Annotated in this window: 40 protein-coding genes and 2 pseudogenes; 16 read left to right on the top strand and 26 right to left on the bottom strand. The window is 71.8% G+C overall.

The features are described from left to right. Positions 1-116: 116 nt before the first annotated feature. From KYY02_RS29350 to uvrC, 13 genes and pseudogenes are all read right to left on the bottom strand, one after another. Positions 117-494 (bottom strand): annotated as a pseudogene (locus tag KYY02_RS29350) (ABC transporter permease family protein); the annotation flags it as partial. Positions 495-764: 270 nt separating this feature from the next. Further along, positions 765-1694, bottom strand: a complete 930-nt coding sequence (locus KYY02_RS29355) for a DUF3824 domain-containing protein (RefSeq protein WP_371243217.1) — start codon at positions 1692-1694, stop codon at positions 765-767. A gap of 91 nt (positions 1695-1785) precedes the next feature. Continuing rightward, positions 1786-3438: a glucose-6-phosphate isomerase gene (gene pgi / locus KYY02_RS29360; RefSeq protein WP_371243219.1), complete on the bottom strand. Its 1653-nt coding sequence runs from the start codon at positions 3436-3438 to the stop codon at positions 1786-1788. A gap of 107 nt (positions 3439-3545) precedes the next feature. Next, complete coding sequence (locus KYY02_RS29365; protein WP_371243221.1) at positions 3546-3881, bottom strand: RNA polymerase-binding protein RbpA; 336 nt, start codon at positions 3879-3881, stop codon at positions 3546-3548. Positions 3882-4102: 221 nt separating this feature from the next. Next, complete coding sequence (gene secG, locus KYY02_RS29370; protein ID WP_030858697.1) at positions 4103-4333, bottom strand: preprotein translocase subunit SecG; 231 nt, start codon at positions 4331-4333, stop codon at positions 4103-4105. Between the two features lie 158 nt (positions 4334-4491). Then, a complete protein-coding gene (tpiA, locus tag KYY02_RS29375; RefSeq protein WP_371243223.1) occupies positions 4492-5268 on the bottom strand; it encodes a triose-phosphate isomerase in 777 nt (258 codons plus the stop codon). A 5-nt stretch (positions 5269-5273) separates the two neighbouring features. Continuing rightward, on the bottom strand, positions 5274-6485 hold the full coding sequence (locus KYY02_RS29380; protein WP_371243225.1) for a phosphoglycerate kinase: 1212 nt from the start codon (positions 6483-6485) through the stop codon (positions 5274-5276). A 147-nt stretch (positions 6486-6632) separates the two neighbouring features. Next, positions 6633-7640: a type I glyceraldehyde-3-phosphate dehydrogenase gene (gene gap, locus KYY02_RS29385; protein ID WP_371243227.1), complete on the bottom strand. Its 1008-nt coding sequence runs from the start codon at positions 7638-7640 to the stop codon at positions 6633-6635. Positions 7641-7866: 226 nt separating this feature from the next. Then, on the bottom strand, positions 7867-10839 hold the full coding sequence (locus tag KYY02_RS29390) for a M14 family metallopeptidase (protein WP_371243229.1): 2973 nt from the start codon (positions 10837-10839) through the stop codon (positions 7867-7869). 145 nt (positions 10840-10984) lie between these two features. After that, positions 10985-11974 (bottom strand): DNA-binding protein WhiA, encoded by a 990-nt coding sequence (whiA, locus tag KYY02_RS29395; RefSeq protein WP_371243231.1) that lies wholly within the window; start codon positions 11972-11974, stop codon positions 10985-10987. Beyond that, positions 11965-13032: a gluconeogenesis factor YvcK family protein gene (locus KYY02_RS29400; protein WP_371243233.1), complete on the bottom strand. Its 1068-nt coding sequence runs from the start codon at positions 13030-13032 to the stop codon at positions 11965-11967. Before KYY02_RS29400 ends, whiA begins: the two co-directional genes overlap by 10 nt. Then, positions 13029-14036: an RNase adapter RapZ gene (rapZ, locus tag KYY02_RS29405; RefSeq protein ID WP_371243235.1), complete on the bottom strand. Its 1008-nt coding sequence runs from the start codon at positions 14034-14036 to the stop codon at positions 13029-13031. Before rapZ ends, KYY02_RS29400 begins: the two co-directional genes overlap by 4 nt. Then, positions 14033-16147 (bottom strand): excinuclease ABC subunit UvrC, encoded by a 2115-nt coding sequence (gene uvrC / locus KYY02_RS29410; RefSeq protein WP_371243237.1) that lies wholly within the window; start codon positions 16145-16147, stop codon positions 14033-14035. Before uvrC ends, rapZ begins: the two co-directional genes overlap by 4 nt. 182 nt (positions 16148-16329) lie before the next feature. Here uvrC and KYY02_RS29415 point away from each other — a divergent pair, with 182 nt between their 5' ends. The 3 genes from KYY02_RS29415 (at position 16330) to KYY02_RS29425 (ending at position 18419) form a co-directional block, all read left to right on the top strand. Continuing rightward, positions 16330-16497: a hypothetical protein gene (locus KYY02_RS29415; protein WP_371243239.1), complete on the top strand. Its 168-nt coding sequence runs from the start codon at positions 16330-16332 to the stop codon at positions 16495-16497. Positions 16498-17030: 533 nt separating this feature from the next. Continuing rightward, the gene (locus KYY02_RS29420; protein ID WP_371243241.1) at positions 17031-17165 is read left to right on the top strand and encodes a hypothetical protein; all 135 of its coding nucleotides are present in this window, start codon (positions 17031-17033) and stop codon (positions 17163-17165) included. A gap of 306 nt (positions 17166-17471) precedes the next feature. Next, positions 17472-18419, top strand: a complete 948-nt coding sequence (locus KYY02_RS29425) for a hypothetical protein (protein ID WP_371243243.1) — start codon at positions 17472-17474, stop codon at positions 18417-18419. Positions 18420-18445: 26 nt separating this feature from the next. Here the strand turns inward: KYY02_RS29425 and KYY02_RS29430 are convergent, their stop codons facing one another. Then, positions 18446-18865, bottom strand: a complete 420-nt coding sequence (locus KYY02_RS29430; protein ID WP_371243245.1) for a Rieske (2Fe-2S) protein — start codon at positions 18863-18865, stop codon at positions 18446-18448. Positions 18866-19202: 337 nt separating this feature from the next. Between KYY02_RS29430 and KYY02_RS29435 the strand changes: the two genes are divergently transcribed. After that, positions 19203-20282: a LacI family DNA-binding transcriptional regulator gene (locus KYY02_RS29435; protein WP_371243247.1), complete on the top strand. Its 1080-nt coding sequence runs from the start codon at positions 19203-19205 to the stop codon at positions 20280-20282. Further along, complete coding sequence (locus KYY02_RS29440) at positions 20279-21196, top strand: carbohydrate kinase family protein (RefSeq protein ID WP_371243249.1); 918 nt, start codon at positions 20279-20281, stop codon at positions 21194-21196. The genes KYY02_RS29435 and KYY02_RS29440 overlap by 4 nt, the downstream gene beginning before the upstream one ends. Positions 21197-21255: 59 nt before the next feature. On the opposite strand, the gene uvrA is transcribed toward KYY02_RS29440, so the two are convergent. After that, positions 21256-24267 (bottom strand): excinuclease ABC subunit UvrA, encoded by a 3012-nt coding sequence (uvrA, locus tag KYY02_RS29445; RefSeq protein ID WP_371243251.1) that lies wholly within the window; start codon positions 24265-24267, stop codon positions 21256-21258. A gap of 223 nt (positions 24268-24490) precedes the next feature. Between uvrA and KYY02_RS29450 the strand changes: the two genes are divergently transcribed. Continuing rightward, entirely contained in the window at positions 24491-25180 is a 690-nt protein-coding gene (locus KYY02_RS29450; RefSeq protein WP_371243253.1) for a maleylpyruvate isomerase family mycothiol-dependent enzyme, read from the top strand. 40 nt (positions 25181-25220) lie between these two features. Continuing rightward, entirely contained in the window at positions 25221-25877 is a 657-nt protein-coding gene (locus KYY02_RS29455) for an MBL fold metallo-hydrolase (protein ID WP_371243255.1), read from the top strand. Between the two features lie 55 nt (positions 25878-25932). Here the strand turns inward: KYY02_RS29455 and aroQ are convergent, their stop codons facing one another. From aroQ to KYY02_RS29485, 6 genes are all read right to left on the bottom strand, one after another. Then, positions 25933-26406: a type II 3-dehydroquinate dehydratase gene (gene aroQ, locus KYY02_RS29460; RefSeq protein ID WP_371243257.1), complete on the bottom strand. Its 474-nt coding sequence runs from the start codon at positions 26404-26406 to the stop codon at positions 25933-25935. A gap of 368 nt (positions 26407-26774) precedes the next feature. Beyond that, complete coding sequence (locus KYY02_RS29465) at positions 26775-27776, bottom strand: TerC/Alx family metal homeostasis membrane protein (protein WP_371243259.1); 1002 nt, start codon at positions 27774-27776, stop codon at positions 26775-26777. 287 nt (positions 27777-28063) lie between these two features. Next, on the bottom strand, positions 28064-30025 hold the full coding sequence (locus tag KYY02_RS29470) for a TerD family protein (RefSeq protein WP_371243261.1): 1962 nt from the start codon (positions 30023-30025) through the stop codon (positions 28064-28066). A gap of 71 nt (positions 30026-30096) precedes the next feature. Further along, positions 30097-30675, bottom strand: a complete 579-nt coding sequence (locus KYY02_RS29475) for a TerD family protein (RefSeq protein WP_371243263.1) — start codon at positions 30673-30675, stop codon at positions 30097-30099. Positions 30676-30809: 134 nt separating this feature from the next. Further along, positions 30810-32960: an excinuclease ABC subunit UvrB gene (gene uvrB / locus KYY02_RS29480; protein WP_371243265.1), complete on the bottom strand. Its 2151-nt coding sequence runs from the start codon at positions 32958-32960 to the stop codon at positions 30810-30812. Between the two features lie 40 nt (positions 32961-33000). Continuing rightward, positions 33001-33864 carry an MHYT domain-containing protein gene (locus KYY02_RS29485; RefSeq protein WP_371243267.1) on the bottom strand — a complete coding sequence of 288 codons (864 nt, stop codon included), beginning with the start codon at positions 33862-33864 and terminating at the stop codon, positions 33001-33003. A gap of 279 nt (positions 33865-34143) precedes the next feature. Between KYY02_RS29485 and KYY02_RS29490 the strand changes: the two genes are divergently transcribed. Then, complete coding sequence (locus KYY02_RS29490; protein WP_371243269.1) at positions 34144-35016, top strand: glycerophosphodiester phosphodiesterase; 873 nt, start codon at positions 34144-34146, stop codon at positions 35014-35016. A gap of 54 nt (positions 35017-35070) precedes the next feature. Continuing rightward, the gene (locus KYY02_RS29495; RefSeq protein ID WP_371243271.1) at positions 35071-35625 is read left to right on the top strand and encodes a methylated-DNA--[protein]-cysteine S-methyltransferase; all 555 of its coding nucleotides are present in this window, start codon (positions 35071-35073) and stop codon (positions 35623-35625) included. A 159-nt stretch (positions 35626-35784) separates the two neighbouring features. Here KYY02_RS29495 and KYY02_RS29500 read toward each other — a convergent pair whose 3' ends face one another. Next, positions 35785-36213: a VOC family protein gene (locus KYY02_RS29500; protein WP_371243273.1), complete on the bottom strand. Its 429-nt coding sequence runs from the start codon at positions 36211-36213 to the stop codon at positions 35785-35787. A gap of 102 nt (positions 36214-36315) precedes the next feature. Here KYY02_RS29500 and KYY02_RS29505 point away from each other — a divergent pair. From KYY02_RS29505 to KYY02_RS29515, 3 genes and pseudogenes are all read left to right on the top strand, one after another. Then, positions 36316-37197: pseudogene (locus KYY02_RS29505) on the top strand (pseudouridine-5'-phosphate glycosidase); the annotation flags it as partial. Between the two features lie 53 nt (positions 37198-37250). Beyond that, positions 37251-37352, top strand: coding sequence for a hypothetical protein (locus tag KYY02_RS29510; RefSeq protein ID WP_371243291.1), 102 nt, complete (start codon positions 37251-37253; stop codon positions 37350-37352). 162 nt (positions 37353-37514) lie between these two features. Beyond that, positions 37515-38633: a magnesium and cobalt transport protein CorA gene (locus KYY02_RS29515; RefSeq protein WP_371243275.1), complete on the top strand. Its 1119-nt coding sequence runs from the start codon at positions 37515-37517 to the stop codon at positions 38631-38633. A gap of 63 nt (positions 38634-38696) precedes the next feature. Here KYY02_RS29515 and KYY02_RS29520 read toward each other — a convergent pair whose 3' ends face one another. Next, on the bottom strand, positions 38697-39329 hold the full coding sequence (locus tag KYY02_RS29520) for a nucleoside/nucleotide kinase family protein (RefSeq protein ID WP_371243277.1): 633 nt from the start codon (positions 39327-39329) through the stop codon (positions 38697-38699). A 228-nt stretch (positions 39330-39557) separates the two neighbouring features. Between KYY02_RS29520 and KYY02_RS29525 the strand changes: the two genes are divergently transcribed. Beyond that, positions 39558-40037: an anthrone oxygenase family protein gene (locus KYY02_RS29525; RefSeq protein ID WP_371243279.1), complete on the top strand. Its 480-nt coding sequence runs from the start codon at positions 39558-39560 to the stop codon at positions 40035-40037. Positions 40038-40369: 332 nt separating this feature from the next. Here KYY02_RS29525 and KYY02_RS29530 read toward each other — a convergent pair whose 3' ends face one another. The 3 genes from KYY02_RS29530 to KYY02_RS29540 form a co-directional block, all read right to left on the bottom strand. Beyond that, positions 40370-41173, bottom strand: a complete 804-nt coding sequence (locus tag KYY02_RS29530) for an SAM-dependent methyltransferase (protein ID WP_371243280.1) — start codon at positions 41171-41173, stop codon at positions 40370-40372. Between the two features lie 90 nt (positions 41174-41263). Beyond that, positions 41264-41548 (bottom strand): DUF397 domain-containing protein, encoded by a 285-nt coding sequence (locus KYY02_RS29535; protein ID WP_371243282.1) that lies wholly within the window; start codon positions 41546-41548, stop codon positions 41264-41266. Beyond that, positions 41549-42409 carry a Sco1979 family transcriptional regulator gene (locus KYY02_RS29540; RefSeq protein ID WP_371243283.1) on the bottom strand — a complete coding sequence of 287 codons (861 nt, stop codon included), beginning with the start codon at positions 42407-42409 and terminating at the stop codon, positions 41549-41551. It abuts the gene before it with no gap. 223 nt (positions 42410-42632) lie between these two features. Here KYY02_RS29540 and KYY02_RS29545 point away from each other — a divergent pair, with 223 nt between their 5' ends. The 3 genes from KYY02_RS29545 to KYY02_RS29555 all read left to right on the top strand — a co-directional run. Continuing rightward, entirely contained in the window at positions 42633-43331 is a 699-nt protein-coding gene (locus KYY02_RS29545) for an ATP-binding protein (RefSeq protein ID WP_371243285.1), read from the top strand. After that, positions 43328-43780 carry a hypothetical protein gene (locus tag KYY02_RS29550; protein ID WP_371243287.1) on the top strand — a complete coding sequence of 151 codons (453 nt, stop codon included), beginning with the start codon at positions 43328-43330 and terminating at the stop codon, positions 43778-43780. The genes KYY02_RS29545 and KYY02_RS29550 overlap by 4 nt, the downstream gene beginning before the upstream one ends. 217 nt (positions 43781-43997) lie before the next feature. Then, the coding region (locus KYY02_RS29555; protein WP_371243289.1) for an ATP-binding cassette domain-containing protein at positions 43998-45448 on the top strand (1451 nt) is incomplete at its 3' end.

A 45448-nucleotide genomic window follows, 5' to 3' on the forward strand; every position in this document is an offset into this window, starting at 1 on the left:
GGGGGGGGGGGGGGGGGGGGGGGGGCCCCCGGGGGGGGGGGGGGGGGGGGGGGGGGGGGGGGGGGCGCCCGGGGGGGGGGGGGGGGGGCCCACCCCCCTCCCCGCCCCGCTTCCTGCTTCACCGACCCCGCCATGACCCCCTCTGCACGAAGTGCCGCTGGAAGTCGAGGAACACGACCACCGGCATCACCGGCGACAGAGACGCCCCCGGCCCCGGCACGTCGGTGCTGCTCCCGGACTGCCGGATCCGCGACTGCAGTTGCCCGCTCAACGGCTGCGACGAGCTGTCCGCGGACAACAACGTCACCAGCATGTCGTTCCGCACCCACCGGGACTGGAGGATCGCGAGGCCGGCGGTCGCCGGCCGCCCCACCGGCGGCACCGGCCGGGTGAGGCCCGCCCCTCGCTCCCCCGGCCCTCCGCGCGGCCTCCGGCATCTCCTCCGGCATCCCGGCGAAGCAGTGCCGCAGCAGGGACACCGCGAACGGCAGCCCGTCACCGCCGGTACGGCCCTGGCGGCCGTGCTCCTCGCCATGGCTCCGGGGCTGCCGCTGGCGCACTGGCTGATCGACGCCCGGGGGGAGATCGAGCGGCATCGGCGCCGGGATCGCCCAGCCGCCCTCCCCCGCGCTGCTCGTCCTGCTCGGCGCGGCGGCGGTGCCGGGGCCGCGGTCCTCGCGCCCTCCCGGCGGCACGCGCGGGCCCGCCGCCGTCTCGCGGACACGCTGGGCGCGGTGGCCTGAGCGCCCCGCGCCGGGGTTCCGTCAGCCGCCGTAGGGGCTGCGCGGGTGGTACGGCGGCTGCGGCTGCCCGGCGTACGGGTTCCCGCCCGCGCCGGGGACGTACGGGGGCTGCGGGTGCGGAGCGTACGGGTTTCCCTGCGGCGGTACGTGGGGCAGTCCCGTCGGCGGCACGGTCGGCGGCGCCGGCGGGACGGGGCCCGGTACCGGCGGGAGGTTCACCGGGTGGGCGCCCAGCCGGACGCCGTAGCGCCGCTTCAGCCGGCCCGCCTCCACCAGGGCGATCGCCGTGACGGTCACCGGGGCGCCCAGGATGAAGACGACACCCATGGTGAGGCTGAGCCCGTGCAGATCGCCGGTGACGAGGTCGGGGATCGCCATCAGCCAACTGGTCACCGTGGCGAGCAGGGCCGGCAGACAGCGGTGCACGGCGGCCGTGCCGAAGAAGTTGCCGCTCACCCGTACGGCTCCGGAGACCACGAAGACGGTCATCCACATCATCGTCAGGACGCCGCCCAGGGTCACGAACACACTGCCCGACCCGCTCGTCATCTGCACCAGCAGCACCAGCGCGACCACGCAGCCGATGAACAGCAGGAGCAGTTTGAGGGCGTTGAGCAGCGGCACCCGCAGCTGGCGCACGGTGCCGGTGCGCCGCCAGACGAGGAGCATCACGCCGACCGTCAGCGGGGTGAGGACCAGCAGCACCGCCGAGGCGGTCAGCGCGTTCTCCAGCAGCTCCGTGACGTCGAAGCCGCCCTCCAGGACGGTGTAGACGCCGACGGAGGCGACCGCTCCGGCGATGACCCTGAAGCGCTTGAGCCGCTCGACGGACGGGTCGAGCGGCTGCGGGATCCAGGCGGGGTGGAACACCGCCCTCGCGACGTGATGGGGTTTCAGGAAGGTCCCGGCCCTCAGCGTGCCGCCGGTCCAGCTTCCGGACGTACGTGCCACCTTGCATTCCCCCGAACGCTCGCCATGATGATCGCGGAGGATCTTACGGGGAGGCGGACGGTGCCGGGCCGCCCGCCTCCCCGTGCCGTGCTCACTGCCGGCCGCGCAGCTCCCGGTAGGCGGCGACGAGGGCCTGGGTGGAGGCGTCCAGGCCCGGCACGTCGGCCCCTTCGGTGAGGGCGGGTTCGACGCGCTTGGCGAGGACCTTGCCGAGTTCGACGCCCCACTGGTCGAAGGAGTCGATGCCCCAGATCGCGCCCTGCACGAACACCTTGTGCTCGTAGAGCGCGACGAGCTGGCCGAGCACGGACGGCGTGAGCTCACGCGCGAGGACGGTGGTCGTGGGGTGGTCGCCCTTGAACGTCCTGTGCGGGACCAGTTCCTCCGGCACCCCTTCGCCGCGCACCTCGTCGGGGGTCTTGCCGAAGGCGAGGGCCTGGGTCTGGGCGAAGAAGTTGGCCATCAACAGGTCGTGCTGGGCCTTGAGTTCGTCGCTCAGCTCGGCGACGGGCTCGGCGAAGCCGATGAAGTCCGCCGGGATCAGCTTCGTCCCCTGGTGGATCAACTGGTAGTAGGCGTGCTGCCCGTTGGTGCCGGGCGTGCCCCACACCACCGGTCCCGTCTGCCACTCGACCTCACGTCCGTCCCGGCCGACGTACTTGCCGTTGGACTCCATGTCGAGCTGCTGGAGGTAGGCGGTGAACTTCGACAGGTAGTGCGAGTACGGCAGTACCGCGTGCGACTGCGCGTCGTGGAAGTTGCCGTACCAGACGCCGAGCAGGCCCAGCAGCAGCGGCACGTTGGACTCGGCGGGGGCGGTGCGGAAGTGCTCGTCGACGAGGCGGAAGCCGTCGAGCATCTCCCGGAAGCGCTCCGGGCCGATGGCGATCATCAGCGACAGGCCGATCGCGGAGTCGTAGGAGTAACGGCCTCCGACCCAGTCCCAGAACTCGAACATGTTGGCCGTGTCGATGCCGAACTCGGCGACCTTCCCGGCGTTGGTCGACAGCGCGACGAAGTGCCGGGCGACCGCCTCCTCGTCACCGAGGGCGTTCAGCAGCCAGGTCCGCGCGGAGGTGGCGTTGGTGACCGTCTCGATGGTGGTGAAGGTCTTGGACGCGATGACGAACAGCGTCTCGGACGGGTCCAGGTCCCGGGTGGCCTCGTGCAGGTCGGCGCCGTCCACGTTCGACACGAAACGGACGGTGAGGTCACGGTCGGTGAAGGCGCGCAGCACCTCGTACGCCATGGCAGGGCCCAGATCGGAGCCGCCGATGCCGATGTTGACGACGTTGCGGATGCGCTTGCCGGTGTGGCCGGCCCACTCGCCGGAGCGGATCCGGCCGGCGAAGTCGGCCATCCTGTCGAGGACGGCGTGCACGGCCGGGACGACGTTCTCCCCGTCGACCTCGATCACCGCGTCCCGAGGGGCCCTCAGCGCGGTGTGCAGCACGGCCCGGTCCTCGGTGGTGTTGATCCGCTCCCCCCGGAACATGGCGTCGCGCAGCCCGAAGACGTCGGTGGCGACGGCCAACTCCCGCAGCAGCCGCAGCGTCTCGTCGGTGATCAGGTGCTTGGAGTAGTCGACGTACAGGTCACCGACCCGGAGGGCGTACCCGGTGCCGCGGCCGGGGTCGGCGGCGAACAGCTCGCGCAACCGCACCTCGCCGAGCTCCTCGCGGTGCTTGGCCAGTGCGGTCCACTCGGGCGTCTGATGGAGCCTGGTACGACCGTCTGCGTTCATCTCGGACTTCAGCCTTCTTCCTTGGGTGGTCCCGCTGTCCCCAACCTAATTGATCAGCGGTGAACAGGACGGAAGAAGAGGGCTGAGGAAATCCGAAGCGAACCGGTCTAGATCTCGCCCCGCAGTTTGGCGAGTGCCTCGGCGAGGATCGCCTCGCCGTCCGCGTCGCTGCGCCGCTCCCGCACATAGGCGAGGTGCGTCTTGTAGGGCTCGATGCGCGGCGGGGCCGGCGGGTTGTCGCGGTCCTGCCCGGCCGGGAATCCGCAACGGGGGCAGTCCCAGGTATCGGGCACCTGCGCGTCGCTCGCGAAGCTCGGCTGTGTCTCATGCCCGTTGGAGCACCAGAAGGAGATGCGCAACCGGGGCGCGGACTCGCCGCGCTCGGCCTCGCCCATCGGGCCCGCCCCGACCCGGCTTCCCCGGATCGCGTTGCCACTTGCCACGGTCGTAACTCCCTGCGTGATGGTGCCGCAAAGCGAGTCGGCGTTCCGCTTCGCTGCGAGCGCCTCAGTCTACGTAAGGCCCAACGCACGTCCAGTGCGGGGAGTTACCGCCCCTGTATCCAGACGCAGGCCCCATGATAGGCCGCGCTCAGCTGCGCGTACCGCACATGGGGCCTTACGTGCGAAATGCTTGGGACATGGGTGCGTGGCGCGCACTCGGATCAGTTGTTCATCTTCATGGTGATGCCGAGCACGACGATGCACGCGAACCAGAGCAGACCGACCACGACGGTGATCCGGTCGAGGTTGCGCTCGGCGACCGAGGAGCCGCCGACGGAGGACTGCATACCACCACCGAACATGTCGGAGAGGCCGCCGCCCTTCCCCTTGTGCATCAGCACCAGCAGCATCAGCAGCAGGCTGAAGACGATCAGGGCGATGGAGAACCCCAGAACCACGGCTGGACCAACTTCCTCGGATGCGGATGGACGACGCGGGGCCCAGCACACTGCTGGACCCCGCAAGGGTACGACGGATCGTCGCTACGGCCTACTCCCGGCCCGTCGGTTCGCCCCCGGGGCGCTCCCAGCCGGTGTCGAGCCCCTGCGGCTCACTGGTCGCGGAAACGAACGATCCTGACGAACTCGTCGGCGTCCAGCGAGGCGCCGCCGACCAGGGCGCCGTCGATGTCGGCCTGCGCCATGATCTCGGCGACGTTGCCGGACTTGACCGAGCCTCCGTACTGGATGCGGACCTTGGCGGCCAGCTCCTGGCCGTACAGCTCGGCGAGCTTGCCGCGGATGGCCGCGCAGACCTCCTGCGCGTCCTCGGCGCCGCAGACCTTGCCGGTGCCGATGGCCCACACCGGCTCGTAGGCGATCACGACCGTCTCGGCCTGCTCGGCCGGAAGGTCCTTCAGACCGCCCTCGACCTGGGCGAGGGTGTGGGCGACGTGGTTGCCCGCCTCGCGGACCTCCAGCTCCTCGCCGACGCAGAGGATGGGGGTGATGCCGTGCTTGTAGGCCGCCTTCACCTTGGCGTTCACGATCTCGTCCGTCTCGGCGTGGTACTGGCGCCGCTCCGAGTGCCCCACGGCGACGTAGGCGCACTTCAGTTTGGCCAGCATCGGGCCGGAGATCTCGCCGGTGTAGGCCCCGCCGTCGTGCGCGGAGATGTCCTGGGCGCCGTACGTGATCTTCAGCTTGTCGCCGTCGACCAGGGTCTGCACGGAGCGCAGGTCGGTGAAGGGCGGCAGGACCGCGACCTCGACGGCCTCGTAGTCCTTGTCGGCGAGGGCGAAGGCGAGCTTCTGGACGTGGGCGATGGCCTCGAGGTGGTTGAGGTTCATCTTCCAGTTGCCCGCCATCAGCGGCGTGCGTGTGGTCATTGAGGTCAGTCCTCCAGTGCGGCGAGGCCGGGGAGCGTCTTGCCCTCGAGGTACTCGAGGGAGGCGCCGCCACCGGTCGAGATGTGGCCGAATGCCTGCTCATCGAAGCCCAGGGTGCGGACGGCCGCGGCGGAGTCGCCGCCGCCGACCACGGTGAAGCCCGGGGAGTCGATGAGGGCCTGGGCGACCGCCTTGGTGCCCTCGGCGTAATCGGGGTGCTCGAAGACGCCCATGGGGCCGTTCCAGAAGACGGTGGCGGCGTCGGCGAGCTTCGAGGCGTACAGCTTGCGGGTCCGAGGACCGATGTCCAGACCCATGTGGTCGGCCGGGACGGCGTCCGCGGCGACGTTGGTGGGGTTGGTCGGCGCCTTGGCCCTCATGTCGGGGAACTCCGCGGTGACCAGCGTGTCGACGGGCACCACCAGCTCGACGCCGTTCTTCTCGGCGCGCTCCAGGTACTCCCGGACGGCAGGGATCTGGTCCTCCTGCAGGAGGGACGCGCCGACCTCGTGGCCCTGGGCCTTGAGGAAGGTGTACGCCATGCCGCCGCCGATGAGGATGCGGTCGGCCTTGCCGAGCAGTTCGTCGATGACGGCGAGCTTGTCGGAGACCTTGGCGCCGCCGAGGGCGACGACGTAGGGCCGCTGGACCTCGTCGGTGAGCTTCTTCAGGACGCCGACCTCGGTGGCGATGAGGTGACCGGCGTAGTGCGGCAGCCGCGCCGGGAGGTCGTAGACCGAGGCGTGCTTGCGGTGCACCGCGCCGAAGCCGTCGCCCACGTACACGTCGGCGAGGGCGGCGAGCCGGTCGGCGAACTCGCCGCGCTCGGCGTCGTCCTTGCTGGTCTCGCCGGCGTTGAAGCGCAGGTTCTCGATGACCGCGACCTGCCCGTCGGCCAGGCCGGCGACGGTGGCGCCGGCGGACTCGCCGACGGTGTCGGTCGCGAACGCGACGTCGGCGCCGAGGAGTTCACCAAGGCGCGTGGCGGCCGGGGCGAGCGAGAAGGCTGGGTCCGGGGCGCCCTTGGGGCGGCCCAGGTGGGAGGCGACGACCACGCGGGCGCCCGCCTCGGCGAGGGCCCTGACGGTGGGCAGCACGGCGCGGATGCGGCCGTCGTCGGTGATGGCGGTGCCGTCCAGTGGCACGTTGAGGTCGGCGCGGACGAAGACCCGCTTGCCCGCGACGCCTTCGGAGAGGAGTTCGTCGATCGTCTTCATGGGGGCTCCCTGGCTAGAGCAACGTGTTCGCTCGTGTTCGCTCGTGATCGAAAGAGGGCGGCTGTTCCGATACGTGCGTCAGGGCTCGGTCAGCGCGTTGCCGCACCGGCCGAGCCCTGCACTCATATCAGGCTGCCCGCTCCGTGATCAGAGCTGGTTGCCCACGAAGACCGTCAGGTCGACGAGGCGGTTGCTGTAGCCCCACTCGTTGTCGTACCAGCCGATGACCTTCACGCTCTTGCCGTCCTGGACCATGGTCAGGGACGAGTCGAAGGTGCAGGACGCCGGGGCGTTGACGATGTCGGAGGAGACGATCTCGTCCTCGGTGTACTCGAGGTAGCCCTTGAGCTCACCCTCGGCGGCCTTCTGGAAGGCGGCGTTGACCTCTTCCTTGGTGACCTCGCGGGAGAGCTCCACGACCAGGTCGGTGACCGAGCCGGTGGGGACCGGGACGCGCATGGCCATGCCGTCCAGCTTGCCCTTGAGCTGCGGGAGCACCAGGGCGGTGGCCTTGGCGGCACCGGTGGTGGTCGGAATGATGTTCTCGGCGGCGGCACGCGCGCGGCGCAGGTCCTTGTGCGGGAAGTCCAGGATCCGCTGGTCGTTCGTGTACGCGTGCACCGTGGTCATCAGACCCTTGACGATGCCGAAGTTCTCGTCGAGGACCTTCGCCATCGGCGCCACGCAGTTGGTGGTGCAGGAGGCGTTGGAGATGACGTGGTGGTTGGCCGCGTCGTACTGATCGTGGTTGACGCCCATGACGAGGGTGATGTCCTCGTTCTTCGCCGGGGCGGAGATGATGACCTTCTTGGCGCCGCCGGCGATGTGCTTCTCGGCGTCTTCCTTCTTGGTGAAGATGCCGGTCGACTCGATGACGATGTCGACACCCAGCTCGCCCCACGGGATGTCGGCGGGGTTGCGCTCGGAGAGCACCTTGATCGTCCTGCCGCCGACGGTGATCGTGTCGGCGGTGTGCGAGACCTCCTGCTTGAGGCGGCCCAGGATGGTGTCGTACTTCAGCAGGTGCGCAGTGGTCGCCGTGTCCCCCAGGTCGTTGACGGCCACGATCTCGATGTCGGCGCCCTGCTCCAGCAGAGCGCGGAAGTAGTTGCGACCGATGCGGCCAAACCCGTTGATGCCTACGCGGATCGTCACGAACCGATCTCCTCGTTGGTGCGCCGGCTCTAGTCGCCGGCGAGCTGTATTTGGGATGTCCCCGACCACTGTCGACCCTACCTCTCCGGGGCCCCGGTCGTGACATCGAGTAGCCCATACCCGGCGAGGCGGCCCGTACCCGTCAGTAGGGTACGGACCGCCCGGGCCGGCGGCCCGCCGTCACTCGATCTCGTTACGGGATGTCAACACGTCCTGACGTGCGGTGTCACCCGTCCAGGGCAGCCAGCGCCTTCCGCAGCAGTGCGGTCCGGTCGGCCGCGGAGGCGAGGTGCTCCAGGCCGAAGCCCAGCAGCACGGTGTCGCCGGTGGTGACCGCTCCGTAGGTCCGGAACAGCGCTCCGGTGCGCGTCCAGTCCTTCAGGACGACCGGGCTGCCCGCGGGCGGTCCGGACACCGTCCAGGCGCCGAGCGAGCTCTCGAAGCCCTCGGTGTCGGCCGCGGTGCCGCCGGTCACGAGCGAGGCCTCGTCGGCGAGGACGCCGTGGCCGCCGCTGCCCGGGTCGGTGACGTAGGCGAGGGAGACCTCGACCGTCTTCCCGGCGTAGGCGCTCAGGTCGAACTCCACCTGCCGCCAGCCCCCGGAGGAGCCGGTGAGGCTGTTCCAGGAACCGGTGGTGCCGGTCGCGGCGCAGCCGTCGTCGCCCAGCGTCAGGTAGTGCTCCAGCCACGGGTGCTCGCCCATGTAGAACCCGGCCGCACACTCGCTCGGCACGGTGGCGCGGGTCGCGCCGCCCGCCTCGGGCAGGGTCGTCCAGTCGTCGGTGCCGGCGGTGTGCGCCTCGACGACGACGTGGTCGTAGCCCGGTTCGGTGTCCCACAGCAGCTGGGTGCGCAGGGTGGGCCTGTCGGCCGCGGCGGTGCCGGTGAGGTCGATGGTGCGGGTGAGGCGCTTGTAGCCGTCGTCGGTGTGCACGGCGGCCGCCATGTACGAGCCGGCGTAGGGCCCGTACGGGTCGACCGTGCCGGGGAAGCGCCCGGCGCCGGCGCTCGCGAACTGCGGGTACCGCTCGGCGGGCAGCTCGTCGGAGGTGACCCCGTAGGCGCCGGCCTCGTCCAGCGGATTGCCGGGCGCGTCGCCGAGCGGGCCGGTGAAGCCGCCCAGGCTTCCGGAACCGGTGAACGCCGTGGCCCCGGGGGTGGAGGTGCGGGAGTAGGCGCCCAGGTAGTACTGACCGAAGTCGTCGGACGGGGCGCCGCCGCCGAGGTCGACGCTGCCGCCGGCCTGTTCGCCCGCCTCGATCAGCCGGCCGCCCTCGTTGAGGAAGGCCCGCAGCCGGAGCTGGGTGGCGATGCCCGGGGCGGCGGCGCCGGTGTGGTGGACGACCGTGTCGAAGTGGCTCAGCACGCCGAGCGCGTCCGGGGCTCCCTGCTCGGCGACGTCCCAGACCGCCGCGCGGCGGCCGTTGGCCTTCAGCGCGTCGACGTACTTCTGGGCCTGCGTGCTCTTCGCGCCCTCCTCGGCGACGACGAGGAGGTCCGCGCGGGGCCGTTCGGCGACGGTGTAGGTGAAGTGCTCACTGGAGACGTCCCTGCCCCCGCGGCTCTCCCCGGTGAACCACACCTCGACCTTGTCGCCGGGCCCGCCGTGCCTCACCTTCGCCCGGTACTCCTCGAAGTGGAGGTTGTCCTCACCGCCGTACCGCTCCCCGCCCTTCCAGGGCCTGAGGTCCGCGCCGTGCGTACGGCCGCCGTTGACGCGGTACTTCAGTTCCTTGTCGCGCACGGCCCTGCGGACGACGACGGAGACCTCCTGGCCGGCGCCGCGCGCGTACGACGTGCCGAAGGCCGACGGGGTGAAGTCCGCGGCCTGCAGGCCGACGGACGAGGACGGCCGGTCGGGGTGGGAGGCGGACTCGGCGACGGAGAGCGCGAACGGGATGTTCTTCGCGAACTCCTGCTGGATCAGTTTCTCGTCGTCGGGGAAGTTGAAGCCCGACCGGCAGTCGCCGGCGTTCCACTCGTCGTCGGGGTCGGCCTCGGAGACGGTCTGGCAGGTCGACATCTCGGGGGTGAACATCGCCATGCCGTTGACGTTGGCCGCGTGGCCGTCGGCCTCGCCGTTGGTGGTGTACAGCTCGGAGGAGAGCTGCGGGTGGTAGCCGGGGATCGCGGAGTTGCCGGGCGTGCCGGCCAGGGCCTCGTAGAGGACGTCGTCGGGGGTCGGCGTGGCCACCTGCCAGCCGACCCCGTAGAGGAGGAGTTCGGCCGCGGAGTGGTAGTTGATGCCGTAGGTGAAGCCGATCCGCTTCTGGAAGGCGTCGACGGCCCTGGTCTCGGGCTCGGAGCCGGGGCTCGCGCCGCGGTAGGTCTGGCTGGTGGGGTCGGGGGACGAGCCCTCGTCGTCGTAGCCCCACTTGTAGGGGAAGTTGCGGTTGAGGTCGACGCCGTCGCCGGTGCCGATGGCGCCGTCCCCGTTGACGTCCCGCAGGTTCTTGCGCCAGAGGCGGTTGTCCTCGTCGGCGAAGGTGTGGTCGTAGCCGTCGGGGTTGGCGGAGAGGACGAACCACAGTTCGGTGGTGTCGACGATCTTCTTGATCTGCTGGTCCGTCCGGTACGAGTCCAGGTAGTGGTGCATCAGCCGCCGGGTCATCTCCGGCGTGATCCACTCGCGGGCGTGCTGGTTGGACATGTAGAGGACGGCCGGTTTCGCGCCGTCCTTCGTCTTCCCGGCCTTCCTGGTGAGCTTCAGGGCGAGGATGTCCTGGCCCCTGACCGTCCTGCCGATGGAGACGACCTTGGTGAGGTCGGGGTTCTCCCGCGCGGTGCGCAGGATCTCCTCCCGCAGACCGCCCGCTCCGCCGTACGGACGGAACACGCCCTCGGCTGCGTCCTCGACGCGGGTCCTCGCCCGGGCGGAGAGCGCGTGCTCGGTGAGGTCGACGCCCTGTTCCTCCAGCTTCCCGGCCTGCCCCTCGGTGAGGTAGACCTCCACGGTGGCCGTGCCCCGGTCGGGCACCCGCTCACCGAGTTCGTGGCCGTCCTGCCCCGCCGCGAGGAGCAGGGGCACCTGCGTCTTGGTGACGTCGGCGTGGAAGACCTTGACCTCGTCGGCGTCCGAGCCCGCGGGGCCCGCGGGGCCCGCGGGGCCCGCGGGCTGTGCCTGGGCGATGGGTGCGAAGCCCGCTCCGCCGATCAGGAGCGTGCCGACAGCGAGGATCGATCTCGCTCTGTGTCTCATGTGCCCCCCTGGGAGTGGTCCGCCGCAGCGGCGAACAGATGCCAGGCTCATGACACAACATGATCGGGTCAAGGGCGCCGTCGCGACACGGGAGTACCGGCGCCACTCACCCGAGTGGGTGCCGGCGCCGGTCCCCGATCACGTGTCAGACCATCAGCTTGTCGTCCAGCTCCTCACCGATACTGGCCTCGGTGCCCGGGATGCCCAGGTCGGCGGCGCGCTTGTCGGCCATCGCCAGCAGCCGGCGGATCCGGCCGGCCACGGCGTCCTTGGTGAGCGGCGGGTCGGCGAGCGCGCCCAGCTCCTCCAGGGAGGCCTGCTTGTGCTCCATACGCAGCCGGCCGGCCGCGGCGAGGTGCTCGGGGACGTCGTCGGCGAGGATCTCCAGGGCGCGCTGGACGCGGGCGCCGGCGGCGACGGCCGCGCGGGCGGAGCGGCGGAGGTTGGCGTCGTCGAAGTTGGCCAGCCGGTTCGCCGTGGCACGCACCTCGCGGCGCATCCGTCGCTCCTCCCAGGCCAGCACCGACTCGTGCGCGCCGAGCCGGGTGAGCAGCGCGCCGATCGCGTCGCCGTCGCGGACCACGACCCGGTCCACGCCGCGCACCTCGCGCGCCTTGGCCGCGATCGACAGCCGGCGGGCGGCGCCGACCAGGGCGAGCGCGGCCTCGGGGCCGGGGCAGGTCACCTCCAGGGAGGAGGAGCGGCCGGGCTCGGTGAGGGAGCCGTGGGCCAGGAAGGCACCACGCCAGGCCGCCTCGGCGTCACAGGTGGCCCCGGAGACCACCTGCGGGGGCAGGCCGCGGATCGGACGGCCGCGGCCGTCCACCAGACCCGTCTGGCGGGCCAGCTGGTCGCCGCCCGCGACCACCCGGACGACGTAGCGCGAGCCGCGGCGCAGCCCGCCCGGGGCCATCACGATCAGTTCGGAGCTGTGGCCGAAGATCTCCAGGATGTCCCGCTTGAGGCGGCGGGCCGCCATCGCGGTGTCCAGCTCCGCCTCGATCACGATGCGCCCGCTCACCAGGTGGAGGCCGCCGGCGAACCGCAGAATGGCGGAGACCTCCGCCTTCCTGCAGCAGGTCCGGGTGACGGGGAGCCGGGAGATCTCGTCCTTCACCGCTGCCGTCATCGCCATGGGCCGATCCTTCCATGCATCCGAAAAATACGGTCGTACGCGGCGGCCAACAGCTCCGGGTCGTGCCGGGGGCTTCCGTCGGGCCTGGCCACCGGGGCCAGCTCGACCGTGGCGCCGAACCGCTCGGCGGCGGCGGTCAGCGAATCACGGTCGGGCACGGCGGCCTCGTCGGCCAGCACCACGTCCAGGGCGAGTTTAGGGGCGTGTCGTCCCAAAACCTCCAAATGACGCTGCGGGGAGAAGCCCTCGGTTTCTCCTGGCTGCGGGGCGAGGTTAAGGGAGAGTACCCGGCGCGCCTTGGTCTCGATGAGGGCGTCCAGCAGTTCCGGCACGAGCAGGTGCGGGATGACCGAGGAGAACCAGGAGCCGGGGCCGAGCACCACCCAGTCGGCGTCGAGGACCGCCGCGACCGCCTCGGGGACGGCGGGCGGGTCGTTCGGCACGAGGTGCACGGACTGCACCTCGCCCGGGGTGAGGGCGACGGTGGCCTGGCCGCGGACGGTGCCGATCTCGTCGGGCCGCCCGGGGTCGTGTCCCTTGACCAGGGCCTGGAGCTCCAGTGGCACGGCGGACATGGGCAGCACGCGCCCGTGCGCGCCGAGCAGCCGGCCCACCAGGTCCAGCGCCTGGACGTGGTCGCCGAGCTGCTCCCACAGGGCGACGATCAGCAGATTGCCGACCGCGTGCTCGTGCAGGTCTCCCTGGGACTGGAAGCGGTGCTGGATGACCCGGGCCCAGGTCTGGCCCCAGTCGTCGTCGCCGCACAGCGCGGCCAGGGCCTTGCGCAGGTCGCCGGGCGGCAGCACACCCAGTTCGTCGCGCAGGCGCCCGCTGGAGCCGCCGTCGTCCGCCACGGTGACGACGGCGGTGAGGGCGCCGGTGATCCGGCGCAGCGCGGCGAGCGAGGCGGACAGGCCCATGCCGCCGCCGAGGGCGACGACCTTGGGCTGGGCGCCCCGGCGGCGCGGCCTCGCGCCACGGGTCTCGGCCGGCCGGCTCGCGCGCCCCTCGGGGACCGCTCTGCGCAGCCGGCTCAGCCGCGGAGTACGTGCTGTCATTCCCGTCCCATGTCCCGGTGGACCACCACCGTCTCCACACCTTCGGCGGCGAGCCGGGCGGCGAGCTTCTCCGACGTGGCGACCGACCGGTGCTTACCCCCGGTACAGCCGACGGCGATGGTCACGTAGCGCTTGCCCTCACGACGGTAGCCCGCGGCGATCAGCCGCAGCATCTCCGCGTACCGGTCGAGGAACTCCTTGGCACCGGGCTGGTTGAAGACGTACGACGCCACCTCCTCGTTGAGGCCGGTGTACGGGCGCAGCTCGGGGACCCAGTGCGGGTTGGGCAGGAACCGCATGTCCACGACCAGGTCGGCGTCGACCGGGAGGCCGTACTTGAAGCCGAAGGACATGACGGTGGCCCGCAGCTCGGGCTCCTCCTCGCCGGCGAACTGGGCGTCCATCTTGGCACGCAGCTCGTGCACGTTGAGGCTGGAGGTGTCGATCACCAGGTCGGCGTCGCCGCGCAGCTCGCGCAGCAGCTCACGCTCGGCGGCGATGCCGTCGACGATCCGGCCGTCGCCCTGCAGGGGGTGCGGGCGGCGCACCGACTCGAAGCGGCGCACCAGGGCGTCCTCGGAGGACTCCAGGAAGACGGTCCGCCGGGTGACGCCCCGCGCGTCGAGGTCGGCGAGGGACTCACGGAGGTTGTCGAAGAAGCGCCGCCCGCGGACGTCCACGACGACCGCGATCCGTGCCACGTTGCCCTGGGAGCGCGCGCCGAGCTCCACCATGGTGGGGATCAGCGCGGGCGGCAGGTTGTCCACGACGAACCAGCCGAGGTCCTCCAGACACTTCGCGGCCGTCGAACGGCCGGCCCCGGACATGCCGGAGATGATCACCAGTTCGGGGATGGCCACCTCCGGCACTCCGGCCTTTTCCTTACCCGTACTCACCTGTGCTCCGTCGTCCTGGCGGGCGGCGGTCCGGCCGGCACCGCTCCCGCCTGTCTCCTGCTGGGTCCGGTCCCGCTCCGGCGCGGGCCCCGTCTCGTGCTCGGTCATCGATCCTGCCCCCGTCGTTCGTCCGGGGCGCCCGTGGAGACGGGCTCCCCGGCAGAACCCGTCGCCTGCCCGGGTTCCTCCGTGTCATCCATGATCTCGCCCGTCGCCGTGTTCACGGCGGGGGCGGCGGGCGCCGCCCGGTCGAGGGCCGCGACGATCGTCTCGGCCGTCTTGCGGCCTATGCCCGGAACCTCGCAGATCTGGTCGATCGTCGCCGATCGCAGCCTCTTCACCGAACCGAAGTGCTTGATCAGCGCCTGCTTGCGGGTCTCGCCGAGGCCGGGCACCTCGTCCAGCGGGCCGGCCCGGAAGCGTTTGGCGCGCTTGGTGCGCTGATAGGTGATCGCGAACCGGTGGGCCTCGTCGCGGACCCGCTGGAGCAGGTAGAGGCCCTCGCTGGTGCGCGGCAGCACCACCGGGTCGGTCTCGCCCGGCAGCCAGACCTCCTCCAGCCGCTTGGCGAGGCCGCACACGGCGATGTCGTCGATGCCCAGCTCGTCCAGCGCCCGCTGGGCCGCCGCGACCTGCGGCGCGCCACCGTCGACGACGACGAGCTGCGGCGGATAGGCGAAGCGCCTGGGGCGGCCGTCGTCCTCCGTGAAGGTGTTCACGGGCGGCTCGGCGAGGCCTGCGGAGGAGTCCTCCGCACCGGGCTCCCCGCCGTCGGTCCACTCCCCCGTCCGCTCCTTCTCCGCGAGGTAGCGCCGGAAGCGGCGGGTGATCACCTCGTGCATGGAGCGGACGTCGTCCTGCCCGGCGCCGTGCCAGAGCTGTGTGTCCCCGGCCCGCCCCTTGATCTGGAAGCGGCGGTACTCGCTCCTGCGGGCCAGCCCGTCCTCGAAGACGACCATGGAGGCCACCACGTCGTCGCCCTGGAGGTGCGAGATGTCGTAGCACTCGATCCTCAGCGGGGCGCTGTCCAGCCCCAGGGCGTTGGTGATCTCCTCCAGCGCGCGCGAGCGCGTGGTCAGGTCGGAGGCGCGCTTGGTCCTGTGCAGCACGAGCGCCTGCTGGGCGTTGCGCTCCACGGTCTCCATCAGGGCTCTTTTGTCCCCACGCTGCGGGATCCGCAGGGAGACGCCGGAGCCGCGCCGCCCGGTCAGCCACTGCTGGACCGGCTCCACCGGGTCGGGCAGGGCGGGAACCAGGACCTCCCGGGGGACCGCGTCGCCGGTCTCCTCGCCGTAGAGCTGCTGCAGCGCGTGCTCGACGAGGGCGCCGGTGGTGACCTCCTCGACCTTGTCGGTGACCCAGCCGCGCTGACCGCGCACGCGTCCGCCGCGCACGTGGAAGATCTGGACGGCCGCCTCCAGTTCGTCCTCGGCGACCGCGATCAGATCGGCGTCGGTCGCGTCGGCGAGCACGACCGCGCTCTTCTCCATGGCCTTCTTCAGAGCCGCGATGTCGTCGCGCAGACGGGCGGCCCGCTCGTACTCCATCTCCTCGGCCGCCTCCGTCATCTGCCGCTCCAGACGGCGCAGGTAGGCGCCCGTACGGCCGGTCATGAAGTCGGCGAACTCCTCGGCCAGTCCGCGGTGGTCCTCGGCGGAGATACGGTCCACGCACGGCGCCGAGCACTTGTCGATGTAGCCGAGCAGACAGGGGCGGCCGGTGCGGGCGGCGTTCCTGAAGACCCCGGCCGAGCAGGTGCGCACCGGGAAGACCCGCAGCAGCAGGTCCACGGTGTCCCGGATCGCCCACGCGTGCGTGTACGGGCCGAAGTACCGGACGCCCTTCCTCTTGTGACCGCGCATCACCTGCACGCGCGGGAACTCCTCGTTCATCGTCACCGCGAGGTACGGGTAGCTCTTGTCGTCGCGGTACTTGACGTTGAACCGGGGGTCGTACTCCTTGATCCAGGAGTACTCCAGCTGGAGCGCCTCGACCTCCGTGGACACCACCGTCCACTCCACGGACGCGGCCGTGGTGACCATGGAGCGGGTGCGCGGGTGCAGCCCGGCCAGGTCCTGGAAGTAGTTCGCCAGGCGCTGGCGCAGGCTCTTCGCCTTTCCGACGTAGATCACCCGGCGGTGTTCGTCGCGGAACCGGTAGACCCCCGGCGAGTCGGGGATCTCACCCGGTCTGGGGCGGTAACTGGAGGGGTCGGCCATGTCTCACACCCTACTGGCGGGGACCGACACCGCGACGGACCTGTGGACGCGGGGACCGGGGGCCCGGGGACCGGGACGGCCCGGGTGGGTTACGGCGTGCGGGAAGCGGGAAGGTGGGGAGTCCGTCCCTCGGCTGATCGGCGGACGGTCACGAGGACGGTCACGAGTCGGAGGACGGTCGGATGCGACGGACGCGGATCGAGAAACCACGACGGCCGGCCCGGGCCCGCCGGTACGCGGACGAGACGTCCGGCCTCGCCGACTCCCTCGACCCGCGCGATCCCGATGTCGTGCGCGCGAAGCGCCTGCGGCCGCGGTGGGAGGGCCGGGGCGGGGACGGCGCGTCGTAGGGTCGGGGCCCGTCTTCCGGCTCTCCCGGCCGTACGGACCGTGTGGACCGTACGGACCGTGTGGACCGTGTGGACCGTGTGGACCGTGTGGAAGACCACCGGGTCGTGGACACGGACCACCGGGCGGCGCTCGCGGACCCCGGGCGGGAGCGGCGGGGGCACGCCCTCGCCGAACGATCGGACCGCCGGTTTCCGGCATGGACCGGGACCGGACCGTCACCGTCATGACCGTCATGGCGGGGCACGACTTCACCGCGGAGCACCACCGCACGGGGGCTCGGCACGCGACCGACCGCGTTCCGCGACGGGCCGAGGCCCGCGACGGATCGGGGTCCGCGACGGGTCGAATTCAGCGGCGGATCGGGGTCCGTGACGGGCCAGGGTCCGCGACGGGCCGAATTCAGCGACGGGCACCGCGGTGGAGCCGGCCCGCGGAGGGGCCGCTTCGCCGAGGACACCGGCCTGACCTGCGTGCTGGTCGACGGACTGCTCGGACCACCGGTCACCCATGGGGGAACCCCCTGATTCGCCGTGTGCCCCCGGAGCTCGCCCGGGAGACGGAGACCTACGCGGTCGGGCACGACACGGGACTCCGGTACAGCCCGGGCGGCGCCCTGTCCGCCGACGGCCGCGAGACCGGGCCGGGCGCGCGGGTGGCGCCGTCATGACCTGGTCACTGTTCCTCCACACGGGAGACGTCGCGGGCGCTTCCCGGGACACCGCCCCCGCGGGGGTCCGGCACCGCCGGCAGGGCGTCCTCCCCGCGCGAGCAGCGGCCCGTGCCGCTCCCGCGGGGCCCGCCGTCGGACGTCAGGTGTTGTCGGGGCTTGGTCAACACGCTTCAATGCGGGGGAACTCCGGCCCCTGAGCGACGGCGTACGGATGTGAAGGCTCCGCCGCGCCGGCGGGGCGGCTCCGGGGCGCCCGCGCGACGGTCCGACCCGCCGTCGCGGACTTCACAGAAAGGCCCCTGCATGCCGCACGCCACACCACACGCGGACGCCGTCACCGCGGAACTGGACTCGGCCCTGCGCGGCGGCCCCTTTCACGTCGCCCTGCGGGCGGCGATCGCCGCGCGGGGACTGCCGTTGCAGCGGGTGCAGCATCATCTGTCGCGCCACGGCGTGAGGGTCGGTGTCACCAGCCTGAGTTACTGGCAGCAGGGGGCCCGCCGCCCGCAACGTCCGGAGTCGCTGCGCGCCGTGCGGGCTCTGGAGGAGATCCTGCAACTGCCGGAGGAGTCGCTGATCCGGCTGCTCGCCGAGCCGGACCGGCACACGCCGTCCCGGCACTCCGCCGGGCGGTCCCACCGCTCCCTCGTCGAGGCCTCGGGCGTACGGGAACGGCTGCTGGCCCAGCTCGGCGTCCCGCGCGACGGCGGACTGCGCACCCTGGGTCACCACGAGCGGATACGCATCGGGGCGAGCCGCGAACTGGCGGAGCGCGAGTCGCACCACATCGTGCGCGCGCACCGGGACGGCGTCGACCGCTACGTGGCCGTCCACCACGGCGACCCCGGGGCCACGCCGGAACGGATGACCGTGCACGCCCTGGAGAACTGCCGTACCGGACGCGTCCGTTGGCACCACGACACCGGGGTGCTCGCGGCCGAGCTGCTCTTCGACACCCGGCTGCGGACCGGTGACACCTTCCTCTTCCGCTACGCCGTCGAGGACGGCACGGCGGGCGTCTCGTACGAGTACGTGCGCGGGACGGAGTCGCCCGGCGGCCAGTACGCGCTCCAGGTCCGCTTCGGCTCCGAGGCGCTCCCGGTGCGCTGCCACCGGTTCACCCAGCATTCGGCGGCGGCACCGCGCGGCGGCCACCAGGAGCTGGCGCCCAGCGGACGGCACCGCTCGGTCCACCTGGTGGAACCGCGCGTGCGGTCGGGTTATGTGGGGATCGCCTGGGACTGGGCCTGACCGCGGTCCGGCCGGCCGGACCGCGGTCAGGCCTGCGGCCTGGCGACCATCGTGCCGTTCTTCACCTCGACGGCCATCGCCTTCAGGGGGGCCACCGCCGGCGCGCGCAGCGCCTTTCCGGTGGTGGCGTCGAACTCACTGCCGTGGCAGGGACAGATCAGCTTCGTGCCCTCGAGCTTGTTGATGGGGCATCCCGCGTGGGTGCAGACGGTGTCGTACGCCTTGAGGGTGCCGTCCTCGCTCCGGCTGACCACGACGTTGTGGTCCCGGTACAGCCTCGTGCCGTTCTCGGGGACCTCGCTCTCGGGGCCCAGCTCGGTGGGACCGGTCAGCCGCGCGGGGCCCTCCTCGGTCCTTCCGCACGCGGTGAGCCCCAGTCCGGCGACGGAGGTGAGGGCCGCGCCCCGCAGGACGGTACGGCGGCTCGCGGCGGGTCGGGCGGACATGCGGGCTCCACGGGTGGGACGGCGGTGCAGGGCTGGACACCGGGGACGATACCGGGGCCGACCGCACCGATCACCGGCGGGTGAGGACGACCGCGCCTCCGCTCCCGCTCCCGCGGGCAGTCGTACCGCAGGGCGATGAGGCCCCTCCGCTCGAGCGAAGCCGAGCGCGGCGGATGCACCCCGTGAGCGCCGGACCGCGCGATCTCCCCCGGCCCGCGCGAACGCGACGGCGCAAACGTTCGCGTAAACGCTTGCGCAAGCGTTTACGCCCAGCCGCCGCATGGGATACGGTCCCACCCCAGTACGTGATGCGCACCGGCGTCGAAGGAGAGTCCCCATGGCGACCATGGCGGACGTGGCACTCAGCGCGGGCGTCTCCGTGGCGACCGTCTCCCATGTCCTGAACGACACCCGTCCGGTGCTCCCCCACACCCGTCGAGCAGTCCTCGACGCCATCGAGGAACTCGGCTACACCCCCAACACCCTGGCCCGCTCCCTGGTGACCTCCCGCACCCGCTCGATCGGGCTGGCGGTGTCCGCGATCAGCAATCCGTACTTCACGGAGATCCTCCAGGGCGTCGAGGCCGCCGCCCTGGAGCACGGCTACAGCCTCCTCATCGCCGATCCGCACGACGATCCGGCGCACGAACGCAAGGTCGTCCAGCTGCTGCACGAGCGCCGTGTGGAGGGCGTGATCGTCGCGCCCTCCGCGCAACCGCGCGAGCTGCTCGCCTACCTCGGACGTCACCGGGTGCCGGCCGTCTTCCTGGACCGGCTGGTCGACATGCCGGAGGACGGCGAGGGGCCCCGTTTCGACCAGGTGTGCGCCGAGAGCACGGAACCGACGGCCCGGCTGGTCACTCATCTCTCCGGTCTGGGACACCGTCGTATCGCCCTGGTCGCGGGGCGGCCAGGGCTCAGCACGACCGCCGAGCGGATCACCGGGTACCGGCACGGACTCGCCGCCTCCGGGCTGCCGTACGACGAACGGCTGCTGGTGCGCGGTCACTCGGAGTCGGCGGGTGCGGAGCGGGCCACCGCCGCCCTGCTGTCCTCCGGCCCGCGTCCCACCGCGCTGGTCACCGCCGACAGCGCCATGACGATCGGGGCGCTTCGTGCCCTGCGGACGCACGGCCTGTCCGTACCCGGGGACATCGCGCTGTGCTGTTTCGACGACTTCGCGTGGGCGGATCTGTTCACACCCCGCCTCACGGCGATCGCGCAGCCCAGCAGGGACATCGGCGCCCGGGCCGTACGCGTCCTCCTGGACCGCCTCGCCGAACCGGACCGTCCCGCGCGGACCGAACGGCTCCCGTCCGTCTTCGTGCACCGCACCTCCTGCGGCTGCCCGGACGGACCGGAGCGGACCGGGCAGCCCGAGAGTCCCGATCTTCCGACGGAAGGAACCCCCTCGTGATCGTCGTAGCCGGTGAGGCACTGATCGACCTGGTACCGCGCGGTGCGGGTGCGCTCGCGGCGCTGACGCCGGCGCTCGGCGGCGGCCCGTTCAACACCGCCGTGGCGCTGGGCCGCCTCGGCTCCCCCGCCGCGTTCTGCTCGCGGGTGTCGCGGGACGCCTTCGGTGCGGCGCTGCTGGACCGGCTGCGGGAGACCGGTGTGGACGTGTCGTCGGTGCAGCGCGGCGACGAGCCGACGACGCTGGCCGTCGCCACGGTCGGCACGGACGGCTCGGCGGCGTACTCCTTCTATGTGGAGGGGACCGCGGACCGGCTGTTCACGGCCCCCGCCGCGTTGCCGGCCGGGACCCGCGCGGTGTCCTTCGGGACCTGCTCGCTGGTGCTGGAGCCGGGCGCGAGCGCGTACGAGGAGCTGATGCGGGCCGCCTCCGCGCGGGGTGTCTTCACCGCACTGGACCCCAACATCCGTCCGGGCCTCATCCCCGACCCGGGCGCCTACCGGGCCCGGTTCCGGAGCTGGCTGCCGTCGGTGTCGCTGCTGAAGCTGTCCGCGGAGGACGCCGATTGGCTCGGCGGGTCCCCGAAGGAGTGGCTGGCGGCCGGTCCGGCGGCGGTCGTGGTCACCCGGGGCGGCGACGGACTGACCGTGTTCACCCGCGAGGGCGGCGAGTACGCCGTGCCGGGTGAGCGGGTCGAGGTGGTGGACACGATCGGTGCCGGTGACACGGTGAACGCGGCACTGCTGCACGGCCTCGCCGCGCGGGACGCGCTCAGTGACGCGGGTATGGCCGCGCTGGGCGGTGAGGGCTGGGAGAACCTGCTCGGCTTCGCGGCGCGGGCGGCCGCGATCACCTGCTCACGCGCGGGCGCGGAGCCGCCGTACGCCCGTGAACTGGAGCCGGACACCGCCTGACGCGCGCGCCGTGCCGTACGGGGTCCCCGTGCGGCACGGCGCGTGTCGGTGCGGGCCGGTCAGCCCTTGGTCGCCCGCGTCGTCCTCTTGGCGGCGGCCTTGGTGGCCGTCTTCTTGGCGGCCGTGCCGTCGACCGTCCTGGTGGCCGTCTTCCTGGTGGTGGCCCCGGCGGCGACCGTCTTCCTCGCCGCCCTGCGCGGGGTCCGCACCTGCGCGGCGTCGCTGATCCGCTCCGCTCCCAGAATGTCCCGCAGGAACTTGCCGGTGTGGCTGGCCGGAACGCCGGCGACCTGCTCCGGGGTGCCCTCCGCGACGACCAGGCCGCCGCCGGAACCGCCCTCGGGGCCCATGTCGACGACCCAGTCGGCGGTCTTGATCACGTCGAGGTTGTGCTCGATGACGATGACCGTGTTGCCCTTGTCGACCAGGCCGGACAGGACCTTCAGCAGCTTGCTGATGTCCTCGAAGTGCAGACCGGTGGTCGGCTCGTCCAGCACGTAGACCGTGCGGCCGGTGGAGCGCTTCTGCAGCTCGCTGGCGAGCTTCACGCGCTGCGCCTCGCCGCCGGACAGGGTGGTCGCGGACTGGCCGAGCCGGACGTAGCCGAGACCGACGTCGTTGAGCGTCCTCAGGTGACGGGCGATGGCCGGGACGGCCTCGAAGAAGTGCATGGCCTCTTCGATCGGCATGTTCAGGACGTCGGCGATGGACTTGCCCTTGTAGTGGACCTCCAGGGTCTCCCGGTTGTACCGGGCGCCGTGGCAGACCTCGCACGGAACGTACACGTCCGGGAGGAAGTTCATCTCGATCTTGATGGTGCCGTCGCCCGCGCAGTTCTCGCAGCGGCCGCCCTTGACGTTGAAGGAGAAGCGGCCGGGCAGGTAGCCGCGGACCTTCGCCTCGGTGGTCTCGGCGAACAGCTTGCGGACGTGGTCGAAGACACCCGTGTACGTCGCCGGGTTGGAGCGTGGGGTGCGGCCGATGGGCGACTGGTCGACGTGGACGACCTTGTCGACGAGGTCGTCGCCGTCCACGCGCGTGTGCCGGCCGGGGACGCTGCGGGCGCCGTTCAGCTCGCGGGCGAGGTGGGTGTACAGGATGTCGTTGACCAGCGTGGACTTGCCGGAGCCGGACACACCGGTGACAGCCGTGAAGACGCCCAGCGGGAAGGACACGTCGATGTCCTGGAGGTTGTTCTCGCGGGCGCCGTGCACCGTGAGCCGGCGCGACGGGTCGTGCGGGCGGCGGACGTCGGGCAGCGGGATGGCCTTCTTGCCGGACAGGTACTGGCCGGTCTGCGACTCGGCGTTGGCGAGCAGCTCCTTCAGGGAGCCGCTGTGCACGACCTTGCCGCCGTGCTCGCCGGCGCCGGGACCGATGTCGACGATCCAGTCGGCGACCTTGATGGTGTCCTCGTCGTGCTCCACCACGATGAGCGTGTTGCCCATGTCGCGCAGCCGGACCAGGGTCTCGATCAGCCGGTGGTTGTCGCGCTGGTGCAGGCCGATGGAGGGCTCGTCGAGGACGTAGAGCACGCCGACGAGCCCGGAGCCGATCTGGGTGGCCAGGCGGATGCGCTGGGCCTCGCCACCGGAGAGCGTGCCCGCCGCGCGGTTGAGCGAGAGGTAGTCCAGGCCGACGTCGACCAGGAACCGCAGCCGCTCGTTGACCTCCTTGAGCACGCGCTCGGCGATCTTCTTGTCGCGGGTGGTGAGCTTGAGCTCGCCCAGGAACTCGGCGCAGTCGCTGATGGACATCCCGGAGACCTCGGCGATGGACTTGCCCATGACCGTGACGGCGAGGACGACCGGCTTGAGCCGGGTGCCCTCACAGGCGGGGCAGGGCACCTCGCGCATGTAGCCCTCGAAGCGCTCGCGGCCGGCGTCGCTCTCGGCCTCGCTGTGCCGGCGCTTGACGAAGGGGACGGCGCCCTCGAAGGCCGTGGTGTACCGGCGCTCGCGGCCGTAGCGGTTGCGGTAGCGGACCTCGACCTGGGTCTTGTGGCCGTGCAGCAGGGCCTTCTTGGCGCGCTGCGGCAGGCCCGCGAACGGGATGTCGGTGCGGAAGCCCAGCGCGTCCGCGAGGGCGCCGATCAGACGGGCGAAGTAGTCCTTGGTCTGGCCGTGCGACCACGGGTGGATGGCGCCCTCGTCGAGGCTCTTGTCCGGGTCGGGGACGATCAGCTCGGGGTCGACCTCCATGCGCGTGCCGATGCCGGTGCACTCGGGGCAGGCGCCGAAGGGCGAGTTGAAGGAGAAGGAGCGCGGCTCGAGCTCCTCGAAGGACAGGTCGTCGTAAGGGCAGTACAGGTGCTCGGAGTACATGCGCTCGCGCTCGGGGTCGTCCTCGGGGAGGTCGACGAAGTCGAGCACGACCATGCCGCCGGACAGGCCGAGGGCGGTCTCGACGGAGTCGGTGAGGCGGCGCTTGGCACTGTCCTTGACCGTGAGGCGGTCGACGACCACCTCGACGGTGTGCTTCTCCTGCTTCTTCAGCGTGGGCGGGTGGGAGAGCTGGATCGTCTCGCCGTCCACCCGCGCGCGGGAGTAACCCTTGGTCTGGAGGTCGGAGAAGAGGTCGACGAACTCGCCCTTGCGCTCGCGCACCAGCGGGGAGAGCACCTGGAAGCGGCTGCCCTCGGGCAGCTCCAGGACCCTGTCGACGATGGCCTGCGGCGACTGGCGCGAGATCGGCCGGGAACACTCGGGACAGTGCGGCTTGCCGATGCGCGCGAAGAGCAGGCGCAGGTAGTCGTAGACCTCGGTGATGGTGCCGACCGTGGAGCGCGGGTTGCGGGAGGTCGACTTCTGGTCGATGGAGACCGCCGGGGACAGACCCTCGATGAAGTCGACGTCCGGCTTGTCCATCTGGCCGAGGAACTGCCGGGCGTACGAGGAGAGCGACTCCACGTAGCGCCGCTGTCCCTCGGCGAAGATCGTGTCGAAGGCCAGCGAGGACTTGCCCGACCCCGACAGGCCCGTGAAGACGATGAGCGAGTCGCGCGGGAGATCGAGCGAGACGTTCTTGAGGTTGTGCTCGCGCGCTCCACGAACGATGAGACGGTCGGCCACGCCGGTCCGCACCTTTCTTGAGAGAGGTCACAGGGGCGAAGCCCCCGTCTTCCTCAGACTAGGGGGAGCCACTGACAACGCCGGTTCGGTTTCACGGGTTGCCAACAAACCCCGGTTCTCCAGCATGCCCGACGCCGGACACGACCATATGGCACACGCATTCGATTCAGGGTGCGGCTTCGCCACCTTCACCCGATCGTGTGACGGGACTAGGGTCGGCCCCATGATTGATCACGCTGATGACCTGGCGTCTGTACAAGCGGCGACCGAGCGGCTGCTCGCTGCGGTCGCCGCACTGGACGACACGGCTGTGACACAGTCGTCACGGCTGCCCGGCTGGACCCGGGGCCACGTCCTGGCTCATCTGGCCCGCAACGCCGACGCCCTGGTGAACGTCCTCGAGGGCCGCCCCATGTACGTGTCCGGCGAGGCCCGGGACGCCGATATCGAGCGGGACGCGCCGCGCCCCCTCGACGCGCAGCTCGCCGACGTGCGCGAGAGCGCGGAGCGCTTCCGCGCGATGGGCGAGGCCCCGGCGGACTGGTCGCGCACGGTGGAGCTGCGCAACGGGGTCACCGACCGGGCGGAGCGGGTGCCGTTCCGCCGGTGGGCCGAGGTGGAGCTGCACCACGTGGACCTCGGGATCGGTTACGAGCTGGAGGACCTGCCGGCGGAGTTCACGGAGCGGGAGATCGACTTCCTCGCGGCGCGGTTCGCCGGTCACCCGGACGTGCCGTCGACCGCCCTGGCCACCGTGGACGGCAGGGTCCGCACGACCGGGGGCGGAGCGGACGGCGGCCCGATCGCGGTCGAGGGGACGGCCGCCGACCTGCTCGGCTGGCTGTCCGGCCGTCGGGACGGCGCCGCCCTGACGGTCGAGGGCGGTGCCCTCCCGTCGGTCCCCCCGCTGTAGCAACCTGTCCCGCACGGGTTCCCGCTATAGGCTGCTGGTCATGACGTACAGCGGTCGGGTGACGGTCGGCGGCCCAGCCGACGTGCACGAACTCAAGGACCTGATGATCACCAAGGTCGCGGTCGGCCCCATGGACAACAACGCCTATCTGCTGCGTTGCCGGGCCACCGACGAGCAGTTGCTGATCGACGCGGCCAACGACGCAAGGACCCTGCTGGGGACGATCGGTGACGACGGCATCGCGTCCGTCGTCACCACCCACCGGCACGGCGACCACTGGCAGGCGCTGGCCGAGGTCGTCGCGGCCACCGGCGCCCGCACCCACGCGGGCCGGGAGGACGCCGAAGGCATCCCCGTACCGACCGACGTGCCGGTCGACGACGGCGACGTCCTTTGCGTGGGCCGGGTGGAGCTCACCGCCCGCCGTCTGGTCGGGCACACGCCCGGCTCGATCGCCCTCGTCTACGACGACCCCCACGGGCATCCGCATGTGTTCACCGGGGACTGCCTGTTCCCGGGCGGTGTGGGCAACACCCACGAGGACCCGAAGGCGTTCGCCAGTCTGATCCATGACGTCGAGACCAAGATCTTCGATGTCCTCCCGGACGAGACCTGGGTCTATCCCGGACACGGCGACGACACCACCCTGGGCGCGGAACGCCCGCGTCTGCCGGAGTGGCGCGCGCGGGGCTGGTGAGCGCGGCTCCTGCGAGCCCCCGCCCACCGTGCTCGGGTCCCGGCGAGCGCGGGGCCTACGCCTTGGCCGCTCCCGGGCCGGCCAGCGCCGCGATCCGCTCCACCGCGAACACGTACCCCTGCACCCCGCATCCCGCGATGACCCCGTCGGCGCGCAGGGAGACGTAGGAGTGGTGGCGGAAGGACTCGCGCCGGTGGATGTTGGAGATGTGGACCTCCATCACGGGCAGGCCGTCACAGGCGTTGAGGGCGTCCAGGAGGGCGACGGAGGTGTGCGAGTAGGCACCGGGGTTGATGACGATCCCGCAGTGGTCCAGCCGCGCCTCGTGGATCCAGTCCACCAACCGGCCCTCGTGGTTGGACTGGCGCAGATCCACCGTGCCGCCCCGCGCCGCCGCCGCCTCGGCGCACATCGCCTCCACGTCGGCGAGCGTGTCGGAGCCGTAGATCTCCGGCTGGCGCTGTCCCAGCAGGTTCAGGTTGGGGCCGTTGAGGATCATGATGGGGGCGCTGGCCAGGTTGCGGGGCACGGTTCCTCCGGTCCGTCGGGGTGGGGCGGTCCTCGCCGGAACCGCTGCTCGGACCGGTTTATCACGGTGCGGCGCACGGTCGTCGAGCCCTGACCGGGCCCGCACCGGGTGACCGCACGGTCGTGGTCCGGGACTGCCCGGTACTGCCCGTGTGCCGCCCGGGGGCCTGGGTCCCCGGGCGGCCGCGAACCACGGGGGAGACCCCGGTCCCACGCCGTCGGGCGGCGTGCGGTCGCGTGCCGCCGACCCTCCCCCTAGGGGTTGAGCGCCAGCTCCGTGACGAGGGGCGGGGACAGAGGAGACCGGGAGCGGTGGTCGGCGATGCGCCGACCTCCGCTCCCGGTACCGGCGTTCCGGTGTCGACGGGGTCAGACGTCGATGTCGCTCTTCACGGGGCTCTCGCCCCGGTCTGCTGCGGCTTCGGCCTCCGCCTTCCTGCGGGTCGCCCACAGGCTGGTGACCGTGGTGACGATCAGGACCGCGCAGATCACGCCCAGCGAGACCGGGATGCTGATCTCGGGTACGTGCACCCCGGACTCGTGCAGTGCGTGCAGCACCAGCTTCACGCCGATGAAGCCGAGGATGATCGACAGGCCGTAGGACAGGTGGACCAGCTTCTTCAGCAGGCCGCCGATGAGGAAGTACAGCTGCCTGAGGCCCATCAGCGCGAACGCGTTCGCCGTGAACACGATGTACGGGTCCTGGGTCAGGCCGAAGATCGCGGGGATCGAGTCGAGTGCGAACAGGACGTCCGTGGTGCCGATGGCGAGCATGACGACGAGCATCGGGGTCATGACCCGCTTGCCGTTCTGCTCGATCCACAGCTTGGTGCCGTGGTATCGGTCGGCCACGCCGAAGCGGCGCTCGGCGGCCTTGAGCAGCTTGTTCTCCTCGTACTCCTCGTCCTCCTCGGCGGCCCGGGCCTCCTGGACGAGCTTCCAGGCGGTCCAGATCAGGAAGGCGCCGAAGATGTAGAACACCCAGGAGAAGCTGGCGAGGATCGCCGCGCCGGCGGCGATGAATATCGCGCGCAGCACCAGGGCGATGAGGACGCCGATGAGGAGCACCCGCTGCTGGTACTGCGACGGCACCGCGAACTTCGCCATGATCAGGACGAAGACGAAGAGGTTGTCGACGCTCAGCGACTTCTCGGTGATGTAGCCGGCGAAGAACTCGCCTCCGGCCTGTCCTCCGCCCCAGATCAGCAGGCCCAGCCCGAAGAGCGCGGCCAGGACGATCCAGACGATGGTCCAGATCCCGGCTTCCTTGATGGACACGTCATGCGGTTTACGACCGATGAAGAAGTCGGCCGCGATGAGGGCGCACAGGCCCACGATCGTCAGGACCCATAGGGTCAGGGAAACATCCACTGCGCCTCCGGCAGGTACGTCACACGGCAAATGTCAGCGTCGTCGCTGCCGGAGGTCTCTTCCACCCGGGCCTCCGGCGCTCGACTGCGTCCGGACGGTCCTTCGGGCCGACGCCCCGGGATCTGGCCTGATCCGTATTGACGGGGTCGCCGCACAGACAGGGAGTACTCCCCTCCGTGCGGTCAACAGTACTGAATCACCAAGGGTTGGTAAAGAGGAAAGTAAAGAAAGCCACAAAGCCCCAGGTGGAGGGACTTTACTCGATCTTGGTCAAGGGTGTGGAGGTGTCACCTGTCCCATGAACGGCGGGCCGCCGCGACCTGGGTGAGCACCTGGTGGAGGACCTGGCTGCCCGGTGGCACGAGCGGCGGCTCGTAGGTCCAGGCGTGTCCTACCCACGGGTCGGCCAGGTGGTCGTCGGGCACGGGGGTCAGTCGCAGCAGCGAACGCCACAGCGGGTCGAGGAGCGGGCCGTGGCCCGCGGACTCCTCGCGGTCGGCGACCATCATCGGATGGACCCCGACGGACGGGCCCTCGTCGGCGAGGTAGCGCAACTGGTTCACGGCCCGGTCGTCGAAACCGTGCGGGAAGTCATTGACGATCAGCAGGTGCTGGGAGGTGTCGAAGCCGGGCGGCAGCGCGTCCGGGGCGCCTCCGCGCAGCGCCATCTGCACCAGGTCGACCCGCTGCGTGAGCCGGCCCAGCACCTCCGCCACACCCGTGGCGCCCTGGGCGGGCGGAGCCGTCAGCACGCCGCTCCGCGTCAACGGTGCCAGCGGCTGCGCACCCGATCCGGCCGGGTCGACGACGTGCACGGTGAACTCGCCCGCCGGGTGGACGGCGAGCAGCCGCGCCGCGTGCGTCACCGCCGTCTCCATGGCGAGGCGCCGCATGTCGTGGGAGTCGGTGAACGGTCCGTCGGCCGGGCCGGCCCGTCCGCTGTCGATCCACAGGCCGCGCTCCAGCGGCAGCCGGAGCAGCATCGGGATCCGGATCCGGTCGGCCTCCGGCAGCCGCAGATCGCCCAGGCGCAGCGCCATGGGCATCTCCACCGGCACCCGGTAGGCGTGCCAGGCGGGGTTGTCCCAGCGGGCGAGGGCAGGGGGCAGTGCGGGTTCGACGACGTCGGCCTCGGCGACGAGCCGGGCGAGGTCCCGGTCGAGGACTTCCCTCGCCTGGTCGACGAGCTGTGCGTGCCGGGCCCGGGCGGCCTCGCGCACGGCGTCGCCCTGACCGCCGATCCGGCTGCGCGGGTCGGACAGGGTCTGCTCCAGCTCCTTGTCCATGCGGGACTCGGCGAAGTCGACGGCGCTGCGGTAGGCGGCGGTGGTGCGGGCCAGGTCCTCGAACATGCCCCAGACCTGGTTGTAGAGCCTCTCCTCCATGGACCAGCCGGTCGCGTCCCCCGCCACGGGCTGCGCGGGCTGCCCGGGTGGTGCGGTGGGCGGTGATGGTGCGGAGTTCCGCCGGCCGGGGTGGCTGTAGTCGATCGGGCCGCCGGTGGTGGCGGACGGGTCCGCGACACCGGTTCCGCCGTACGCCGGCCGCGGCCCGGCATACAACGGCGGTACGGGACCGGGCGCGCCCTGCGCTGCGGTGCCGCCCTGGTCGGAGCCGACCGTGGGGGTGGTCGGCCGCCGGGAGCGGTCGCCGTCGACCGGGCGGGGCGGGGGCGCCTGCACGGAGCGGGCGAGGCCCCGCGCGACCGCCTCGTTGATGGTGCCCGCGAGCCGTACGGCCTCGGGCAGGCCCTGGTCGGTGAGGAGGTCGGCCAGGCCGCCCGCGTACCCCTGGCCGACGGCACGCACCTTCCAGGCGCCCTGTCGCCGGTAGAGCTCCAGCGCGACGAGGGCCGACTCGGTCTCCAGGCCCGTGATGGTGTAGCCGGCGATCCCGCTGCCGTCCAGGCCGGTGACGGCGACGAAGGGGGCCGCCACGGCGCCGAACCGGGCAGGGCCCGGGCCGCTGCCCGGGGCGGGCAGGGCGAGCAGCACACTGACGCGGTGGACCGCGCCCGTCATCGCGTCCAGGTCCACCGCGAGACGGTGGTCGGCGGCCGCCTGACGCGACACCTCCAGACCGGGCCGGGTGGGTGCGCCCGGGTGGGCCACCCATTCCGCTCCGTGGATCCGGCCGTTCTCGTCGCCGAGCGCGGCCGCGGCCACGACCGGTGTGCCGGCCGAGACCCGGATCTCCAGACGGGACCGGGCGAGCGGGTGGTTCTGTCCCCGCACCAGCTCGGCCGTCATCGCCTTCGCCCCCCTGCGTCGTGTGTGATGTGTCGTCCCCCGGCCCCCCGGCCCGGCCTCGGGTGCGGCGCCTAGAGGACCGGCAGGACCGCCGGCATCAGGTCCTGGAAGGTGCGGCCGTTGGCCGGGTTACCGAGGGCCGTCATCGCCCAGCCGGTACCGGAGCGGTGCACCTTCGCCATGATCTGGGCCGTGTAGGCGCCGCCGCCGGCCAGCGTGTAGCGGGCGAGTTCCTGGCCGTTGGTCTCGTCGACGAGGCGGCAGAACGCGTTCTGCACCTCCTGGAAGGTCTGGCCCGTGAAGGAGTTCACGGTGAAGACGATCTGGTCGATGTGGACCGGGACACGCGAGAGGTCGACGAGGATGGCCTCGTCGTCGCCGCCCTGGCCGACACCGCCGACGAGGTTGTCACCGGTGTGGCGCACCGAGCCGTCGTCGCTCACCAGGTGGCGGAAGAAGACGACGTCGACCGGCTGCTTGTCCGCGAACAGGACGGCCGAGGCGTCCAGGTCGACCTCCCGGGTGCGCGAGCCGAACAGGCCGCGGCGGGGAGCCGCCTGCCAGCCGAGACCCATGCGCACCGCGGTCAGGCTGCCGCCGTCGTTCTTCTGCAGACTGATGGCCTGACCCTTGGTCATGTTGACGGTCACGCGCTGATTCCCCTCTCGGACTTCCCCTGTTACCGCGCGATCGCGGTTGCCAGAACCCTACGCAGGGGCGCTGACGGCGACGTACCCCGGTTCGCGCTTTGTGTCGTTCTTGCAACACATGGCGTGCCCGGCCGTCAGGACAGGCCGGCCTCCTGCATCTGCCGCAGTTCCTTCTTCATCTCGGACACCTCGTCGCGCAGCCGGGCCGCGATCTCGAACTGCAGGTCCGCCGCGGCAGCCCGCATCCGCGTGGTGAGCTCCTCGATCTGCTCGGCGAGCTCGGCGGCGGGACGGTCGGTCGGCACGGTCTCGGCGGCCTTGCCCCGGGCGCCCTTGGCGCTCTTCGCGCCCTTGGCCGCCTTGGCGCCCAGGGAGGGCACGGGCGTCCTGGTGCCGCCGCCGTCCTTCTTGGCCTGGCGGTAGCCCGAGCCGAGCAGCTGCTCGGTGTCGATGTCCTCGCGGGCGATCTGGGCGACGATGTCGTTGATCTTCTTGCGCAGGGGCTGCGGGTCGATCCCGTTCGCCCGGTTGTACGCGACCTGCTTCTCCCGGCGGCGGTTGGTCTCGTCGATGGCCTTCTCCATCGCCGGGGTGATCCTGTCGGCGTACATGTGGACCTGGCCCGAGACGTTGCGCGCCGCGCGGCCGATGGTCTGGATCAGGGAGGTGCCCGAGCGCAGGAAGCCCTCCTTGTCGGCGTCGAGGATGGCGACCAGGGACACCTCGGGCAGGTCGAGGCCCTCGCGCAGCAGGTTGATGCCGACGAGGACGTCGTACTCGCCGCTGCGCAGCTCCCGCAGCAGCTCGACCCGGCGCAGGGTGTCGACGTCGCTGTGCAGATAGCGCACCTGGATGCCGAGTTCCAGGAAGTAGTCGGTGAGGTCCTCGGCCATCTTCTTGGTGAGCGTGGTGACCAGGACGCGTTCGTCCTTCTCCACGCGGGTGCGGATCTCGTGCACCAGGTCGTCGATCTGGCCCTCGGTGGGCTTGACCACGACCTCGGGGTCGACGAGGCCGGTGGGACGGATGATCTGCTCGACGAAGCCGTCCGAGCGGGAGAGCTCGTACTGTCCGGGGGTGGCCGACAGGTAGACGGTCTGGCCGACGCGCTCCTGGAACTCCTCCCACTTCAGCGGTCGGTTGTCCAGGGCGGAGGGGAGCCGGAAACCGTGGTCGACGAGGGTGCGCTTGCGGGAGGCGTCGCCCTCGTACATGGCACCGATCTGCGGGACGGTGACGTGCGACTCGTCGATGACGAGGAGGAAGTCGTCCGGGAAGTAGTCCAGCAGGGTGTTCGGCGGGGAGCCGGGGGCGCGGCCGTCGAAGTGCATCGAGTAGTTCTCCACGCCGGAGCAGGAGCCGATCTGGCGGAGCATCTCGATGTCGTACGTGGTGCGCATGCGCAGGCGCTGGGCCTCCAGGAGCTTGCCCTGCCTCTCCAGCTCGGTCAGGCGCTCGCCGAGCTCCTTCTCGATGTCGTTGACCGCGCGCTCCAGCCGCTCGGGGCCCGCGACGTAGTGGGAGGCCGGGAAGACGTACAACTGCTGGTCGTCGCTGACGATCTCCCCGGTGAGCGGGTGGAGCGTGGACAGCGCCTCGATCTCGTCGCCGAACATCTCGATACGGACGGCGAGCTCCTCGTAGACCGGGAAGATCTCGACGGTGTCGCCGCGGACGCGGAAGGTGCCGCGCGTGAAGGCCACGTCGTTGCGCGTGTACTGGATGTCCACGAAACGGCGCAGCAGCTCGTCGCGGTCGTGCTCGTCACCGACGCGCAGGGGGACCATGCGGTCCACGTACTCCTGCGGGGTGCCCAGGCCGTAGATGCAGGAGACGGAGGCGACCACGACGACGTCGCGGCGGGTCAGCAGCGAGTTGGTCGCGGAGTGGCGCAGCCGCTCGACCTCCTCGTTGATCGAGGAGTCCTTCTCGATGTAGGTGTCCGACTGCGGGACGTACGCCTCGGGCTGGTAGTAGTCGTAGTACGAGACGAAGTACTCGACCGCGTTGTTCGGCAGCAGCTCGCGGAACTCGTTGGCCAGCTGGGCCGCCAGGGTCTTGTTCGGCGCCATGACCAGGGTGGGCCGCTGGAGCTTCTCGATCATCCACGCGGTGGTGGCGGACTTGCCGGTGCCGGTCGCGCCGAGCAGGACGACATCCTTCTCACCTGCTTCGATGCGCCGGGCGAGGTCGGCGATGGCCGCCGGCTGGTCGCCGCTCGGCTGGTAGGGGCTGACGACCTCGAAGGGCGCCACCGTGCGTTCGATCTGGGAAACGGGCCGCATGTACCCACCGTACGGCCCCCCACTGACAACGGGTCCGCGGTCAGCGGCGCTGCGGGATCCGGGAGCGGTGTTCCACGGGACCGCGGGCCCGCAGCCGCGAGCGTGCCGGAGCGCGGTGGGCCGGGGAGTGGGCGGGGACGCCGGGCTTGTGCTCGGCGGGGGGCGTGGCGGGCCCGCCGGCGACCATCAGCGGATCGAAGAGCACCACGACGCCCGCGAGGACGAGGAAGGCGAGCGGTCCGACCATCATCGGCCCGAGCAGGGCGGCCGCCGGCTCCCCCGCGACGGGCTCGGCCGTTCCGTGGACGTGCACCTCGAGCGCGGCCATGCCGGTGTAGTGCATCCCGGTGACCGCGAGCCCCATGACGACGCTGGCGCCCACGCTCCACAGGAAGCCCCGCACCTGCCCGGCCGCCCACAGGGCGGCGCTGGCGGCGGTCATGGCGATGGCGACGGACACGGCGACCGTCGGGACGTCGTACTCCAGGTGTCCGTCGAGGTTCATCCCCGCCATGCCGAGGTAGTGCATCGAGGCGATGCCGAGGCCGGTGATCGTGCCACCGGTGAACAGGGCCGTTCCGAAGGCGCCCTGGTAGCCGACGATGAAGATCCCGATGCCCACCATGACGACGGCGACGGCCAGACTCGCGAACGTGATCGGCCGGTCGTAGTGGATCGGCGTGCCCTCGACGGTGAAGCCGGTCATCGCGACGAAGTGCATCGTCCATATGCCGGAGCCGATGGTCACGGCCCCCAGGGCGAGCCAGCCGGGGCGCCAGGAGCGGGACACCCTGATGGCCCTGGCGGTGCAGCGCAGGCCCAGGGCGCCGCCGAGACAGGCCATGAGGAAGGCCACCAACGGTGTGACCAGGCCGTAGCTGAATCCGTCGACCGTGCCGTGCATGCGCGGCTGCCCTTTCCGACCCGTGTGTCCCGCAACGCCCCGATGTCCCCCCCTCCCGGCGCCGCGGAGGCGGCCAGGAACGACGCAGAGAGTATGACCCCCACCGGAACGGTCGAACGACTTCCCGGCAAAGAAACACGCCCTCGCCCCAGGTGTGTGGCACCAGTGTGCGGAGTCCGGGCGGCACCGTTCAATCCGCGGCCATCCCGCACTCGCCTCACGTCGACCCTCTGCTGCCAGAGTGGAGCCGACCGTGATCGCCCGACGCGAGGAGTACGCATGAACGCACGCTCTGTCACCGCCTCGACCGCCGCGCTCCTGGGCACCGCCGCCCTCCTGCTGCCGCTCTCCCCCGCGCGGGCCGCGGAGGACTCCGCGCGGCCCCTGGTGATAGCCCACCGGGGCGCGTCCGCGTACGCGCCCGAGAACACCCTGGCGGCCGTCGACCGGGCCGCCGCGCTCGGCGTCGACTGGGTGGAGAACGACGTCCAGCGCACCCGGGACGGTGAACTGGTCGTCCTGCACGACGACAGCCTCCGGCGCACCACCGACGTCGAGAAGGTCTTCCCCGGCCGGGCTCCGTGGAGGGTGAAGGACTTCACCGCCGCGGAGATCGCCCGGCTGGACGCGGGCAGCTGGTTCGGCTCCGCGTACGCGGGCGCGCGCGTGCCGACGCTGGAACAGTTCGTGCACCGCGTCGAGCAGCACCGGCAGAAGCTGCTGCTGGAGATCAAGAACCCTCGGCTGTATCCCGGCATAGAGCGGCAGATCGTCAAGGTGCTGGGCGACGAGGGCTGGCTGGACCGCAGTCATGTGCAGGACCGGCTGGTCGTACAGAGCTTCAGCGCGGACAGCGTACGGGCGGTCCACGATCTGCAGCCCGCGGTGAAGACGGGCTTCCTCGGGAAGCCGCCCGTGGCGGACCTGCCCGCGTACGCGGCCTTCACCGATCAGATCAATCCCTCGTACGGTTCCCTCTCCGCCGGTTACGTCGCCGCCGTGCACGCCCTCAAGGGGGCGCACGGCAAGCCGCTGGAGGTGTGCACCTGGACCGTGAACGGCGCGGCCGCCGCCCGGCGGGTCGCCGGGTTCGGGGTCGACGGGATCATCACCAACACCCCTGACGTGGTGCGGGACGCGGTGCGCGGCTGAGGCGTCCGCCCGCGCTTCGGGGCGTTGTCGGTGGCGGGCCGTACGGTGGGGGGCGTGGACAGCCATGGGCGGTACGAACAACGGGTGGTGTGGGCCGTCGTCGGCACCGGTATCGGCCCGCTGCTGCTGGCCGCGACCCGTGAGGGTCTGGTCAACGTCGTGTTCCACGCCACCGACGAGGTACGCGGCAGTGCGCTGGAGCGGTTGGCGTCGCGGCTCGGCACCGAGCCCGTCGAGGAGCCCGGCTCCCCGCCGCTGGCCGAGGCGGTACGCCAGGTCGAGGCGTACTTCGCGGGTGAGCGGCGGGACTTCGGACTGCCGCTGGACTGGTCGCTGATCTCGGGCTTCAACCGCCAGGTGCTGCGGGAGCTGGCCACCGGGGTGCCGTTCGGCTCGGTCGTCGGGTACGGCGATCTGGCCCGGCGGGTCGGCCGGCCCGGGGCGGCCCAGGCCGTGGGCATGGCGATGGGCGCGAACCCGTTGCCGGTGGTCGTGCCGTGCCACCGGGTGGTGGAGAGCGGCGGGGGCATCGGCGGCTTCGGCGGCGGCCTGGAGACCAAACGCCGCCTCCTCGCCCTGGAGGGCGTTCTCCCCGCCCCCCTGTTCTGACCTCGCGATCCGCGGGCAGTCGTGCCGTCGGGGCGGTGAGGGCGCCTCCCGCCCGAGCGAAGCCGGAAGCGGTGGAGGGCGGGCGCGACGGCACCCTGCAAGCGCCGGGCCGCGCGACCACCCCCGCCGGCGCCGACACAGGTGGTACAGGACCTCCGGTCAGTCGTAGTGCCGCGCCTCGAACACGTTGCCGTCCGGGTCCCGGAAGTAGAAGCTGCGCCGGGCCGGCCCCCGCGCCCCGAAGGAACCGCGCGAGACGTCCGACACCGGTACGGAGCCCTCGTCCAGCCGGCTGCGCAGAGCGTCGAAGTCCGAGGCCGCCAGCGACAGACAGACGTGGTTCACGGGATGCCCCGAGCTCTCCGCGGCGCCGGGGACCATGCCCATGCGTTCCGCCTTCGCCCGCGGCATGAGGTCGAGGATCGTCTCCTCGTTCACCCGTACCGAGGGAAACGGCGCCTCGCCGACGGAGTACTCGGTGAGCCTGAGGGGCTCCAGGCCCACGGCCTTCTCGTAGAAGCCGGCGGCGGCGATGGGGTCGTTCACCCACAGGACGACGTGGTCGAGGCGAGTGGTGTTGTCCGTCATGGCTCCCAGCCTCCGCGACGGCCGTGACGGCACGCAAGGGGGTTTGGCCCGGTGCCCGGCCCGCCGGAGATGAGGGAGAACCGGCGGACAGGAGGCAGACGCGTGGTGCTCATGATGTCCGAAGAGGTACGGGAGGCGATCGCCGGGGGTCGCCCGGTGGTGGCCCTGGAGTCCACGATCATCGCCCACGGGCTGCCCCGGCCGCGCAGTCTCCGGGTGGCACTGGAGCTGGAGGCGGCCGTACGGCAGGAGGGCGCGGTGCCGGCGACGATCGCCGTGCTGGACGGGCGGCCCCGGGTCGGCCTGGACGAGGAGCAGTGGGAACGGGGCGCCGACGAGGACGGCATCCGCAAGCCGGGCCACCGTGATCTGCCGCTCGCGGTGGCCGCCGGGGCGAGCGGGGCGACCACTGCCCTGCTGGCAGCGCTCGCGGGCATACGGGTGTTCGCCACCGGAGGGCCCGGCGGCGTGCACCGGCAGTGGACGGTGGCCCAGGACGAGTCGGCCGATCTCGGCCTGCTGGCGCGGACGCGGATCACCGTGGTGTGCGCGGGCGTGAAGTCGGTCCTGGACGTGCCCGCGACCCTGCAGCGGCTGAAGACACCGGAGGTGGCGGTCGCCGGGTACGGCACGGACCGCTTCCCCGGCTTCCATCTGTCCGACTCCGGGCAGCCCGTGGACTGGCGGCTGGACACTCCGGCGCAGGTGGCGGAGGCCATGCGGGCGCAGGACGCGCTGGGCGGGGCCGGGTCGGCCCTGGTCGTGGCCAACCCCGTTCCCGAGGCGGAGCAGTTGGATCCCGGGCTGCACGCGCGCGTGCTCGGCGAGGCACTGCGCGCGTGCGAGACGGAGGGTGTCACCGGTCAGACGGTCACGCCGTTCCTGCCCGACCACCTGGTCCGCCACACCGGCGGCGCCTCCCCCGCCGCGAACCTGGCGGCGGTCCGGGGCAACGTGCGTCCGGCCGCGCGGGTCGCGGCGTCCCCCGGGACACCACGGGTGCCGGTGACGCGTTCACGGGCGCGTTCCTCGCGGCCCTGCTCGCGGGCGCCGGCCCGGAGCAGGCGGCGGAGGAGGGCTGCCGGGCGGGCGCTCAGGCGGTGGAACACATAGGGGGCCACCCGCCGGCACCCGGCTGACGAACGGGCCCCGCGACGGGTGCACTCCCTTTGTCCACAGGCGGGAACAAAGCGGAATGCCCCCTGCCCACAGGTCCGCACGCGGCTCGCCCAGGGCTGGCAGACTGACGGCCGGAGCGCGGGGAACAGGACAGCGCGGAGGAATCACGCAAGGAGAACCGGATGTCCATGGCAGGGAATCTGCGGAAGGTCACGGGCCTGGGCAGGGGCGGCGGGCTGCGCCGGGCGGCCCGGCGGCGGCCCCGTGTGGACCTGAGTCATCCGGCCCGCTCCCCGCTGGGCTCCTCGGTGGTCAACTGTGTGACGTACCGGGACGGTCGTCGCACCGGCGCGCGCGGGGACCTGGTGGACGCGGTGCGGCGGGTGCGCAGGAGCGGGGAGGGTTTCGTCTGGCTGGGGCTGCACGAGCCGACCACCCGGGAGTTCGCCGACGTCGTGGAACTGTTCGACCTGCACCCGCTGGCGGTGGAGGACGCGGTCGAGGCCCACCAGCGACCCAAGCTGGAGCGGTACGGGGAGACGCTGTTCGCCGTCTTCAAGACGGTCTGCTACGTCGAGCACGAGAGACTCACCGCGAACAGCGAGGTGGTGGACACCGGCGAGATCATGGTGTTCCTCGGCAAGGACTTCGTGATCACGGTGCGGCACGGCCGGCACGGCTCGCTGGGGCCGCTGCGCGAGGGGCTGGAGTCCGATCCCGAGCAGCTCGCCCAGGGCCCGTCCACGGTGCTGCACGCGATCGCGGACCATGTGGTCGACGACTACCTGACCGTCATCGACTCGGTCCAGGAGGACATGGACCGGATCGAGACGGACGTGTTCGCGGGGCACGGCGCACGGGTCGATCCCGGCCGCATCTACCAGCTCAAGCGCGAACTCCTCGAACTGAAGCGGGCCGTGGTGCCGCTGGACAGACCGCTGGAGGAGCTCGCCACACAGCCGATCCGGGTGGTCGCCCCGGAGATACAGACGTACTTCCGCGACGTCTCGGACCATCTGTCGCGGGCGAAGGAGCAGATAGCCGCCTTCGACGAGCTGCTGAACTCCATTCTCCAGGCGCATCTGGCGCAGGTCACGGTCGCGCAGAACGAGGACATGCGCAAGATCACCGCTTGGGCGGCGATCGTGGCGGTGCCGACGATGGTCTGCGGCGTGTACGGCATGAACTTCGACCACATGCCGGAGCTGCACTGGAGGTACGGCTACGGCATGGTCATCGGGGTGACGTCCGTGGCGTGCCTGCTGCTGTACCGGGCGTTCCGGCGCAGCCGCTGGCTCTGAGGCCGGTCCTCCGCGGGCGGGCGTCCCGGCGCGGACGCCCCCGGTCCGGGGGACGAGGCGGGGTCAGCCGTTCCAGGCCGGCCGGCGGGGGTCGTCGGCCCGTACCAGCACGTCGGCCGTACCGGCGGGGTCGGTCTCCTGCGCGTAGCGCTCGAAGGCGGGGAGGGTCCACTGCTCGGCCTCGGCGGTACGACGGCGCAGGGCGCCCGGGGAGAGGAGGACGTGGACGCTCAGGTCGAAGGGGAACCAGTGGCGCAGGAGAAGGGGGCCGTGCAGCAGCAGCACGCCACCGGGAGGGAGCCGGGCATAGGGGCTGCGGGTGGCGCGGTCGGTGACGGGATCCCACAGGTCGGGCAGGACACGTCCGCTCCCGCCGGGTTCGAGGGGGCCGAACACCTCACGCCAGAGGGCGCCGGTGTCGTACCAGCCGCCGTAGTAGGACTCCAGGTCCTGGCGGCCGTACTCGAGCCGGACGGAGGCGGGCCGCAGGAAGCCCTCGGCGCCGACGACCAGGGAGGGCCGGCCGCGTATCCGAAGCGCCTCGGCGACCCGCTCGGCGAGGTCTCCCGGACGCGCGGCGGGGGCTCCGTCGAGGGCGACCCTCGGCCAGGGACCGCCGTCGGCCGTCTCCAGCTCCAGCAGGCGCTCGGCGAGGAGGTCGCCGAGCCGGTCCCAGGTGATCGCTTCGAGTCGCACACGGCCATGATGCGCCGACGGCGGGTCCGGCCGCGCGGCTCTCCCGGCGGTACGCGTCCGGCGTCCGGCGTCCGGCGGAGCCGTGCGTCGCCCGGGGCGTCCGACGTCCCTGGACGTTCGCGCATGCGCCCGCGCTCCTGGGCCATGGCCGGGGACACCAGGGGTCGTGTGCACTGGTGGTGACGGTGGCGGCCGGGGAGGGCACCGGCCGGGAACGGGGGCGACGGCATGATCGACGGACCGTACTTCGTGCTGACGGTGCTGGGGGTGCTCGGGACCGGGCTGACGGCCGGGGTCTTCTGCGCCTTCTCGACGTTCGTGATGAGAGGGCTCGCGGCGCTGCCGCCGGCGCAGGGGGTGGCAGCGATGCAGGCGGTCAACGTGGCGGCGGTGCGTCCGGCCTTCATGCTGCTGTTCCTCGGTACGGCGGTGCTGTGCGCGGTGGTCACGGTGGTGACGTTCGTGCTGTGGCCGGACGAGGGGACGGCCGGGCTGCTGGTGGGCGGTGTCCTGTACCTGATCGGCTCGTTCGGGCTGACCGTGGTCGCGAACATACCGCGCAACGAGGCGCTGGCCCGGCTCGAACCGGGCGGTCCGGAGGCGGTCGCGTACTGGCCGGTCTATGTGCGCGAGTGGACGGTGTGGAACCACGTCCGCGCGCTCGCCTCGGCCGGGGCGGCGGTGGCGTACCTCCTCGCCCTCGTCTGAGGGGCTCGGCCGGCCCCCCGGGAAGCGCTGTCCCGGCGCTCTGCGGGGGCGGGTGAGCGGACGCGTCGTGGCCGGAGGAGCGCCGCCCGACGAGGCACGGCCCGTCATCCGCGCACGCGAGGAACACGGCCACGGCCGATCCCAGGGTTCTCCTGACCACTCCCCACGAGGAGCGGCCGTGCCTCCCCGTCGGGGAGCCGGTCCGCGACGGGGAGGCACGGCTGCCCGCGGGAGCGACGGGGCGGCGGCAGGTGATCGCACCACTCACCTGCCGCCGTCGACGGAGCGGCGTCGGAACGCAGGACCCCGGTGGGTCCCACCGCCCGGCCGGGTTACGGCTTGCGGGCCACCGCGCCGTAGCCCGGGATGACGTCGTCGTCCTGGCCCGGAACCGGGTCGCCCAGTTCCGGGTGCCAGTGGTGGGGGACCTGGACGCCCGGTTCGACGAGGTCCAGGCCGTCGAAGAAGCGGGTGAACTCCTCGCGGGAGCGGAGCGCCAGGGTGACGCCCGCCGCCTTGAGCTTCTCCGTGGCCGCCTTCGACTCCTCCGGAGTGAAGTCGGCGGTCGCGTGGGTGACGACCAGGTAGCTGCCCGACGGCAGCGCGTCCAGCAGCCGCCCGACCAGTTCGTGCGCCCCGTCCTTGTCGGAGACGAAGTGCAGCAGCGCGATGAGCGACAGCGCGATCGGCGCGTCGAAGTCGAGGATCCTCCGCGCGCCCTCCAGGATGGCGTCCGGTTCCCGCACGTCGGCCTGGAGGTACTCGGTCACCCCCTCGTCCGTACCGCGCAGCAGGGCCGCCGCGTGGGCCAGCACGATGGGGTCGTTGTCGCAGTACACGACGCGGGCGTCGGGTGTGACCCCCTGTGCCACCTGGTGCAGGTTGGGCTCGGTCGGGATGCCGGTGCCGACGTCGAGGAACTGCCGTACCCCCTGTCCGGCCAGCCATCGCGTGGCCCGCTGCATGAACGCGCGGTTCACCCGTGCCATCACCGGAACCCGGGGGTCGAGGGCCAGCATCTGCCGCCCCATGGCCTCGTCGACCGGGTAGTTGTCCTTTCCTCCCAGGTACCAGTCGTACATCCGCGCGGGGTGCGGCCTGCTCGTGTCGATCTCCACGGGGTGCTGCCCGGTCATGACGGACTCCATAGGTCTCTGCAACTGTCAGTGATCAAGTCGGTGCCAAGTTCAGCAGGAAGAGCAAAAAGGTGGAGCGGGCAACAGAGTTCAGGACAGCAGGAAATCCGCCTCTCCCGCCTTCGCTCCCTCGATGAAGGCCGTCATCTCGGCGGAGGTGTAGATGAGCGCCGGCCCGTCCGGGTCGGTGGACTGGCGCACGGCGATCCGGCCGTCCTCGAGCTTCATCGCCTCCAGGCAGTTCCCTCCGTTGCCGCCGCTCCACGGCTTGTGCCAGCCCTCGCTGCCCAGTTCCCGAGCGGGCATGCCGTTGTAGATCCTTCCGGTGCGCACCCGCGGGCGAGGCAGGGGCTTCAGGGGCTTCATGAGTTCCATTTACAACTCCTTGCGGAGGTCCCGGAGGATCTCCTTCGTGCGATGTGCCGTAGCGGCCTGCGCCGCCATGCGGTCCATGACCTCGAGGTGGGTCGCCACCTCGGTACGCGCGTCCAGGTAGACGGCGCCGGTCAGGTACTCGCTGTAGACCATGTCCGGCAGTTCGGGCATGGCGAATCGGAACAGCACGAACGGCCCGTACGTGCCGGGGTGGGGCCCGCCGGCGAACGGCGCGATCTGCAGCGTCACATTGGGCAGCTTCGTGGCCTCGAGCAACTTGTCGACCTGCGCACGCATCACCTCCGGGCCGCCGACCGGGCGGCGGAGCACGGTCTCGTCCATCACGACCCACACCCGGGGCGCGTCCTCACGGGTGAGGAGTTCCTGCCGCCGCATGCGCAGGTCGACGTGGCGCTCTATGTCCTCGGGCTGGGTCTGCCCGACGGCACCGGAGCGCAGCACGCCGCGCGCGTAGTCCTCGGTCTGGAGCAGTCCGGGGACGAAGTGGGGTTCGTAGCTGCGGATGAGGGAGGCCGCGCCCTCCAGGCTGACGTACATCGAGAACCAGCCGGGCAGGATGTCGTGGAAGCGCTGCCACCAGCCGGGCCGGTTGGCGTCCTCCGCCAGCTGCACGAAGGCCTCGGCCTCCTCGTCGGAGACTCCGTACGCCTTCAGCAGGAGCTGGAGGTACGGGATCTTGAGTGCGACCTCGGCCATCTCCATGCGGCGGACCGTGGCGGGCGCGACACGGAGGATGCGGGCCGCCTCCTCACGCTTGAGTCCCGCGCGTTCCCGCAGGTCCAGCAGGCGTCGGCCGAGGACGACCTGTCCCACCGTCGGTGCGGACCGGGGCTCGCTCACACTCCACCTCCCTCGAACAAAAGCCGACAGCCCGGCGGCGCCACTCGATGATCCGCCCGAAGATCCGTCTCACCCGAACTCTCATTCGAACAAATCTTCGGCGATCCCAACTGGCGCCGCGCGAGGTGCTGTTGCGAGCAGTGTGCCACGCCCGTCCAGAACGTCACACTGCACTCTGCATTTTTCAGAGTGACACTTGCCAAGTGTCCACGGCGGGGCGATAGTGGCAAGCGTGATTCCGTCCGCGCCCTTAGGAACAGACGCCGCCGCAGGGTCCACCGGCCTCGGCGCCGCCTCGGGAGCCGCCCCCTCGGGGCCCGCTGCCGAACGCCGGTTCCGTTTCGAACTGGCCGCTCATCCGGGCTCCCCGGCCCAGGCCAGACGCCTGACGAGGGCACGGCTGACCGGCTGGTCGGTGTGCGAGGACACCTGCGACACCGCGGCCCTGGTCGTCTCCGAGCTGGTCACCAACGCCATCGTGCACACGGCGAGCAGCCATGTGGTCTGCGAGCTGCACGACGGTGGCGAGCTGGTGCGCATAGCCGTGCGCGACGAGGGGTGCGCGCCGGGCCGGCCGCGGGCGAACCCCCGGCAGCGGCCTGACGACGAGCACGGAAGGGGACTGCTTCTCGTCGACGCCCTGTGTCACTCGTGGGGCGCGCACGAGAACGGCCCCGGACTGCTGGTCTGGGCCGACCTCCCCCGCACGGCGGACACCGGACACGAGGGTCCCGCGCGACCCACCGACGACCTGGGCTGGGGGACCCGCCCGAAGCCGGGTCCGCCCGGCCCCCCGGAGGACGACACCGGCGACGAACCGGACCAGTCCCACGCCCCGACGGAGAACCGGCCGCAGCCCCGGACGGCCCGCCCGCCGCTCCCCCCGCGCCGGCGCACCCCCCGCCCCCGGGGCCAGGCGTGACGGGCGCATCCGGCACCCGCGTACTGAGCCTGGACTCGCTGGTACGGGTCCAGCGCGGGCGGCACGTCCCGGCCGCCCCCTGGCGACTCCCCGTCCCCGACGGCATGACCACGCCCATGGGCTGCGACGCCGTGGCGGTACCGGCGCGCTTCGGCCCGCTGGTACTGCCCCGGCTGCCCCGCGTGGGCTGCGTGTACGCCGATGACGCGCACTGGTGGTGGCTGGTCCCGTCCGATTCCGACTACGCCCTGGACTGGCCGGCCCCCGCCCGCTACGTCACCGGCGCGGTCCTCCCCGGCCCTTCGGACGCCCCCGGCGCCCCCGGCCTCCCCGGCCTGATCCACCGCCCCGCCGGCACGCTCCCCTACACGCCGCCGATACCGCTCTACCTCGCCCTGTGCCGCCTGACGGACACGACCCCCACCTGGTCCCGTCCGGTCACCGCGTAGCACGCACCGCACCGGCCCTCCCGACCGTCCCGCATCCGGCCCGACCGGCGCACGCCTCCTCCCGCGCGCTCCTGGTCCCAGCCCCGGCGCCCCGCTCCGGCCGATCACCCAGTTCGTACGCCCGCACGCACCCTCCGCCCCGTCCCGCGCCCTGCCCCGGCGTACCGCCTCCCGCGATAGTGGCCGTTCGTCGGATTCGGCGGCCGGGGAGGTCGGCATGGCGGGGAGCACACAGCGATCCGGTGATGCGAAGCCACCGTCATCGGACACGGACGGACCGGACACGAACGATCCCCCCACGGACGGACCGGCCACGGACCGCCCCGGCACCCGCCGGAGGACCTGGCGCTCCCTCCGCCGCGGGAAGCGCCCCGGACCCGGCTCCCCGCCCCTCTCCGAGTCCGAGCGGCTGCTCTTCGGCGGGCCGCTGCGCTACGACACGGGCTGGAACCGGCACAGCGAGGCCTTCCTGGAGCTGGACTTCCGCTCCATGATCACCCGCCTGCCCGCCCTGCTCGCCTCCAGCCTCCGGCTCGCCGTCCAGGCGGACCGGCGGGCCGCGGGGGCCGTGCTGGCCGCCGAGGTGGCGCGGGGTCTGGCCCAGGCCGTGAGTCTGCTCGCGGTCAACAGTGTCCTGGGCCGGCTGCTGGGCGGCGGCCCGATGGAGGAGCGGCTGCGCGGCGCCGCACCCGCCCTCGTCACGGTGGCCGCCGTCACCCTGGTCGCGGCGCTGCTGCGGGCGGCGAGCACCTACGCCACCGGACGCCTGGAGCCCAAGGTGGAACGGGTGGCGACCGAGCTGTACCTGGAGCGCGCGGCGGCCGTGGAGCTGGCCGCGATCGAGGACCACGCCTTCCACAAACTGCTGGACACCGCCCGGTACGGTGCCGCCTCGGCCCGCCGCATGATCGCGTACGGCACGCAGGTGGTCAACGCGATGATCTCCCTGGCGGCGGCGGCCGGTGTGCTCGCCGTGCTGCATCCGGTGCTGCTTCCGCTACTGGTGACGATGACGCTGCCGAGCGCCTGGAGCGCGCTGACGAACGCGCGCCGCCGCTACGCCTCGTTCCACACCTGGGTGCAGCACGCGCGTGCCGGTCATCTGATCAGCGACCTGCTCACCGAGCCGGGGGCCGCGCCGGAGATCCGGGTGCACGGTGTCGGCCCCTTCCTCCTGCGTCACTTCAGAGCCATGTCGGAGACCGCGGAGGCGGAGCAGGCCCGGCTGGCCCGGCTGGCGGCGGGCACCGGACTGGTCGCCGCGGCGTGGACGGGCCTGGCGACGGTGACCACGTACGCCACGCTCGGCGCACTGCTGCTGGCCGGGACGATGGCGCTGTCGGTCGCGGGCACGGCGGTGATCGCGATCGGCACCGGCTCCGCGAGTCTGGACACCCTCGTCCTGGAGGTGAACCGGCTGCACGAGGAGGGCCTGTTCGTGGGCGATCTGGAGCGGCTGTACGTCGAGGCGGCCGAGCGCGCGATCCCCGTGGGCGGTCTCCCGCTGCCCGACGACCCCCGGGAGATCCGCTTCGAGAACGTCACCTTCCGCTACCCGGGCGACGCCGCCCGTCCCGCCCTGGACGACGTCTCGCTCACCCTTCCGCTGGGCGGGATCGTGGCGCTGGTCGGCGAGAACGGCTCCGGCAAGACGACGCTGGTCAAGCT

It is taken from the genome of Streptomyces pimonensis (assembly GCF_041380215.1).
In the GTDB taxonomy this organism is placed as follows: Bacteria; Actinomycetota; Actinomycetes; order Streptomycetales; family Streptomycetaceae; genus Streptomyces; species Streptomyces pimonensis.

Coding starts and splice junctions, on each gene's coding strand:
- pgi (WP_371243219.1), bottom strand. CDS start 3,438: ATGAACGCAGACGGTCGTACCAGGCTCCATCAGACGCCCGAGTGGACC.
- tpiA (WP_371243223.1), bottom strand. CDS start 5,268: ATGACCACACGCACGCCGCTGATGGCGGGCAACTGGAAGATGAACCTC.
- KYY02_RS29380 (WP_371243225.1), bottom strand. CDS start 6,485: ATGAAGACGATCGACGAACTCCTCTCCGAAGGCGTCGCGGGCAAGCGG.
- KYY02_RS29390 (WP_371243229.1), bottom strand. CDS start 10,839: ATGAGACACAGAGCGAGATCGATCCTCGCTGTCGGCACGCTCCTGATC.
- whiA (WP_371243231.1), bottom strand. CDS start 11,974: ATGGCGATGACGGCAGCGGTGAAGGACGAGATCTCCCGGCTCCCCGTC.
- KYY02_RS29400 (WP_371243233.1), bottom strand. CDS start 13,032: ATGACAGCACGTACTCCGCGGCTGAGCCGGCTGCGCAGAGCGGTCCCC.
- rapZ (WP_371243235.1), bottom strand. CDS start 14,036: ATGACCGAGCACGAGACGGGGCCCGCGCCGGAGCGGGACCGGACCCAG.
- uvrC (WP_371243237.1), bottom strand. CDS start 16,147: ATGGCCGACCCCTCCAGTTACCGCCCCAGACCGGGTGAGATCCCCGAC.
- KYY02_RS29415 (WP_371243239.1), top strand. CDS start 16,330: ATGCGACGGACGCGGATCGAGAAACCACGACGGCCGGCCCGGGCCCGC.
- KYY02_RS29425 (WP_371243243.1), top strand. CDS start 17,472: ATGCCGCACGCCACACCACACGCGGACGCCGTCACCGCGGAACTGGAC.
- KYY02_RS29430 (WP_371243245.1), bottom strand. CDS start 18,865: ATGTCCGCCCGACCCGCCGCGAGCCGCCGTACCGTCCTGCGGGGCGCG.
- KYY02_RS29435 (WP_371243247.1), top strand. CDS start 19,203: ATGGCGACCATGGCGGACGTGGCACTCAGCGCGGGCGTCTCCGTGGCG.
- KYY02_RS29450 (WP_371243253.1), top strand. CDS start 24,491: ATGATTGATCACGCTGATGACCTGGCGTCTGTACAAGCGGCGACCGAG.
- KYY02_RS29455 (WP_371243255.1), top strand. CDS start 25,221: ATGACGTACAGCGGTCGGGTGACGGTCGGCGGCCCAGCCGACGTGCAC.
- KYY02_RS29470 (WP_371243261.1), bottom strand. CDS start 30,025: ATGACGGCCGAGCTGGTGCGGGGACAGAACCACCCGCTCGCCCGGTCC.
- uvrB (WP_371243265.1), bottom strand. CDS start 32,960: ATGCGGCCCGTTTCCCAGATCGAACGCACGGTGGCGCCCTTCGAGGTC.
- KYY02_RS29485 (WP_371243267.1), bottom strand. CDS start 33,864: ATGCACGGCACGGTCGACGGATTCAGCTACGGCCTGGTCACACCGTTG.
- KYY02_RS29490 (WP_371243269.1), top strand. CDS start 34,144: ATGAACGCACGCTCTGTCACCGCCTCGACCGCCGCGCTCCTGGGCACC.
- KYY02_RS29500 (WP_371243273.1), bottom strand. CDS start 36,213: ATGACGGACAACACCACTCGCCTCGACCACGTCGTCCTGTGGGTGAAC.
- KYY02_RS29515 (WP_371243275.1), top strand. CDS start 37,515: ATGTCCATGGCAGGGAATCTGCGGAAGGTCACGGGCCTGGGCAGGGGC.
- KYY02_RS29525 (WP_371243279.1), top strand. CDS start 39,558: ATGATCGACGGACCGTACTTCGTGCTGACGGTGCTGGGGGTGCTCGGG.
- KYY02_RS29530 (WP_371243280.1), bottom strand. CDS start 41,173: ATGACCGGGCAGCACCCCGTGGAGATCGACACGAGCAGGCCGCACCCC.
- KYY02_RS29535 (WP_371243282.1), bottom strand. CDS start 41,548: ATGGAACTCATGAAGCCCCTGAAGCCCCTGCCTCGCCCGCGGGTGCGC.